A 56,041-nucleotide genomic window follows, 5' to 3' on the forward strand; every position below is an offset into this window, starting at 1 on the left:
CGCGTGGCGCTGGCGCGGTTGTATCTGGACAGCCCGCCGTTGTGGATTCTCGACGAACCCTTCACCGCCCTCGACAAGCAGGGCGTGGCACAGCTTGAAGAACACCTGGCCGGGCACTGCGAACGGGGAGGGCTGGTGGTGCTCACCACGCACCACACCTTGAGCCGGATGCCGGCCGGTTATCGCGACATCGATCTGGGGAATTGGGCGGTATGAGTGTGTTCGGCCTGCTGGTTGCCCGTGAATCCCGACTGCTGTTCCGCCGCCCGGCGGAGCTGGCCAATCCGCTGATTTTCTTCGCCATCGTCATCGCGCTGTTCCCGCTGGCCGTCGGACCGGAAACTCAAGTATTGCAAAACTTGTCCCCGGGGTTAGTCTGGGTGGCGGCACTTTTGTCGGTCCTGCTCTCGCTGGACGGGCTTTTCCGCAGTGATTTCGAAGACGGATCCCTCGAACAGTGGGTCCTTTCGCCGCACCCCCTGCCACTTCTGGTATTGGCCAAGGTGCTGGCACACTGGCTTTTTTCCGGGCTGGCACTGGTTTTGCTCTCGCCGTTACTGGCGTTGATGCTCGGGTTGCCGGCTGCGTGTCTGCCGGTATTGCTGCTTTCGTTGCTGCTGGGTACACCGGTGCTGAGTTTGCTCGGCGCGGTGGGCGCGGCGCTGACGGTCGGTCTGAAGCGCGGTGGCCTGTTGCTGGCGCTGCTGATTCTGCCGTTGTACATCCCGGTGTTGATCCTGGGCAGTGGCGCCTTGCAGGCGGCGTTGCAGGGGATGCCGGCGATTGGTTATCTGTTGTGGCTTGGTAGCCTGACCGCCCTGGCGATAACCCTGACACCCTTTGCAATAGCTGCTGGCCTGAAGATCAGCGTCGGCGAATAATGAGGTCTGGTTAAAATTTAACCAGCAAAGACCCTGAGACTGCTCACACCGATGAGCGGCACCCGTGATGGAAACAGTATGAACTGGACCTGGTTTCACAAGCTCGGCTCGCCCAAGTGGTTCTACGGCATCAGCAGCAAGTTCCTGCCGTGGCTGAGCATTGCAGCGTTGCTGCTGATCGCTGTCGGCGTCGTCTGGGGCCTGGCCTTCGCGCCGCCGGACTATCAGCAAGGCAACAGCTTTCGCATCATCTATATCCACGTACCCGCAGCGATGCTCGCTCAGTCGATCTACGTGATGCTGGCGGTGTGCGGTGTGGTCGGGCTGGTGTGGAAGATGAAACTGGCCGACGTCGCCCTGCAATGCGCCGCGCCGATCGGCGCGTGGATGACCGCCGTGGCGCTGGTCACCGGGGCGATCTGGGGCAAGCCGACCTGGGGTTCGTGGTGGGTCTGGGACGCGCGGCTGACCTCGATGCTGATTCTGCTGTTTCTGTATTTCGGCGTGATCGCGCTGGGCAACGCCATCAGCAATCGCGACAGCGCCGCCAAGGCCTGCGCGGTGCTGGCCATCGTCGGTGTGATCAACATTCCGATCATCAAATACTCGGTGGAGTGGTGGAACACCCTGCACCAGGGCGCGACGTTCACCCTCACCGAAAAACCGGCCATGCCCGTCGAGATGTGGCTGCCACTGCTGCTGACGGTGCTGGGTTTCTATTGCTTCTTTGGCGCCGTGCTGTTGCTGCGCATGCGCCTTGAAGTGCTCAAGCGCGAAGCCCGCGCCAGTTGGGTGAAAGAAGAAGTGCAGAACAGCCTGGAGGCCGCTCGATGAGTTTCGCGTCATTCGGCGACTTCCTCGCCATGGGCCATCACGGCCTGTATGTCTGGTCGGCCTACGGCATCTGTCTGGCGGTACTGATCCTCAACGTGGCGGCGCCGATCGCGGCCCGCAAGCGTTATCTGCAACAAGAGGCGCGTCGTCTGCGCCGGGAGAACGGCAAGTGAATCCGCTGCGCAAAAAACGCTTGATCATCATCCTGGCAATTCTGGTCGGGGTCGGCGCTGCCGTCGGCCTGGCCCTGAGCGCCCTGCAGCAGAACATCAACCTGTTTTACACCCCGACCCAGATCGCCAACGGCGAAGCGCCGCAGGACACCCGCATCCGCGCCGGCGGCATGGTCGAGAAAGGTTCGCTGCAACGTTCCCCGGATTCGCTGGACGTCAAATTCGTGGTCACCGACTTCAACAAGTCCGTGACCATTACTTATCGCGGGATCCTCCCGGACCTGTTCCGCGAAGGGCAGGGCATTGTGGCGCTCGGCAAGCTCAACGCCGATGGCGTGGTGGTTGCCGATGAAGTACTGGCCAAGCACGACGAGAAATACATGCCGCCGGAAGTGACCAAAGCCCTGAAGGACAGCGGTCAATCCGCGCCAACCCCTGCGAAGGAGGGTTGATCGATGACATCCACCATTTTCATTCCCGAGCTTGGCCATCTGGCCATGATTCTCGCGCTGTGTTTTGCGCTGGTGCAGGCCGTGGTGCCGTTGCTCGGTGCCTGGCGCGGTGATCGTCTGTGGATGGGCCTCGCTCAACCGGCAGCGTGGGGCCAATTCGCATTTTTGCTGTTCGCCTTCGGCGTCCTGACCTACGCGTTCATGACCGACGATTTCTCCGTGGCTTATGTCGCGATGAATTCCAACAGCGCGCTGCCGTGGTACTACAAGTTCAGCGCGGTGTGGGGGGCCCACGAAGGTTCGTTGCTGCTGTGGGCGTTGATCCTCGGCGGCTGGACCTTCGCCGTGTCGGTGTTCTCCCGACAGTTGCCGCAAGTCATGCTCGCTCGCGTGCTGGCGGTGATGGGCATGATCAGCACCGGTTTCCTGTTGTTCCTGATCCTCACGTCGAACCCGTTCTCGCGGATCCTGCCGCAGATTCCGGCCGACGGTCGTGACCTCAATCCGTTGCTGCAGGACATCGGCCTGATCGTGCATCCGCCGATGCTGTACATGGGTTATGTCGGGTTCTCGGTGGCCTTCGCCTTCGCCATCGCCGCACTGCTGGGCGGTCGCCTCGATGCGACGTGGGCACGCTGGTCGCGTCCGTGGACCATCGTCGCCTGGGCCTTCCTGGGTATCGGCATCACCCTGGGTTCGTGGTGGGCTTATTACGAACTCGGTTGGGGGGGCTGGTGGTTCTGGGACCCGGTGGAAAACGCCTCCTTCATGCCATGGCTGGTGGGCACTGCGCTGATTCACTCGTTGGCGGTCACCGAGAAACGTGGTGTGTTCAAGAGCTGGACGGTGTTGCTGGCGATTGCCGCGTTTTCCCTGAGCCTGCTCGGGACCTTCCTTGTGCGTTCCGGGGTACTGACGTCGGTGCATGCGTTTGCCTCCGATCCCGCGCGCGGCGTGTTCATCCTGATTTTCCTGCTGTTCGTGGTCGGTGGTTCGCTGACCCTCTTTGCCTTGCGCGCTCCGGTGGTCAAGAGCCAGGTCGGCTTCAATCTGTGGTCGCGGGAAACCCTGCTGCTGGGCAACAACCTGGTGCTGGTGGTGGCCGCGTCGATGATCCTGCTCGGCACGTTGTATCCGCTGATCCTCGATGCTATCAGCGGCGCCAAGCTGTCGGTCGGCCCACCGTACTTCAATGCACTGTTCATACCGTTGATGGCGCTGCTGATGGTGGTGATGGCGGTCGGCGTGATCGTGCGCTGGAAAGACACCCCGGTGAAATGGCTGGCCAACATGTTGACCCCGGTGCTGTTGGGCAGCGTCGCTCTGGCGGTCGTTGCCGGTATTGCCTATGGCGATTTCAACTGGGCGGTGATCGCAACCTTCCTGCTGGCGGCCTGGGTGTTGCTGGCCGGCGTGCGCGACATCTTCGACAAGACGCGCCACAAAGGCCTGATCAAAGGCCTGCCGACCCTGACCCGCAGTTACTGGGGCATGCAACTCGCCCACCTCGGTATCGCCGTCTGCGCGCTGGGCGTGGTGTTGTCGAGCCAGAACAGTGCCGAACGTGACCTGCGTCTGGCACCGGGCGAGTCGATGGACCTGGCCGGTTATCAGTTCGTGTTCGAAGGCGCCAAACATTTCGAAGGCCCGAATTTCACCTCCGACAAGGGCACCATCCGGGTGATCCGCGATGGCCGTGAAGTCAGCGTGCTGCACCCGGAAAAACGCCTGTACACCGTGCAGAGTTCGATGATGACCGAAGCCGGGATCGACGCCGGCTTCACCCGCGACCTCTATGTCGCGCTGGGTGAACCACTGGGCGACGGTGCCTGGGCGGTGCGGGTGCATGTGAAGCCGTTCGTACGCTGGATCTGGTTCGGCGGTCTGCTGACCGGCCTGGGCGGGCTGCTGGCGGCGCTGGACCGGCGTTACCGAGTCAAGGTCAAAGCCAAAGTGCGTGAAGCGCTGGGCATGGAAGGAGCCGCTGCATGAGACGTTGGTTGATGCTGGTGCCACTGGCGATTTTCTTGCTGGTGGCGGTATTTCTTTATCGCGGTCTGTACCTGGATCCGGCGGAGCTGCCGTCGGCGATGATCGGCAAACCGTTCCCGGAGTTTTCCCTGCCGGCGGTGCAGGGCGACAAGACCCTGACCAAGGCTGACATCCTCGGCAAACCGGCGCTGGTCAACGTCTGGGGCACCTGGTGCATTTCCTGCCGGGTCGAGCACCCGGTGCTGAACAAACTCGCCGAGCGCGGCGTGGTGATCTACGGCATCAACTACAAGGACACCAACGCCGATGCGCTGAAGTGGCTGGCCGAGTTCCACAATCCGTATCAACTCGACATCCGCGATGACGAAGGCTCCCTGGGCCTGAACCTCGGTGTCTACGGCGCGCCGGAAACCTTCTTCATCGACGCCAAGGGCATCATCCGCGACAAGTACGTCGGCGTGATCGACGAGCAGGTCTGGCGGGAAAAGCTGGCGGCCAAATATCAGGCGCTGGTCGATGAGGCCAAGCCATGAAGCGCTTTTTAGCTGCCATGGTGCTGGGCTTGAGCCTGGCCGGTGTGGCCCACGCCGCTATCGACACCTACGAGTTTGCCAAAGAAGGCGATCGCGAGCGTTTTCGCGAACTGACCAAGGAGCTGCGCTGCCCCAAGTGCCAGAACCAGGACATCGCCGATTCCAATGCGCCGATTGCCGCCGACCTGCGCAAAGAGATTTTCCGCATGCTCGGCGAGGGCAAGGACAATCAGCAGATCATCGACTTCATGGTCGACCGCTACGGTGATTTCGTCCGCTACAAGCCGGCGCTCAATGCCAAGACCGCGTTGCTCTGGTTCGGCCCGGCCGGTTTGTTGCTGGGCGGGTTCGTGGTGATTGCCGTGATCGTCCGCCGCCGTCGCGGGCAACGCGCCGAGACGCCGCAATCGCTGTCCCCTGAAGAGCGTCAGCGCCTCGACCAACTGTTGGATAAAAACCAAGAATGATTGATTTCTGGCTTGCCGCAGGGCTGTTGCTTCTGGTCGCCCTGAGTTTTCTGCTGATCCCCGTTCTACGCGAACGTCGCGCCCAGCGTGAAGAGGATCGAACCGCTCTCAACGTCGCCCTGTATCAGGAACGCGTCGCCGAACTGCAATCGCAGCAGGCCGAAGGCGTTCTCGATGCCGCGCAAATGGACAGCGGCCGTGCCGAAGCGGCCCGTGAATTGTTGGCCGATACCGAAGGTGTGGCGCCGGCGCGGGTGTCGCGTCTGGGTAAGCCGCTGCCTTTGCTGGCGGCCGTGCTGGTGCCGGTGTTGGGCCTCGGTCTGTACCTGCACTTTGGCGCGAGCGACAAGGTCGAGCTGACCCGGGAATTCGCCCAGGCGCCACAGTCGATGGAAGAGATGACTCAGCGTCTGGAGCGCGCAGTCGCCGCGCAACCGGATTCCGCTGAAGGCGTGTATTTCCTCGGTCGCACCTACATGGCCCAGGATCGTCCGGCGGACGCGGCGAAGATGTTCGAGCGCGCCGTCAATCTCGCCGGTCGTCAGCCGGAGCTGCTGGGGCAGTGGGCGCAGGCCCAGTACTTTGCCGACAACAAAAAATGGTCGGACAAGGTGCAGGCGCTGACCGATGAAGCGCTGAAAGCCGATCCGAAGGAAGTCACCAGCCTCGGCCTGCTGGGCATCGCCGCGTTCGAAGGCGAGCGCTATCAGGAAGCGATCGACTACTGGAACCGTCTGCTGGCGCAACTGCCGCCGCAGGACAAATCCCGCGAGGCCCTGCAGGGCGGCATCGCCCGCGCCACCGAAAAACTGCAGGCCAGCGGCGGCAAGGTTGCCCAGGCGCCGGCGGCGAAAGCGGCGGCGCTGTTGAAAGTGCGGGTGGATCTGGCCAGCGAGTTGAAAGGCAAGGTGCAACCGGGCGACAGCGTGTTCATTTTTGCCCGCGCCACCTCGGGCCCGCCGGCGCCGCTGGCGGCCAAGCGCCTGACCGTCGCCGATCTGCCGGTGACCGTCGAACTGGGCGATGCCGACGCGATGATGCCGCAATTGAAACTGTCGAACTTCCCCGAAGTCCAACTGGTTGCGCGCATCTCCCGTGCCGGTCAGCCGACCGCCGGTGAGTGGGTCGGTCGCAGCGGGCCTCTGGCCAGCAGCACCACCGCGCCACAGACACTGACCATCGACAGCCCGGACAAATAGCCGGAACCAACAGGAACGCACCGCCATGAACGCCATCGCCCGAATCACAGTCCTCACACTGGCCCTGGGCTTGAGCGCATGTGCGGTGCAACGACCGGAGCCGAGCACCAGGCTGCCGCCGATCCCGCCGTCACAACCCAGCCCGACCCCGTCGACCAGCCCGACGCCGAGCAAACCGGGGATTCCGGCCAAGCCCGCCAAACCCGTCCCGCGCACCTCCGCCAGCTTCGCACCGCCACCGGGCGGCAACAGCCACTGGGACCAGAAGCTGGGCGTGTATGTGCTCGACGACCAGACCAACACCTTCTACCGCCAGCGCACCTACTATCGCTGGAACAACGGCTGGAGCCGCTCGATCAGCCCCAACGGCCCGTGGGAAGAAACCAACATCCACGGCGTACCGGCGGGACTGGGCAAACAGTTCGGGGAGTAATGAAAAACGGCGATCTTTGGATCGCCGTTTTGCTGTCTGGGGTGATGAACAATGCCTCACTCGTATCCAGTCCTTACCGCCTGAGCTTTCTTTGCGAGAAGCGCCATCGCCTGCTCGCCGGGCCACTGCATCAATCACATGCTGCAAAACAACCGAACGTCGTGCTGTGAATTTCTGTGCTTGAGTAAAGATAACTCTAGGGTTACTTTTGTTAAGCCGAAGCAAGGAGGCGGTTGGTGCAGAGCAGGCTATTGATCAAGGAGCTGGAGGAGGCAGGCTGGACGCTGGACCGGATAACCGGCAGTCACCACATCTTCACGCACCGTTACAACCCATACACGATTCCCGTCCCTCATCCGAAAAGGATTTGCCGGTCGGGACGGTCAAGAGCATCAGAAGGCGTGCCGGGTTGTACAACCCGCCAGCCAGTGACACAGGAGATTCACAATGCAATACCCAATCTGCATCGAGTGGGGTGACGAGAACACCGCCATCGGGATTCAAATCCCTGACATTCCCGGCGCGGTAACCGCCGGGGATACGTTTGAGGATGCCTACAACGCGGCCGTCGAGATTGCCCATATCATGCTGCAGGAGATCGCGACTGATGGCGACTCGATCCCGATGCCGACTTCGGCGGCCGCCCATCGCAACAATCCGGATTTTGCCGACATGGGTTGGGGCATGCTGGAGCTGGATATTTCGCCGTACATGGGCAAGACCGAAAAGGTCAATGTGACGTTGCCCGGCTATGTCATCCAGCGCATTGACCGCTACGTGCGTGAACACAACGTCAAAAGCCGTTCCTCTTTTTTGGCAGATGCCGCCATGGAAAAACTGGTCCGGCATTGAGCCTCGAGCACTGTCGGATCAGCGATCCGGCAGTGCTTTTCAGCTTCTAGGCAGTTGCCAGAACAGGCTTTTGCGAAGCACTCAAAAACCGCACCAGCGCCAGCAGCGGAAACGCACTGCCAACAATCACGATCCACAACCAGCCGCCATGCTCGTACACCGCACTCGCCACCGAGGAGCCGAAGGCGCCGCCGACGAAGATGCTGGTCATGTACAGCGCATTGAGGCGGCCGCGGCTTTTGGCGTCGAGGGAGTAGACCGCGCGCTGGCCGAGCACCATGTTCATCTGTACGCAGAAGTCGAGCACCACGCCGGTCACGGCCAGGCCGATCACGCTGTAGGCCGGATGGATGAAGGCGGGCAGGAAGCTCAGGCTGGCGAACAGCATGGCCAGCAGCGAGGCGATGCGTGTGTGGCCGGCATCGGCCAGGCGTCCGCTGATCGGCGCTGCGATGGCACCAATGGCGCCGACCAGGGCGAAGATCGCGATTTCACTCTGGGACAGACCATGGTTGCGTGCCAGTTCCAGCGGCACGGCGGTCCAGAACAGGCTGAAGGTGGCGAACATGCAGGCCTGGTAAAACGCCCGCTGACGCAGCACCGGTTGCTTGCGCAGCAGCGTCCACAGCGATCCGAGCAACTGACCATAAGAAGCACTGTGATCCGGCTGGCGCTTGGGCACGGTCAACACCAGCACCACGCTGATCGCCGCCATCAAGGCTGCTGCAATCATGAACATCGCCCGCCAGCCGAGATGGTCGGCGACCACGCTCGACACCGGACGTGCCAGCAGAATCCCCAGCAACAGACCGCCCATGATCCCGCCGACCACCCGGCCACGGGATTCCTCCGGCGCCAGATGCGCTGCCAGTGGAATCAGCACCTGCACCGACACCGAGCTGAAACCCACCAGCAACGAAATCAGCAGGAACACATTCGGTTGATCGGTAAACGCCGCACCCAGCAGGCTGGCAATCGCCACCACGGTGGTGATGATCATCAGACGGCGGTTTTCCAACAGGTCGGCCAGCGGCACCAGGAAGAACAGACCCAGCGCATAGCCGATCTGGGTCAGCGACACGATGAAACTGGCCATGGTGTCGGTCAGGCCGATGTCCGGCGCGATCAGGCCGATGATCGGCTGGGCGTAGTAGATGTTGGCAACGATGGCGCCGCAGCAGAAAGCGAACAGCAGCACCATGCCTCGGGTCATTGCGTGAGTTGTGGCGGTCATAGGGTTCTCGATCCAGCGAAAAGGAATGCGGTGAGGCTAAGGGACGGGCCGAGCCGGCAGTAGAGGCTTCTGATCGATATCAGTTATTCCGTTGCGGAACAGGTGGCGCCGAGCAATCCAATGTTCATCGGCGAACCTTGCGTCCGACCGTTGAGTGGCGATGATACATTCACTTACATCTTGTTCGATAGCGTGCTTATGTTGTGACCGGGTTTCAACGTTCATCAACGGAGGATTGCGATGTTTCGTCAGTTGCTTCGCCACACCAAAACCATTGCCCTGATCACTCTGCTCGGCGTCACTGCCGCACAGGCCGCCGAAGCGCCGGGGATGCGCATGGGCGTGCGCGGCGAGATCACCGGGGTCAGCCCCGACTCGCTCAAGGTTCACGTCACCAGCGGTGAAAACGTGGTGGTCCGGTTGACCCCGGACACCAAGGTCCGCGCGGTCACTCTGGCCAATATCGAAGACATCAGGCCCGGCAGCTATATCGGTTCGGCCGCCATTCCCCAGGAGGATGGCACGCTCAAGGCGCTCGAGGTTCACGTCTTCCCACCGGAGCTGGCCGGCAGCGGCGATGGCCATCGGCCGTTCGATCTCGCCAAGGGCAGCAGCATGACCAACGGCAGCGTCGGCGATCTGGTGGTCAGCAACGGCCGGGTGCTGACCGTCAATTACAAGGGCGGCCAGCAGAAGATCCTGGTGCCGGAGGATGTGCCGATCGTCAACCTGACGCCGGGCGATCGCAGCCTGCTCAAGGTCGGGGTGAAGATTGTCACCTTCGTGACCCAGAGCGCGGACGGCACGTTGACTGCGCAATCGATCTCGGCGGGCAAGGATGGCGTCAAGCCGCCTATGTAGCCGCAGACAAAAAAGGCGACCTCTTCAGGTCGCCTTTTTCATGTCAGCTCACGCCTTACTGGCCGTTGTAGATCTGGTCGAAGATCCCGCCGTCGTTGAAGTGGGTCTTCTGCACGGTGCGCCAGTCGCCGAAGGTCTTCTCGACCGACAGAAAGTCGACTTTCGGGAAACGGTCGGTGTACTTGGCCAGTACCGCCGGGTCACGTGGACGCAGGTAGTTGGCGGCGGCGATTTCCTGGCCTTCCGGCGACCACAGGAACTTCAGGTATTCCTCTGCCGCGGCGCGCGAGCCTTTCTTCTCGACGACTTTGTCGACTACCGACACCGGCGGCTCGGCTTCGGCGGAGACGCTCGGGTAGATGACTTCGAACTGGTCGCGGCCGAATTCGCGGGCGATCATTTCCGCTTCGTTTTCGAAGGTCACCAGTACGTCGCCGATCTGGTTGGTCATGAACGTGGTGGTCGCGGCGCGGCCACCGGTGTCCAGTACCGGCGCTTGCTTGAACAGCTTGCCGACGAAGTCTTTGGCCTTGTTCTCGTCACCGCCGTTCTTCAGCACGTAGCCCCAGGCCGACAGGTAGGTGTAGCGGCCGTTGCCCGAGGTTTTCGGGTTCGGCACGATCACTTGCACGCCGTCCTTGAGCAGGTCCGGCCAGTCTTTCAGGGCTTTCGGGTTGCCCTTGCGGACGATGAACACGGTGGCCGAGGTGAACGGTGCGCTGTTGTTCGGCAGGCGGGTGACCCAGTCCTTCGGCACCAGTTGACCGTTGTCGGCCAGGGCGTTGATGTCGGTGGCCATGTTCATGGTGATGACGTCAGCCGGCAGGCCGTCGATCACCGAACGGGCTTGTTTGCTCGAACCGCCAAAAGACATCTGCACGGTGATGTTCTCTTTGTGCTCGGCTTGCCAGTGTTTCTGGAACGCAGTGTTGTAGTCCTTGTAGAAATCGCGCATCACGTCGTAGGAAACGTTAAGCAGAGTCGGTGCGGCCTGAGCCACGCTGCCGAAGGCGAGACCAGCGGCGAGAAGTGAGGCGCCAAAGAGTTTTTTCACTGCGCATTCCTTGTTCTGTAGGGGGTGTTTTTTACAAAGATGAGGCCATTTGCCAGCGACTATAGCGGGGCACGCATAGTCGTTTAAAGATTAAAAAGAACTTTGCTTATTCCATTTTTTTGAATAACGGATTACCGCACCGCGAACAGAATGCGGCGCTGCTTTCATGGCTCTTTTTCTGGCAAACCGGGCAGTCGTGTTGCAACTGTTCACCACGCATCGCATTGGCCAGTTCAGCGGTGAAGATTCCGGTGGGCACAGCGATGATCGAGTAACCGGTGATCATCACCAGCGATGAAATCACCTGCCCCAATGGCGTCTTCGGCACGATGTCACCGAAACCGACGGTGGTCAGGGTCACGATAGCCCAATAGATACCCTTGGGGATGCTGGTGAAACCGTGCTCCGGGCCTTCGATCACGTACATCAAGGTGCCGAAGACCGTTACGAGTGTGCAGACGCTCACCAGAAACACCACAATCTTCTGCTTGCTGCCGCGCAGCGCCGACATCAGGTAGTTGGCTTGTTTGAGGTAGGGACTGAGTTTGAGGACTCGGAAAATTCGCAGCATCCGGATGATCCGGATAATCAATAGGTACTGCGCATCGCTGTAGTAGAGCGCGAGGATGCCCGGCACGATCGCCAGCAGGTCCACCAGTCCATAAAAACTGAATGCATAGCGCAGAGGTTTGGGCGAGCAGTACAGACGCAGAATGTACTCGCCGGCAAAGATGATGGTGAACCCCCACTCGATATATGCCAGCACGTCGGCGTAATTGCGGTGAACGCTGTCGATGCTGTCGAGCATCACGATCACCAGGCTGGCAAGAATGATCAGCAGCAGGATGCCGTCAAAACGTCGCCCGGCGGGGGTGTCGCTCTGGAAAATCATGACGTAAAGCTGTTCACGCCAGTGCTTGTTACTGTCCATGGATAACGCCTGAATCAAAGATCAGCGCAGCCTAGGTTGATTCTCCCCGTCAGCGCAAGGCGCGACGTTGATCTGCGGTTGGTGCATCAGGCGAATGCCGGTGCGCAGCAACCAGCAGGCGAGAATGAACGGTGCCGTGAGAGTCGCCAGACCCAGGGCACTGAACAGCGGCGTCAGCAGCAGCGCCAGACCAATGCCCAACAGCGGCAGCCAGGGTTGCTGGCGCTGGGCGCTGAAGGCGAGGGCGGCGAGCACAGCGTTGTAACCCCCCAGGCCCAACAGCGCGACCTGGCTGTCGTGGTGCAACAGGCTGGAACCCAGGCCGATCGCCGACGCCAGCAACGCCCAGGCAAAGGCCCGGCGATCGGCGATCAGCAAACCGGCGGCGATCAATCCACCGGCCAACGGATGGTCGAGGAACATCACCTGACCGAAGCTTTTCAGCGCGGCGCCGAGCAGGTTCGCGGTATTCATTTCAAGCGCCGGAGCTGGCGTCGAAGGCCCGGCGAAACACAGGAACACCCAGCTCAACAATACGAACGGCGCAGTGTAGGCGGGCAGGTACTCGGTGAGGCGTGCGCGCTTGAGCCACTGCTGCGTGATCATCGCGCTCAGGCCACCGGCCGCCAGAATCAGCGGTGGCAGCATCGGCGACCAAGGGAAATACAGGCTCAGCAGCAAACCGACCAGTACGCCGTTGTAGCTGAACAGTCCGGCCTGACGATCAGCCTTGGCGTAGTTGCGCCGTTGCGCGGTGAGCAACCCGGCGACCGCGCCGAGCAGCGCGCCGGCAAACAGCACCGGCGCGGTGAATAGAATGGCCAAAAGGCACAGCAGGCCACACAGCGGATGACGCTGGAGGAAGATCTGACTGAAACCGTTGAGCAAAGCCTCGGCCCAGTCGGGGCAGTGGGTGTTGAAATGATTGGCAGGCATGGCAGGTCATTCGGTACTGATCGTTCCCACGTCGAGGCGTCGAACCGTCTGCGTGGGAATGCCTCAAAGGACGCTCTGCGTCTGCTCTTGGGACGCAGAGCGTCCCGGGCCGCATTCCCACGCGGAGCGTGGGAACGATCTTGGTCAGTGGTTAAATCAACGTTTCGATCCGCAGCGAATTAGTCGACCCCGGCTGCCCGAACGGCACACCCGCGGTGATCAGCAACGTATCGCCACGCTCGGCCATTCCTTGAGCCTGAGCGATTTCCAGCGCGGTCGAGCACACTTCATCCACCTGACGCAGGCGATCATTGACCACCGAGTGAATGCCCCACGCCACGCTCAAGCGGCGGGCGGTCTGCAGGTTCGGCGTCAGGTTGAGGATCGGCGCTTTCGGCCGTTCCCGTGCCGCACGCAGACTCGATGCACCGGATTCGCTGTAGTTGACCAGCACCGCCACCGGCAGCACGTTGCTGATGCGGCGGATCGCACAGCTGATCGCATCGGACACGGTCGCTTCGGCTTTCGGCCGGCTGACGTCGAGTTGGGTCTGGTAATCCGGACCGTTCTCGACCTGGCGGATGATCTTGCTCATCATCTGCACGGCTTCCAGCGGGTACTCGCCGGACGCCGTTTCTGCCGACAGCATCACCGCATCGGCGCCTTCGGCCACGGCGTTGGCCACGTCGGTGACTTCGGCGCGGGTCGGGGCCGGGGAGAAGCGCATCGACTCAAGCATCTGCGTCGCCACCACCACCGGTTTGCCGAGCTGACGGCAGGTGGTGATGATGTTTTTCTGGATCTGCGGCACGCTCTCGGCCGGCACCTCCACGCCCAGGTCACCGCGAGCCACCATGATCGCGTCGCTCAGTTCGGCGATCTCGCGCAGTTGCTCGACGGCCGACGGCTTCTCGATTTTTGCCATCAGGAACGCCTTGTCGCCGATCAGGGCGCGGGCTTCGCGGATGTCTTCAGGACGTTGCACGAACGACAGCGCGACCCAGTCCACACCCAGCTCCAGACCAAAGCTCAGGTCGCGACGATCCTTGGTGGTCAGCGGGCTCAGGTCGAGCACCGCTTGCGGCACGTTCACGCCTTTGCGGTCCGACAGCTCGCCTCCGTTGAGCACAGTGGTGTCGATCGCATCGCTGTATTTGGTGACGACCCGCAGACGCAGTTTGCCGTCATCGAGCAGCAGGTCCATCCCGGCTTCCAGTGCCGCGATGATCTCCGGATGCGGCAGATTCACCCGGCGTTCGTCGCCCGGTGTCGCGTCCAGATCGAGGCGGAAGGCCTGACCGCGATGCAACTGAACCTTGCCGTCAGCGAACTTGCCGACCCGCAGTTTCGGCCCTTGCAGATCCATCAGGATGCCGAGCGGATAGTTGAGCTGGCGCTCGACTTCGCGGATCCACTGATAGCGCTTGGCGTGGTCGGCGTGATCGCCGTGGCTGAAGTTGAGGCGGAAGATGTTGACCCCGGCCTCGACCAGCTCGCGGATGTCTTCGATGCCGTCGACGGCAGGCCCGAGGGTGGCGAGGATTTTGACCTTTTTGTCAGGCGTCATGATTTGGAACTCTCGAGGATCAGAATGGCGCGGAAGTCGTTGACATTGGTGCGGGTCGGCTCGGTGACGATCAGCGCATCGAGCGCCGCGAAGTAACCGTAACCGTTGTTGTTATCCAGCTCGTCGCTGGCGCTCAGACCCAGGGCGGCGGCGCGGGCGTAGCTGTCCGGGGTCATGATCGCGCCGGCGTTGTCTTCCGAGCCATCGATGCCGTCGGTGTCACCGGCCAGCGCATAGACGCCGGGCTGGCCCTTGAGGCTGTCGGTGAGGCTGAGGAGGAATTCGGCGTTGCGTCCGCCACGGCCATTGCCGCGCACGGTCACGGTGGTTTCGCCGCCGGACAGGATCACGCACGGCGCTGCCAGTGGCTGGCCGTGATGAATGATCTGGCGTGCGATGCCGGCATGGACTTTCGCCACTTCGCGGGATTCGCCTTCCAGGTCGCCAAGGATCAGCGTGCTGAAACCGGCCTGACGGCATTTCACCGCCGCCGCATCGAGCGATTGCTGAGGGCGGGCGATCAATTGGAAGTGACTGCGGGCCAGGCTCGGATCGCCGGGTTTGACGGTTTCCGATTCCGGGCTTTGCAGCCAGCTGCGCACGGAGGCCGGAATCTCGATGCCGTAGCGCTTGATGATCGCCAGCGCTTCGGCGCTGGTGCTCGGGTCGGCCACGGTCGGGCCGGAGGCGATGACCGTGGCGAGGTCGCCCGGTACATCGGAAATCGCGTAGGTATAAACAGTCGCCGGCCAGCAGGCTTTGCCCAGCCGTCCGCCCTTGATCGCCGAGAGGTGCTTGCGCACGCAGTTCATCTCGCCGATGGTCGCGCCGGATTTGAGCAGGGCTTTGTTGATCGACTGCTTGTCGGCCAGGGTGATGCCTTCGGCCGGCAGCGCCAGCAGGGCAGAGCCACCGCCGGACAACAGGAAGATCACGCGGTCGTCTTCGGTCAGGTTGCTGACCAGTTCCAGCACCCGTTTGGCCACGGCCAGACCGGCAGCGTCCGGCACCGGGTGCGCGGCTTCGACCACTTCGATTTTTTCGCACGGGGCGCCGTGACCGTAACGGGTCACCACAAGGCCCGAGACTTCACCTTCCCAGCAGCGCTCGACCACTTGCGCCATGGCAGCGGCAGCCTTGCCGGCGCCGATGACAATCACGCGACCTGTGCGATCGGCCGGCAGATGAGCTTCGAGGACCTGGTTCGGATGGGCCGCGTCGATGGCTGTGGCAAACAGCTCGCGCAGCAGGTGTTGCGGATCGACCGACATGGCGGGCTCCCGGAATTCTTGTTATTGGGATAGAGCGCTACAGGATCTGCGGGAGCGAGCTTGCTCGCGAAGGCGGTGGATCAGTCAATATCCATGTCGACTGACAGACCCTATTCGCGAGCAAGCTCGCTCCCACAGGTTTCAAACGTTGCAGCAGAGACTTACTTCTTGTCGCGAATCGAGAAGTTGGCCATGTGTTCCAGGCCCTTGATCAGCGCCGAGTGGTCCCAGTTGCTGCCACCGATGGCCGCGCAGGTGCTGAACACTTGCTGGGCGTTGGCGGTGTTTGGCAGATTGATGCTCAGCTCCTTGGCGCCTTGCAGGGCCAGGTTCAGGTCCTTCTGGTGCAGGCTGATGCGGAAGCCCGGATCGAAGGTGCCCTTGATCATGCGCTCGCCGTGCACTTCGAGGATCTTCGAAGAGGCGAAACCGCCCATCAGCGCTTCACGCACCTTGGCCGGATCGGCACCGTTTTTCGACGCGAACAGCAGGGCTTCGGCGACGGCCTGAATGTTCAACGCAACGATGATCTGGTTCGCCACTTTCGCGGTCTGACCGTCGCCATTGCCACCGACCAGAGTGATGTTCTTGCCCATGGCCTGGAACAGCGGCAGTGCGCGTTCGAAGGCATCGGCGTCGCCACCGACCATGATGCTCAGGGTCGCAGCCTTGGCGCCGACTTCACCACCGGACACCGGGGCGTCGAGGTATTGCGCGCCTTTCTCGTTGATCTTCGCGGCGAAAGCCTTGGTGGCGGTCGGCGAGATCGAGCTCATGTCGATCACGACCTTGCCTTTGCCGATGCCGGCCGCTACGCCGTCGGCGCGGAACAGCACGTCTTCGACCTGCGGGGTATCCGGCACCATGACGATGATGAATTCGGCTTCCTGGGCCACTTCTTTCGGGTTGGCCAGAGCGACCGCGCCAGCGGCGACCAGGTCGTCAGGGGCCGCGTCGTGGTGCGCCGACAGGAACAGGCTGTGACCGGCTTTCTGCAGGTTCGCCGCCATTGGGTGGCCCATGATGCCGGTGCCGATGAATCCGATTTTAGCCATGAGAAAATCCTCTTGTTTTTGTCTTGCTCAAGCAAATAGGGGGTCAGATCGCGTTGTGGGTCTTCAGCCAGCCGAGGCCTGCTTCAGTGGTGGTCAGCGGTTTGTACTCGCAGCCGACCCAGCCCTGATAACCGATGCGATCGAGGTGTTCGAACAGGAAGCGGTAGTTGATCTCGCCAGTGCCCGGCTCGTTGCGGCCCGGGTTGTCGGCCAACTGCACATGGTTGATCTCGGCCAGATGCGATTGCAGGGTGCGGGCCAGATCGCCTTCCATGATTTGCATGTGATAGATGTCGTATTGCAGGAACAGATTGGCGCTGCCGACCTGCTCGCGAATCGACAGGGCCTGCGCCGTGTTGTTCAGGTAGAAACCCGGGATGTCGCGGGTGTTGATCGCTTCCATCACCAGTTTGATGCCGACGGCTTGCAGCTTTTCGGCGGCGTACTTGAGGTTGGCGACGAAGGTCTTTTCAACGGTGGCATCGTCCACGCCCTGCGGACGGATACCTGCCAGGCAGTTGACCTGGGTATTGCCCAGGACCTGTGCGTAGGCGATGGCCAGATCGACCCCGGCGCGGAACTCTTCGACCCGGTCCGGCAGGCACGCGATACCGCGCTCGCCCTTGGCCCAGTCACCCGCCGGCAGGTTGAACAGCACTTGGGTCAGACCGTTGGCGTCGAGTTTGGCCTTGATCTCGGCAGAGCTGAAATCGTACGGGAACAGGTACTCGACACCGCTGAAGCCGGCCTTGGCGGCGGCGTCGAAACGGGCAAGGAAATCCTGTTCGGTGAACAGCATGGACAGGTTGGCTGCGAAACGCGGCATGGTGGTCTCCCGTTCTAGATTCTCGTTCCCACGCTCTGCGTGGGAATGCCTCTATGGACGCTCTGCGTCCGCTTTGGGACGCGGAGCATCCCTGGCTGCGTTCCCACGCAAAGCGTGGGAACGATCAAGCAAAAGCAATCAATCGAGCAGCGAAATCGCGGTAGGTGCATCGTTGCCGACCAGCGCCAGGTCTTCGAATTCGTTGACGGCGTTGATCTCGGTGCCCATGGAGATGTTGGTCACACGCTCCAGAATGATCTCGACGATCACCGGCACCTTGAACTCTTCGATCAGCTCTTCGGCCTTGCGCAGGGCAGGGGCGATGTCAGCCGGTTCGAACACACGCAGTGCCTTGCAGCCCAGGCCTTCGGCGACTGCGACGTGGTCGACACCGTAACCGTTGAGTTCCGGCGCGTTCAGATTATCGAAGGACAGCTGCACGCAGTAGTCCATTTCGAACCCGCGCTGGGCCTGACGGATCAGCCCCAGGTACGAGTTGTTCACCACGACGTGAATGTACGGCAGATTGAACTGAGCGCCGACCGCCAGTTCTTCGATCATGAACTGGAAGTCATAGTCCCCCGACAGGGCCACGACTTTCCGGTTCGGATCGGCCTTCACCACACCCAGCGCTGCCGGAATGGTCCAGCCCAACGGGCCGGCCTGGCCGCAGTTGATCCAGTGACGCGGCTTGTAGACGTGCAGGAACTGCGCGCCGGCAATCTGCGACAGACCGATGGTGCTGACGTAGCAGGTGTCTTTGCCGAACACCTGGTTCATTTCTTCGTAAACGCGCTGCGGTTTGACCGGCACGTTGTCGAAGTGGGTCTTGCGTTGCAGGCTGGACTTGCGCTGCTGGCAGTCCTGCAGCCATGCGCTGCGGTTTTTCAACTTGCCGGCGGCTTGCCATTCACGGGCGACTTCGATGAACACGGTCAGCGCGGCAGCGGCGTCGGACACGATGCCCAGGTCCGGGGTGAACACGCGGCCGATCTGGGTCGGTTCGATGTCGACGTGAATGAACTTGCGGCCTTCGGTGTAAACGTCGACCGAACCGGTGTGACGGTTGGCCCAGCGGTTGCCGACGCCCAGTACCACATCGGATTTGAGCAGGGTGGCGTTGCCGTAGCGGTGCGAAGTCTGCAGACCGACCATGCCGACCATCAGCGGGTGATCGTCCGGGATGGTGCCCCAGCCCATCAGGGTCGGGATGACTGGAATACCTGTCAGCTCGGCGAACTCGACCAGCAGCTCACTGGCGTCAGCGTTGATGATGCCGCCACCGGCGACCAGCAACGGACGTTCGGCCTGATCCAGCATCGCCAGGGCTTTTTCGACTTGCACGCGGGTCGCGCTCGGCTTGGCCAGCGGCAGTGGCTGGTAGGCGTCGATGTCGAATTCGATTTCAGCCATCTGCACGTCGAACGGCAGGTCAATCAGCACCGGGCCCGGACGGCCGGAACGCATTTCATAGAAGGCTTTCTGGAAGGCGTAAGGCACTTGGCCCGGCTCCAGAACAGTGGTCGCCCACTTGGTCACCGGCTTGACGATGCTGGTGATGTCGACGGCCTGGAAGTCTTCCTTGTGCATACGGGCGCGGGGTGCCTGGCCGGTAATGCAGAGGATCGGGATCGAGTCTGCGGAGGCGCTGTACAGACCGGTGACCATGTCGGTACCGGCCGGGCCGGAAGTGCCGATGCACACGCCGATGTTGCCGGCCTTGGTGCGGGTGTAGCCCTCGGCCATGTGCGAGGCGCCTTCAACGTGGCGAGCGAGGACGTGATCGATGCCACCGACTTTCTTCAGGGCGGAATACAGCGGGTTGATCGCAGCACCCGGAATGCCAAAAGCGGTATCGACCCCTTCACGGCGCATCACCAGAACGGCGGCTTCGATTGCTCTCATTTTGCTCATGGTTTTGTGCCTCTTTACGTTTTGTAATTGTATACAAGTGGCTTTGCGCAGAGTGTATTCACGGCGGACGGCGCAGGTCAATCCATTTTCTCAAGCACCTGTTTCATTCGTCGGAAGCCGATTCTGCTGTGGCTTTTCGTCGCATGAGGCGCTTTTCGGCGATTATTGTATACAAAAAAATAATTCATTGTGTTCTATTTGTTGCATCGGGCTGCGGCACAAGAGCGCAGCCCAACGACTTTCCCAATAACAAAATGAGGACGGCACCATGAGCGCTTTAACCTTGAAAGTCGCAGTCAAGCTGGTCAACGAAGCCATCAGTGCAGGGCGGGCCATCTCCGCCGCGCCGCTGACCATCGCGGTACTGGATACCGGCGGCCATCTGGTCACCCTGCAACGCGAAGACGGCGCCAGCCTGCTGCGCCCGAACATCGCCATCGGCAAAGCCTGGGGCGCCATCGCCCTGGGCAAGGGCTCACGCCTGCTGGCGCTGGACGCGCAACAACGCCCGGCGTTCATCGCCGCGCTCAACAGCATGGGACAGGGCAGTGTCGTGCCGGCACCGGGCGGTGTGCTGATTCGTGATCAGGCGGGCAACGTGCTGGGTGCGATCGGCATCAGCGGCGATCTGTCGGACATCGATGAGCAGGTCGCGATCAAGGCCGTAGAGGCCCTGGACCTGCGGGCGGATGCGGGGGTGGCTGCGTGATTTGCGGCGTTTGAACTGACGCCATCGCTGACTGGCTCGCTCCCCATTGATTCGAAGTGTCGGACACAAAATGTCTAACACTGCGAGCCCACTGTGGGAGCGAGCTTGCTCGCGAAGGCGATTCAACAGACACATCCTGCCAAAGTCATCCGCAGTCTAATTCTGTTCGCGGATCTAACCTTTCAAATCTTCTATTGAAATGGCAACGGAATGCCAAAATCATCAGCCTCACATCGACTGCGCTTGGGGCGTTATGACGAACCCAATCGCATTTATCTGCTGACTGCCAATACGTTGAGACGTGCTCCTTTTTTCAGGGACTACATGTTGGGTAGATTGGTCGCAGATCAGTTTCAAAGTGCTCAGGAGCAAGGCTTGGTTGATTCATTGGCCTGGGTGGTCATGCCTGATCACTTGCACTGGTTGATCAATCTGAAGCAGGGATCGCTCCGTGAGCTGATGCAGAAAACCAAATCCTTGAGTGCGCGGGCTGTGAATCTAAGCGCCGGGAGAAGCGGAAGTATTTGGCAGCCGGGGTTTCATGATCATGCGCTGCGTCGGGACGAGGATTTGGTGAAAATGGCCCGGTATGTTGTGGCCAACCCATTGCGGGCCGGTTTGGTGAAAAAGCTGGCTCAGTACCCGTTGTGGGATGCGGTCTGGGCCTGTCGGTAAGACTGAGTCGCCCCGTTCGCGAGCAAGCTCGCTCCCACAGAAGATTTGTGAACGCCACAGATCCAGTGTGGGAGCGAGCTTGCTCGCGAACGGGGCACCGCAGTCTTTCAGTCCGGCTCGCAGCCTTTGAGCACCAACCGGATGATGGTTTGCGCCGCGGCCTCATAGTCCGCTTCATCCAGCTTTTCCTTGCCGGTCACGGCGGAGATCTGCCAGTCGAAGTCGGCGTAGGTCTGGGTCGCGGCCCAGATGCTGAACATCAGGTGGTTGGGGTCGATCGGGGCGATCTGGCCGCGCTCGATCCAGGTCTGGATGCAGTCGATGTTGTGCTTGGCCTGGCCGTTGAGCTGCTCGACCAGGTCGGCGCTCAGGTGCGGGGCGCCGTGCATGATTTCGCTGGCGAACACCTTGGAGGCGAAAGGCAGGTCGCGGGAGATGCGGATCTTCGAGCGAATGTAGCCGCTCAGTACTTCGCTCGGTACGCCGTCCGGGTTGAACGGGGTCGAGGCCTGCAGGATCGGCACGATGATACTTTCCAGTACCTCGCGGTAGAGGTTTTCCTTGGACTTGAAGTAGTAATAGACGTTGGGCTTGGGCAGTCCTGCCTTGGCGGCGATGTCGCTGGTTTTGGTCGCAGCGAAGCCCTTGTCGGCAAACTCTTCACTGGCTGCACGCAGGATCAGTTCTTTGTTGCGCTCGCGGATTGTGCTCATAAACCCGGTGGTTCCTTGCCTGTTCTGGCGGTTGCGCATGGTAGCACCGGCCTCGCGCGGCGCTCAACAATGCCCCGTGTGGCCTGCAGTCGCGGTATGCTGCGCGGCATTATTCACATAAGGAAACAAGATTCATGGCAGGAAGCAGTTTGCTGGTGCTGATCGACGACATCGCCACCGTTCTGGACGACGTTGCGTTGATGACCAAAATGGCTGCCAAGAAAACCGCCGGCGTGCTCGGCGACGACTTGGCGCTCAATGCCCAGCAGGTCTCCGGCGTACGCGCGGAGCGGGAAATCCCGGTGGTCTGGGCGGTGGCCAAGGGCTCATTCGTCAACAAGCTGATCCTGGTGCCGTCGGCGCTGGCGATCAGCGCGTTCGTGCCGTGGCTGGTGACGCCGCTGTTGATGGTCGGTGGCGCCTACCTGTGTTTCGAAGGTTTCGAGAAACTCGCGCACAAGTTTCTGCACAGCAAGGCTGAAGACGAGGCCGAGCACGCCCAGTTGGTTGAAGCCGTGGCTGATCCGGCAACCGATCTGGTGGCCTACGAGAAAGACAAGATCAAGGGCGCGATCCGCACCGACTTCATCCTCTCGGCGGAAATCATCGCCATCACCCTCGGTACCGTGGCCGATGCTTCGCTGACCCAGCAAGTGATCGTGATGTCGGGCATCGCCATCGTCATGACCGTGGGTGTTTACGGTCTGGTGGCCGGTATCGTCAAGCTCGATGACCTCGGCCTGTGGCTGACGCAGAAGCCCGGCGCTGCGGCGAAGCGTATCGGTAACGCTATCCTGCGTGCCGCGCCTTACATGATGAAAGGCCTGTCGGTTATCGGCACCGCAGCGATGTTCCTGGTCGGTGGCGGCATTCTGACCCACGGCGTACCGGTGGTGCATCACTGGATCGAAAGCGTCGGCGCAGCGGCCGGTGGCGCCGGGTTTGTGGTGCCGATGCTGTTGAACGGCGTGGCGGGGATCATCGCGGGTGCGGTGGTGCTGGCGGGCGTGTCCGTGATCGGCAAAGTCTGGAAAGCCCTGAAGGGTTGAATCCCAAGGCAAACAAAAAGGCCATTCGACTCGCATCGAATGGCCTTTTTTTGTAGCTGGCGTTTTTACTCGGCGATCTGCAACTTGCGCGACTCGGTATAGACGTAGCGCACCTTCTCGTACTCGAACGGTGAGTTCAGCTGACCGTAGCGGAAGCTGGTCTGGTAACGCTTGTCGACCGCGCGCAATGCCCAGACTTCCGGATGGTTGGAGCTGACTTCCGAAACATTGAGAAAGTTGATCGCGGACTCGGCTGAGAAATCCACCGCAAGGCCGGCGGTATCGCGCAGGTTCGACGGGCCGAGAATCGGCAGCACGAAATAGGCGCCGCCCGGTACGCCGTAGAAGCCCAGGGTCTGACCGAAGTCTTCGTTCTGGCGCGGCAGGCCCATGGCGGTGGCCGGGTCCCAGAGCCCGGCGATGCCGATGGTGGTGTTGAGCAGCAGGCGCGCGGTGGTTTCCATCGAGCGTTTGCCCTTGAACTGCAACAGGCTGTTGACCAGATTCGGCACGTCGCCAAGGTTGTTGAAGAAGTTGCTCACGCCGGTGCGCACGAAGCTCGGGGTGATGTAGCGATAGCCATCGACCACCGGCAGGAACACCCATTGGTCGAAGCGGTAGTTGAAGTGGTAGACGCGCCGGTTCCACTCTTCCAGCGGGTCGTAGACGTTCAGCGCGCTGAGGGTCGAGCGCTCGAACTCGCGCTGATCCAGCCCCGGGTTGAATTTGAGTTTGGACAGCGGCTCCTTGAAGCCGTCGCTGTCGATGACCACCGGTGCATTGGCTTTGCTGTTGTCGGCCTGGGCCATACCTGCACTGAGGAGCGCTGCAATCAGCAGGAGATATTTAGCCACGGAAGAACTCCAGCATGGCGTCGCTGTTGACGCGATAGTTAAGGTTGCCGCAATGGCCGCCCAGTGGGTAAACGGTCAGGCGATCACCGAAGGTCCGACGCAGGAAACCGAGATCGCCCGGACCGAGGATCACGTCGTCGGCGTTGTGCATGACGGCGATTTTCGGGCTGTCGTGCAGGTAATCCTTCAATGCGTACAGGCTCACCTGATCGATCAGTTGCAGCAGGCTGCCGCCGTCGGTGCGGGCGCGCCACATCGGGATCACCTGTTCGGTGAGGTAGCAGTCGAAGTCACATTGCAGCGCACGCTTGAGGAACGGCGTGAGGCTGGTGCCTTCGGTGATCGGGAATTTCGGCGGGGTGATCAGGCCACGGCGGTTGATCAGGTCCGAAGTGAACGCGATGTCCGCCGCCGAGAAGCGGAACGAGGTGCCGATCAGCATCGCCATCTGCTCGTTGCTCAGATGCTGCTTGGACTGCTGGAAGTCGTAGAGCAACGCATCGTTGAGGTCGATGTAGCCTTTTTGCTGGAAGTAACGGGTCAGTTTGCTCAGCACCAGTTCATAGAAGGTGGTGCTGTTGTTGATGCCCTTGACCTCGGTCTGCACCAGCTTGTCGAGGTTGGTGATCGAGGTATAGAGGTTGACCGGTGGATTGAGCAGCAGGACTTTCTTGAAGTTGAAGCTGCGACGGGTTTCATCCAGATGGGCAACGAACGCTGCGTCCAGTGCGCCGAGGCTGTAGCCGCTGAGGTAATAGTCGGTGACCGGCAGTTTCGGGTTTTGCGCCCGCACGGCCTGCATCACCCGATACATGTCTTCGGCGTCTTCCTTGGTCACGCCGGGGGTGGCGAAACGCGAGGCGGCGCTCATGAAGTCGAAGCTGGTCGGCGACGACAGCTGCACGACGTGGTAGCCGGCCTTGTAATAAAGCTTCTTCAGGTATTCGTTGAGCGTGCTGTCGTAGCGCGCGCCAGTGCCGGCGATCAGAAAGATCAGCGGCGCGGCCTTGTCCTGGGTGGCGATGCGGTAAGTCAGTTTTTTCACCGGCCAGAAATTGTCCGGCAGGATGAATTCGCGCTCGGGGCGCAGGGTGACGCTGCGATCGGTCTGATCGATGTCGTCGTCCAGTGGCAGTTCAGGGCGCAAGTCCGGCGGCGTGGTGGCGATGGTCGCCTCGAACGGATTGGTCAGGGGATAGCCATAGCTGGCGGCGTCGATATCCACCGCCAGCGCGGACGCACTCAGAATAAGGCCGCCAAACAGGGCGGCGAAGCGCAAGGAACGGAGCATGACTGGATCCCTTAGAGGAAGGTGCCGAATGAAGTTCGCAGGCTATGACCACCGGGTTTGCGCCAAAGTGCCATGCCACGGCATCTATCTGACGGAATTCGGAGTAATAGTAGCCGGACGATACACTTTGCAAGGAATGAATGACCAGTTAAGAGTTGTTAGTCCTTGCGTATGCGCGGCGGCGGATTAAGCTGGCCGCCGATTTCATCGATTGGAGTGTTCCATGTCCCGCCGCTTGCCTGTGATTCTGCTGCTCGTTCTGTTGCCGTTGTGGCTGGCCGCCAGTTATGGCGCGCGTTATGGCTTCATGGAGGACGCGCAGTGGGTGGGCATCTGCGTGGATGAGGCGAGCCGTTGGGAATGCTCGGTGCGCTCGAACCTGGGCCTGATCATTCATTTCCAGATGCTGGGCTGGGCGGCGGTCGCGGCCGCGGTGATCGGTTTTGTCGTGCCGGGACGGGCAGGGCGGTGGCTGGCGGTGCTGGCGCTGATGTTCGGGTTGCCGGCGCTGGCGCTGTACAACACGACGCTGGCGGTGTTTGCGGTGGTGATTGCCGGGTTGCGGTTGGTAAGAAAGTCGATGATGCGCTAAGCAGGTTTGCATGACCTGTTATTTCTGACAGTTGACGATGTCTGCGGCACCGAACATATTCAAGCCGTCGTAGAGGGTTGATCCTGTCGGGAGATTCCGCGATGCATTCACATACGCCTGTGATGACCGTGACGGATCCACGAGGTTTGGTGGTGCGTGATGTCGCCTATTACAGGGCTGCTGTCGGGAATCTCATTGAACGACGGGTCACCCATCAGGCCTACGATGCTTCCAGGCGTGCAACCAAGCGCTATGACCCTCGTCTGTTCCTGCTTCTCGATATGGAGCCCGATATCCCCGCAAGCCTGCGAACGGTATTCAACCTCGCGGGGGAAGAACTGCTGACCGATAACGTCGACATCGGCTGTCGCGTGCAATTGTCAGGGCCTGCTGGCCAGAACGTCGATAGCTGGGACAGCAGGTCAACGCATTTTCATACGGTTTACGATGAGCTTATTCGTCCTGTAAAGGAAACCGTGCGTGTGCCCGGCCAGGCTGAACGGACCTGTACGTATTTTTCGTATGGTGGCAGCGGAGTGCCGTTTGCCGAGCGCAATCAATGCGGGCAACTCATTCGGCAAGATGATAATGCCGGAACAAAATTTCATCGCTCGTATTCACTCAAAGGCGAGTTACTCGAAAGTACTCAACACTTTCTAGAGATCGTGGTACCACCGGATTGGCCTTCTTCAGAGATTGATCGCGATCTGCTCCATGAGTCAGGCACTGGTGCAACGACCTGCTCTTGTTACAGCGCGACGTCTCAACTGCTTAGCGAAATCGATGCCAAGAGCAATACCCGCATCTTCAATTATCAAGTGGATGGGCAGGCTCTCGGAATAAAAGTGAAAGTAGGAAAGGACGGGGCGCCAACTGATGTGGTCACCGAGATTCGGTACAACGCTTTCAATAAAGTCGAGCAGCAAACTCTGGCCAATGGGCTGGTCTGCTCTGCCTCTTATTCTCCGGTCGATGGAAGACTGTATGAGCTGAGATCACGGATCCCAGGCCATTCGCCTCTGCAGCACCTTGTTTACCGATACGACCCGGTGGGTAACGTAGTCGCTATCGAAAACCGCGCGTTGCGCGTTCGCTACTTCGGTAATCAGAAGATTGATCCTGTCAGGACGTTCCGTTACGACACAAATTACCAACTCATCGGTGCTACTGGATGGCAGGTGATTGGAGGGAGTGCAGGCCCGAGCCTGCCTGCGTTTCAGTCCCCGGCGGATCCGGGGCAGTTGGAAAACTATACGGAGTCGTTCGATTACGATTGCAGCGGAAATCTGATCAAGCAAGTTATCAGCGCAGCGATTGGAAGTCGCACTCAGCAGATGGCTGTCTCGAAGTACAGTAATCGTGCACTGGTGCAAAAAGAAAATGGAGATTTACCAACGGAAGCTGAAATTGCACAGGGGCACGATTTGGCTGGCAACAAGCTTATTCTGCTACCGGGGCAGCAACTGGAATGGGATGAGCGCAATCGATTGTGCAGAGTAGGGACGGTAGTGCGCCCTGATTTGCCAAACGATGATGAGGCATACGTTTACGATCATGGCGGGCAGAGACTGCGGAAAATTCGCACGACTCTGCGCGGTCGTTTGGCAATTCCCCAGGAGGTTCGTTATCTGGGAGCGCTGGAAGTGCGAACCAGCAGTTCAAGCCTGCTGCAAGTCATCAACGTGCAGGCAGAACTGTGCGATGTCCGTGTGCTCAACCGAAAAGATCCGCGGTCAGGTAAAGCCACTGTCACTATCCGGTTTGCAGTGACTGATCAGATTGGCTCTTGCTGCCTGGAACTTGATGAGACCGGCGCGCTTATCAGTGAAGAAGTTTTTTCTGCCTTTGGCCGCACAGTCTGGTGGGCGGGCAGCGACCAGATTAAAGCCAGTGACAAGACTCGGCGTTTTTCGGGCAAGGAACGGGACTTAACAGGACTGTATTACTACGGAGTGAGATATTACGTGCCTTGGTGGCACCAATGGCTCAGCCCGGATCCTGGCGGTGTGGTGGATGGTTTGAATTTGTACCGTATGGTTGGTAATAACCCGGTTACTTTTTTTGATGACGCAGGGTTTGCCGGTACTGATATCAATGTAAGTAGCCAGGGCAATTATGAGAGTCTGGTTGCCAGCTTTTCAGCGGGCGATATTCTGTTCGGGCTGCGAGAACCTCGTGATGCTGCGCTGAAAGCCCTGGAAAAGGTCGGGTTCAAGGAATTTTCAAGAGTGCCTTTGTGGAGAGGCGGGTTGACGAGGGTGCTTTGGGAGAAAAAACGCAATGTCCTGAAGCAGAATGACCTGACCGATGCTGCGTTTGGCCCGACGGTTACGGCGGGTATTTACAGAACGAACGAGCAGATCAAGTCAGAGCTGGTCGATGTGGATCGTGGTATTGGTTACAAAGAGTTTGCAATGACCAATCGGTATTTTCAAAAGGATGAAAAAGGCACCGGCAACTTCTTTGAAATAAACGTTCCGATGTGGCGTCGCTCAAGTAAAGCAGGTTTGGAGTACCAGATTTTCGGGCGAAATAAAAAAGTCCTCTTTGCGATCGATAACTTGATGGAGACGCTGGATGACATTGTTGCAAAAACGGCAGGAGCAGGAACCAGTGTGACGGCCTCTGAAATAAGATATGTGTATCGGCGAAAAGACACGCCTGAAGTCAAAAACAATGTGAAATTTTTTGTGGCTGACAGAGAAGTGCCGCAGGCAGAGTTCTTTGCATTGCCGGCCTGGAAGAATTATCAACCCAAGAAAACGTTCAAAAGCGTTGCTGTACCGCGTCGAGCAGCGCAAAACATGCATTAGTCGCGGGCTTTCAGGTTAGCGGGATAAGTTGGTACATGAGGGGGGGAGCGCAAATCCTGTTCTCCAGGCTGGAGACAGGATTTGCGTGCAGTCCTGAATATCAGTTCTTGCGAACCCGCAAGCAGCGCCAAAGCGCAGCCACCATCAACACGCTGACCAGCGCCCAGCCCCACGCCTGCTGATTCTGCAAACCTTCGCGGAACAGTTGCGGCGCAATGCCGGCGCCGATGATGAAGGTCAGCAGGGCGATCTCCCGACGGGCCACATTTACCGGGCGGCACAGGTAAACCAGCGCCGGCAGGATGAATGCCACACTCGGAAAGCTTCGGTAGCGCGGATCGAACACCAGCTCCAGCATCATCACCGCAGCGGCGAAACCGGTTGCCGCGACCAGCCAGCCGGCCCGTCGCTCGAAAGCGTTGAACGCCCGTTCACGCCAGCCGCTGCGGGCGCTCAAGGTCAGCGCGGCATGGGCCAGCACCAACAGATTCAGAGCCGTCAGTAACCCGACCCACAGCCATTCGCTGGCAAACCGCGTGGTCACTCGCGCCAGATCACCCCAGGCGCCAATCGAACAGGCGGCGAGGGCGCCGAGCAGCGGCAGGATCAGCGCCGAGCGCGTCGTGCGAACCCGGCCACCCAGCAGCAATGTTCCGAGGAAAATCAGCCCGCCGACCGCCAGCCACTGCGACCAGTACGGCACGTTCGACACCGGCCCGGCCAGCACGCCTTTGTCCTGGCGATCAGCATCGAACAGTCCCCAATAACCGCCGACCGCACCCTCGCTGCCGCGCTTCCACGGCTGGTCGAACGCTTCTATCAGGTTGTACCGCCAGCCTTCCTGTTCGGCGAGGGTGACAAAACCACGTATGAACCTGGCTTCGTTGACCCGGCTCGGCAGTGCGGTCTCACGCTGGCGGCCTTCACTCGGCCAGCCGGTTTCGCCGATCATCACGTCCTTGGGCGCGAACTTGTTGCCGAATACTTGGCGCACTTGCGCTACATGATGCAGCGCGACGTCAATGTTCGACGGATCGTCTTCCCAGTACGGCAGCAAGTGAATGGTCAGAAAATCCACCGCCGGCGCGACTTCCGGGTGTTTGAGCCAGAACTCCCAGACATCCGCGTAGGTGACTGGTTGCTTGATGTGGCTCTTGACCTTGTTGATCAGCTTCGCCAGTTGCGCGCCGGTCACTTCCTTGCGCAGCAGGGCTTCGTTGCCGACGATCACGGCGCTGACCACGTCCGGGTTGGCATTGGCCGAGGCAATCAGCAGGTCGACTTCCTTCTCGGTGTCCACCGGGTTGCTGTTGACCCACGCGCCGATCATCAACTTCAGGCCATGCTTGCGCGCCAGATCCGGCAGCGCTTCGAGGCCGGTCATCGAGTAGGTGCGAATACATTCGAAGCGGGTGGCGAGCAGGGCGAGGTCGGCGTCCATGCGCTCCGGGCGCAGTTTGAACGGGACGTCGAACGGCGACTGGTCCTTGTCGAACGGGGTGTAGGAGGCGCATTGCAGCTTGTGGGTCGGGGTGGTGACGTCCGGCAGGATCACCGGTTTGCCGAGTCCGTACCAGAAACCGCACAGGGCAAACAGCCCGAGCAGGCAGGCGAACAGATAAGGAAGAAAGGGGAAGCGGGAGGTCGCGGACATGGTCAGGCCGAGTGGCTGCAAAGCGACGCATGTTACCTGCATTTATGAGCAGGTTGGTGGCCCGCACGATTTTGACATGCAAAGTTCGGGCGGATTGTCTGGCGCCAAATATCCGAATGCAGTTAATGGCTTTCTGATGTCGTTTCTCGTTGCCTTGAGGTCGCTGACAGAGCAGGTCTTATCGGGCGTCGGGTTGATGATCGGAGCCATCAGTACTCCGCTGATGTTCTAACGAGTTTGCGGTCGGGCGTGATGGGGGCGCTGTGCACCATAACAATACGTTGACGATGCCCGGCATCCGTCGGGCGCAGCATTTCGGGGAAGTAACGATGAAGATGCGACGACTTTTAGGCGCAGGTGCCGCTCTGGTGCTTGCGATGGGCTCCACTTTCGCCAGCGCTGAAAAACAGACCCTGAACATCGGTTACGTTGACGGTTGGTCCGACAGCGTCGCGACCACCCACGTGGCGGCCGAAGTAATCAAGCAGAAGCTCGGCTACGACGTGAAACTGCAAGCCGTCGCCACCGGCATCATGTGGCAGGGCGTCGCCACCGGCAAACTCGACGCCATGCTCTCGGCCTGGCTGCCAGTGACCCACGGCGAATACTGGACCAAGAACAAGGATCAGGTCGTCGATTACGGCCCGAACTTCAAGGATGCGAAAATCGGTCTGATCGTGCCGGAGTACGTCAAGGCCAAGACCATCGAAGATCTGAAAACCGACGATTCCTTCAAGAAACGCATCGTCGGCATCGACGCCGGTTCAGGCGTGATGCTCAAGACTGATCAGGCGATCAAGGATTACGACCTGACCGGCTATCAACTCAAGGCCAGTTCCGGCGCCGGCATGATTGCCGAGCTGACCCGCGCCGAGAAGAAAAACGAATCCATCGCCGTCACCGGCTGGGTGCCGCACTGGATGTTCGCCAAGTGGAAACTGCGCTTCCTCGACGACCCGAAAGGTGTGTATGGCGCGGCTGAAACCGTGAACAGCATCGGCAGCAAGGAGCTGGCGACCAAGGCGCCGGAAGTGGCCAAGTTCCTGAAAAACTTCCAATGGGCTTCGAAAGACGAAATCGGCGAAGTCATGCTGGCGATTCAGGACGGTGCAAAACCTGACGTAGCGGCTAAGGATTGGGTTGCCAAGCACCCTGAGCGTGTTGCCGACTGGACCAAGTGATTTAAGCCGAAGCGTCTAATCTGCGCTTCCCAGGGCCGCCCGACATGACTGTCGGGCGGCCTTTTTTGTTTGCCCACTATTAATAAGCAGGGATGGGCGTTTTCGGCGGGTCTGGAAATTGGCAAAAACGTCATGGCGTTCTACTACTAAGGTCGTCTGGAACCCGGCTCGCAGCCGCATACAGTGGATATGTTCCAAAAATAAAAATCTGTGCTGCGAGGATAAAAACAATGAACGACAGCATTTACCTCTCGATTCAGAACAGCCCGCGCTTCAAGGAGCTGGTCAAGAAAAGAGAAAGGTTCGCCTGGATACTCTCGGCGATCATGCTCGGGCTCTACTCCGGCTTCATCCTTCTGATCGCGTACGGGCCGCAAGTGCTCGGCACGAAAATCAGTCCCGAATCGTCCATCACCTGGGGCATCCCGATCGGTGTCGGACTGATTGTCTCGGCCTTCATCCTGACAGGTATTTACGTGCGCCGCGCCAATGGCGAGTTCGACGACCTGAACAACGCGATTCTCAAGGAGGCTCAGCAATGATCCGGCGTCTACTGGCTCTTTTGAGCATCGCAGCGTTCGCTCCGGCCGTCTGGGCCGCTGACGCCCTGACCGGCGAAGTCCACAAGCAACCGCTCAACGTTTCCGCGATCGTCATGTTCGTGGCGTTCGTTGGTGCGACCCTGTGCATCACTTACTGGGCGTCCAAACGCAACAACTCGGCAGCCGACTACTATGCGGCGGGCGGCAAGATCACCGGTTTCCAGAACGGTCTGGCAATTGCCGGTGACTACATGTCGGCGGCGTCCTTCCTGGGTATTTCCGCGCTGGTGTTCACCTCCGGCTACGACGGCCTGATCTACTCGATCGGCTTCCTCGTGGGCTGGCCGATCATTCTGTTCCTGATCGCCGAGCGTCTGCGCAACCTGGGTAAATACACCTTTGCCGACGTGGCGTCCTACCGTCTCGGGCAAACCCAGATCCGCACCCTGTCTGCCTGCGGTTCGCTGGTGGTGGTGGCGTTCTACCTGATCGCGCAAATGGTCGGTGCCGGCAAGCTGATCCAGCTGCTGTTCGGTCTCGACTACCACGTTGCGGTGATTCTGGTCGGTATCCTGATGTGCCTGTACGTGCTGTTCGGCGGCATGCTGGCAACCACCTGGGTGCAGATCATCAAGGCTGTGCTGTTGCTGTCCGGTGCCTCGTTCATGGCGCTGATGGTGATGAAGCATGTCAACTTCGACTTCAACACCCTGTTCTCCGAAGCCATCAAGGTTCACGCCAAGGGCGAAGCGATCATGAGCCCGGGCGGTCTGGTAAAAGACCCTATCTCGGCATTCTCCCTGGGTCTGGCACTGATGTTCGGTACCGCCGGCCTGCCGCACATCCTGATGCGCTTCTTCACCGTAAGCGACGCGAAAGAAGCTCGTAAAAGCGTGCTGTACGCGACCGGTTTCATTGGCTACTTCTACATCCTGACCTTCATCATCGGCTTCGGTGCGATCCTTCTGGTCAGCACCAACCCGGCCTTTAAAGATGCGGCGGGCGCTCTGCTCGGCGGCAACAACATGGCGGCAGTGCACCTGGCGAACGCCGTGGGCGGCAGCGTGTTCCTCGGCTTCATCTCGGCGGTGGCGTTCGCGACCATCCTGGCGGTAGTGGCCGGCCTGACTTTGGCCGGTGCTTCGGCGGTGTCTCACGACCTGTACGCCAGCGTGATCAAGAAAGGCAAGGCCAACGAGAAGGATGAGATCCGCGTTTCGAAGATCACCACCATCGCACTGGGCGTTCTGGCCATCGGCCTGGGCATCCTGTTCGAAAGCCAGAACATCGCGTTCATGGTCGGTCTGGCGTTCTCCATCGCGGCAAGCTGCAACTTCCCGGTGCTGCTGCTTTCGATGTACTGGAAGAAGCTGACCACTCGTGGCGCCATGATTGGTGGCTGGCTGGGGCTGGTGAGCGCGGTGGGGCTGATGATTCTTGGCCCGACCATCTGGGTGCAGATCCTGCATCACGAGAAGGCGATTTTCCCTTACGAGTATCCGGCGCTGTTTTCGATGATCATTGCGTTCATCGGGATCTGGTTGTTCTCGATCACCGACAAGTCGGCTGAGGCCGAGAACGAGCGGGCGCTGTTCTTCCCGCAGTTTGTGCGTTCGCAGACCGGGTTGGGGGCGAGTGGGGCGGTATCGCACTGAGGATCTTGTGTAGGTTGAGTTGAATGAAAATGCCCTGGTCGAGAGATTGGGGCATTTTTTTGTGGGCGGTTATCGGACTTTCTTTGGGGTGGGATATCCGTTGCTGCGGTAATGGGCACCAGCGGTGGCACCCGAAGAAACGGCTATGTACCCAATCAACAATAAACCAGTCGGTCCAAAGGCCGCTGAAATGCCCCAAACAAAAAACGGCCCCCATTCTCATGGAGGCCGTTCCCGGTACAGCGCTAAGACGCTATCGCTAGACAGCTCTTATTTGCGGTCTTCCAGCTTGGTGATGTCCCGCGACTCGTAGCCAGTGTAAAGCTGGCGCGGACGGCCGATCTTGTACGGGCTGGAGAGCATTTCCTTCCAGTGCGAGATCCAGCCGACAGTACGTGCCAGGGCGAAAATCACAGTGAACATGCTGGTCGGAATGCCGATCGCCTTGAGGATGATCCCCGAGTAGAAGTCGACGTTCGGATACAGCGAGCGCTCGATGAAGTACGGGTCGGTCAGGGCGATCTCTTCCAGGCGCATGGCCAGTTCGAGTTGCGGATCGTTCTGGATGCCCAGTTCCTTCAGCACTTCGTCGCAGGTCTGCTTCATTACAGTCGCGCGAGGGTCGCGGTTCTTGTAGACGCGGTGACCGAAGCCCATCAGCTTGAACGGATCGTTCTTGTCCTTGGCCTTGGCGATGAACTTGTCGATGTTCGAAACATCGCCGATTTCATCGAGCATGGTCAGCACGGCTTCGTTCGCACCGCCGTGGGCAGGGCCCCACAGTGCGGCGATACCGGCGGCGATACAGGCGAACGGGTTGGCACCCGAGGAGCCCGCCAGACGCACGGTGGAGGTCGATGCGTTCTGCTCGTGGTCGGCGTGGAGGATAAAGATCCGGTCCATGGCCTTGGCGAGTACCGGGCTGATCGGTTTGATCTCGCACGGGGTGTTGAACATCATGTGCAGGAAGTTTTCCGCGTACGACAGGTCGTTGCGCGGGTACATCATGGGTTGACCCATGGAGTACTTGTAAACCATCGCGGCCAGGGTCGGCATCTTGGCAACCAGGCGGATCGCGGAGATTTCGCGATGCTGCGGGTTATTGATGTCGAGGGAGTCGTGGTAGAAGGCCGAGAGGGCGCCGACTACACCACACATGACGGCCATCGGGTGGGCGTCACGGCGGAAGCCGTTGAAGAAGGTTTTCAGCTGCTCGTGAACCATGGTGTGGTTCTTTACGGTGCCGACGAACTGGGCCTTTTGCTCTGCAGTTGGCAGTTCGCCGTTCAGCAGCAGGTAGCAGGTTTCCAGGTAGTCCGACTTTTCAGCCAGCTGTTCGATCGGGTAGCCGCGGTGCAGCAGGATGCCGTTGTCGCCGTCGATATAGGTGATCTTCGATTCGCAGGAAGCGGTCGACATGAAACCGGGGTCGAAAGTGAAGCGGCCCGTGGCCGTCAGGCCCCGAACATCGATAACATCGGGACCAACGGTGCCGGTTAAAATGGGCAGCTCGACGGGGGCTGCGCCCTCGATGATCAACTGCGCTTTTTTGTCAGCCATGTGGCCTCCTATTTATGCTTGAAATCATCAGACAGACCCCCCACGCAGGGCCCGCACCACTATAGTGAGATAAATTCGAATGTCAATTTGCCTAAAGTCTTGCTCCAGAAGGCTTTAACCGTACTTTTTCCTCGAAATTGCCTGCCATTTACGCCTTTTATACGACTTGTGCAATCCGCTATTGGGGGTAGGCGATTGCGTTGTCATTAGTAGCCTAACTGTCTATACTCGGCGACCGACCGCCAAGGGCTTTTGGGCTCGCTTTCATTGGGGGTCGCATCCCTGGGTGGTGGTTACCTGACCAGTGCACTCCCCAACAACTTTGCCCTGATTGTTAGGGGCTCTTCAGTGTGAAAAAAAAGCCGTGAAAAGCCAACGACCTGTAAACCTAGACCTAAGGACCATCAAACTCCCCATCACCGGCGTTACGTCGTTTCTTCACCGTGTTTCCGGCATCATCCTCTTCCTAGGCCTCGGCATCATGCTTTATGCATTGGGCAAATCCCTGGGTTCCGAGGAAGGTTATGTCGAGGTGAAGGCATGCTTGACCAGCCCGCTGGCCAAGTTCGTAGCATGGGGCCTCCTGTCCGCTCTTCTGTATCACCTGGTTGCCGGTGTGCGCCACTTGATCATGGACATGGGCATCGGTGAGACGCTGGAAGGCGGCCGCCTGGGCTCGAAACTGATCATCGCCGTTTCCGTGGTGCTGATCGTTCTGGCAGGAGTTTGGATATGGTAACCAGCGTTACAAACCTTTCGCGTTCGGGCCTCTATGACTGGATGGCACAACGTGTGTCTGCGGTCGTTCTCGCGGCTTATTTCATTTTCCTGATCGGCTACCTCGCCGCGAACCCGGGCATTGGCTACGACCAATGGCACGGCCTGTTCGCCCACAACGGAATGCGTATCTTCAGTCTGCTGGCACTGGTTGCCCTGGGCGCTCACGCCTGGGTCGGCATGTGGACCATCGCGACCGACTACCTGACGCCAATGGCGCTGGGCAAGTCCGCGACTGCAGTACGTTTCCTTTTCCAGGCAGTATGCGGCGTCGCGATGTTCGCTTACTTCGTCTGGGGTGTGCAGATTCTCTGGGGTATCTGATTCATGGCTAACATTCCAACGATTTCTTTCGACGCCATCATTATTGGTGGCGGCGGTGCCGGCATGCGCGCTGCGCTGCAACTGGCACAGGGTGGTCACAAGACTGCCGTGATCACCAAGGTTTTCCCGACCCGCTCGCACACTGTGTCCGCACAGGGCGGCATCACCTGCGCCATCGCATCGGCCGATCCGAACGATGACTGGCGCTGGCACATGTACGATACCGTCAAGGGTTCCGACTACATCGGTGACCAGGACGCTATCGAATACATGTGTCAGGAAGGCCCGGCTGCCGTTTTCGAGCTGGACCACATGGGTCTGCCGTTCTCGCGTACCGAAACCGGCCGTATCTACCAGCGTCCATTCGGCGGTCAGTCGAAGGATTACGGCAAGGGCGGGCAGGCTGCCCGTACCTGCGCCGCTTCCGACCGTACCGGTCACGCGCTGCTGCACACTCTTTATCAGGGCAACCTGAAAGCCGGTACCACGTTCCTGAACGAGTACTACGCAGTCGACCTGGTGAAAAACCAGGAAGGCGAATTCGTCGGTGTGATCGCAATCTGCATCGAAACCGGCGAAACCACCTACATCCGCGCCAAAGCCACCGTACTGGCTACCGGCGGTGCAGGTCGTATCTATGCCTCCACCACCAACGCCCTGATCAACACCGGTGACGGCGTCGGCATGGCTCTGCGTGCCGGCGTGCCGGTACAAGACATCGAAATGTGGCAGTTCCACCCGACCGGCATCGCCGGCGCCGGTGTACTGGTTACCGAAGGTTGCCGTGGTGAAGGTGGTTACCTGATCAACAAGCACGGCGAGCGTTTCATGGAGCGTTATGCTCCGAACGCCAAAGACCTTGCCGGTCGTGACGTGGTTGCGCGTTCGATGGTTAAAGAAATCATCGCCGGCAATGGTTGCGGTCCGAATGGCGACCACGTAATGCTCAAACTCGACCACCTGGGCGAGGAAGTGCTGCACAGCCGTCTGCCAGGCATCTGCGAACTGTCGAAGACTTTCGCACACGTTGATCCGGTGGTTGCTCCGGTTCCGGTTGTTCCGACTTGCCACTACATGATGGGCGGCGTTGCCACCAACATTCACGGCCAGGCGATCACTCAGGACGCCGAAGGCGTGGATCAGATCATTCCTGGTCTGTTCGCAGTCGGTGAAGTGGCTTGCGTATCGGTTCACGGTGCCAACCGTCTGGGCGGCAACTCGCTGCTCGACCTGGTGGTATTCGGCCGCGCTGCCGGCCTGCACCTGGAGAAGGCGCTGACCGACGGCATCGAATATGACGACGCTACCGAAGCCGACATCGAAGCTGCCCTGGCGCGTCTGAACGCCCTGAACAACCGTACCGACGGCGAAGACGTCGCTACCCTGCGTCGCGAGCTGCAAAGCTGCATGCAGAACTACTTCGGTGTATTCCGTACCGGCGAATACATGCAGAAGGGTATTGCCCAGCTGGCAGATCTGCGCAAGCGCATTGCCAACGTGAAGATCAACGATAAGTCGCAGGCGTTCAACACTGCACGTATCGAAGCGCTGGAACTGCAAAACCTGCTGGAAGTGGCTGAAGCTACCGCCATCGCTGCCGAAGTACGTAAAGAGTCCCGTGGTGCTCACGCCCGTGAAGACTTCGAAGACCGTGACGACGAAAACTGGCTGTGCCACACCCTGTACTTCCCGGGTGAGAAACGTGTCGCCAAGCGTGCCGTGAACTTCTCGCCGAAGACTGTTCCGACTTTCGAACCTAAAGTCCGGACTTATTAAGGGTGACCGCCATGTTGAAAGTCAGTGTTTATCGTTACAACCCTGATCAGGACGCTGCGCCGTTCATGCAGGAATTCCAGGTCGATACCGGTGGTAAAGACCTGATGGTGCTGGACGTGCTGGCCCTCATCAAGGAACAGGACGAAGGTTTCTCCTATCGTCGCTCCTGCCGTGAAGGCGTCTGCGGCTCCGACGGCATGAACATCAACGGCAAGAACGGCCTGGCGTGCATCACGCCGCTGTCCGCTGTCGTGAAAGGTAACAAGCTGGTCATTCGTCCGCTGCCAGGTTTGCCGGTTATCCGTGACCTGGTTGTCGATATGAGCATCTTCTACAAGCAATACGAGAAGGTTAAGCCATTCCTGCAGAACGACACGCCGGCTCCGGCCATCGAGCGTCTGCAGTCCCCTGAAGAGCGTGAGAAGCTCGACGGTCTGTACGAGTGCATCCTGTGCGCTTGCTGCTCGACCTCTTGCCCGTCCTTCTGGTGGAACCCGGACAAGTTCCTGGGTCCGGCTGCCCTGCTGCAAGCGTACCGCTTCCTGGCAGACAGCCGTGACACCAAGACGTCCGAGCGTCTGGCGTCCCTCGATGACCCGTTCAGCGTCTTCCGCTGCCGGGGCATCATGAACTGCGTCAACGTATGTCCGAAAGGCCTGAACCCGACTAAGGCCATCGGTCACATCCGTAACATGTTGCTTTCGAGCGGCGTGTGATTCAGCTGCTGTAACCGCTGTACCCGAAGAAGGCTTAGGCGCGGGCTTCAACCCGCGCCATGGCTATAACCAGAGCAGCAGCCATAAGCTGCGGCTCTTATTTTGAAGAAATGAGACAAGCAGGGGCATCCGGGCTGGTACCCGGACTATCAGTGTGATCCTAAGTGGCTTGTTTTGGTCGCTGCATTCGGACTTCTGCAAGCTTGCTCGGTGTCGACACCGGTGGTGTTCCCCTAACCGAGGGTGACCAAGCATGCAAGAAAGCGTGATGCAGCGCATGTGGAACAGCGCCTACCTTTCCGGAGGTAACGCTGCCTATGTGGAAGAGCTTTATGAGCTCTACCTGCACGACCCTAACGCTGTGCCAGAAGAGTGGCGCAACTACTTCCAGAAGTTGCCTGCCGACGGCAACTCCTCCACCGATGTTTCGCACTCCACGATTCGCGATCATTTCGTGCTGCTGGCAAAGAACCAGCGCCGCGCCCAGCCGGTTTCCGCCGGTAGCGTGAGCACTGAGCACGAGAAGAAGCAAGTTGAAGTGCTGCGATTGATCCAGGCCTACCGTATGCGTGGCCACCAGGCAGCCCAGCTTGACCCGCTGGGGCTGTGGCAGCGTCCTGCACCTGCAGACCTGTCGATCAATCACTACGGCTTGACCAATGCCGATCTTGATACGACCTTCCGTGCCGGCGACCTGTTCATCGGCAAAGAGGAAGCGAGCCTACGCGAAATTCACGAAGCGTTGCAGCAGACATATTGCCGCACCATCGGCGCTGAATTTACGCACATCACCGATTCCGAGCAGCGCCAGTGGTTCCAGCAGCGTCTGGAAAGCGTACGTGGCCGTCCGGAATACTCCGCCGACATCAAGAGCCACCTGCTCGAGCGTGTGACGGCCGGTGAAGGTCTGGAAAAATACCTGGGTACCAAATACCCGGGCACCAAGCGTTTCGGTCTGGAAGGCGGCGAAAGCCTGATTCCGATGCTCGACGAACTGATCCAGCGTTCCGGTTCCTACGGCACCAAGGAAGTCGTCATCGGCATGGCCCACCGTGGCCGTCTGAACGTGCTGGTCAACACCTTCGGCAAGAACCCGCGCGAGCTGTTCGATGAGTTCGAAGGCAAGAAGAAGGTCGAGCTGGGTTCCGGTGACGTTAAATACCACCAGGGCTTCTCGTCCAACGTAATGACCACCGGCGGTGAAGTTCACCTGGCCATGGCGTTCAACCCGTCCCACCTGGAAATCGTTTCCCCGGTGGTCGAGGGTTCGGTTCGCGCCCGTCAGGATCGTCGCAACGACCCTACCGGTGAGAAGGTTCTGCCGATCTCCATCCACGGTGACGCGGCATTCGCCGGTCAGGGCGTGGTGATGGAAACCTTCCAGATGTCGCAGACCCGCGGTTTCAAGACCGGCGGTACCGTGCACATCGTGATCAACAACCAGGTTGGTTTCACCATCAGCAACCCGCTGGACTCGCGCTCCACCGAGTACGCGACCGACGTTGCGAAAATGATCCAGGCGCCGATCCTCCATGTGAATGGTGATGATCCGGAAGCCGTATTGTTCGTGACCCAGCTGGCCATCGACTACCGCATGCAGTTCAAGCGTGACGTGGTGATCGACCTGGTCTGCTACCGTCGTCGCGGCCACAACGAGGCCGACGAGCCAAGCGGCACCCAGCCTCTGATGTATCAGCAGATCACCAAGCAGCGCACCACCCGTGAGCTGTACGCTGATCGTCTGACCCAGGCCGGTGTATTGGATGCAGAGCGTGTTCAGGCGAAAGTCGACGAATACCGCAACGCGCTGGACAACGGTCTGCACGTGGTGAAGTCGCTGGTCAAGGAGCCGAACAAAGAGCTGTTCGTGGACTGGCGTCCGTATCTGGGCCACACCTGGACTGCGCGTCACGACACACGCTTCGATCTGAAGACCCTGCAGGAACTGTCTGCCAAGCTGCTGGAAATTCCGGAAGGCTTCGTGGTTCAGCGTCAGGTCGCGAAGATCTACGAAGACCGTCAGAAGATGCAAGCCGGCGGCCTGCCGATCAACTGGGGTTATGCCGAAACCATGGCGTACGCGACCCTGGCGTTCGAAGGTCACCCGATCCGCATGACCGGTCAGGACATCGGCCGCGGTACGTTCTCGCACCGTCACGCTGTGCTGCACAACCAGAAAGATGCCGGTACATACGTGCCGTTGAAGCATCTGTTCGAAGGTCAGCCGCGTTTCGAACTGTACGACTCGTTCCTGTCGGAAGAAGCCGTACTGGCGTTCGAATACGGTTACTCGACCACCACGCCGAACGCGCTGGTGATCTGGGAAGCCCAGTTCGGCGACTTCGCCAACGGTGCGCAGGTCGTGATCGACCAGTTCATCACCAGCGGTGAACACAAGTGGGGCCGTCTCTGCGGTCTGACCATGTTGCTGCCACACGGTTATGAAGGTCAGGGCCCTGAGCACAGCTCGGCGCGTCTTGAGCGTTACCTGCAGTTGTGCGCCGAGCACAACATTCAGGTGTGCATGCCGACCACCCCGGCCCAGATCTACCACTTGCTGCGTCGTCAGGTGATTCGCCCGCTGCGCAAGCCATTGGTCGTTCTGACTCCAAAGTCGCTGCTGCGCCACAAACTGGCCATCTCGACCCTGGAAGATCTGGCCGAAGGTTCGTTCCAGACCGTTATCCCGGAAATCGATGCCCTGGACCCGCAAAAGGTCGAGCGCGTTGTTCTGTGCAGCGGCAAGGTCTACTACGACCTGCTGGAAAAACGTCGTGCCGAAGGCCGCGAAGATATCGCCATCGTGCGTATCGAGCAGCTGTATCCGTTCCCTGAGGACGACTTGAAAGAAGTCCTGGCTCCTTACACCAATGCCAAAGCGGCCGTGTGGTGTCAGGAAGAGCCGATGAACCAGGGCGCCTGGTACTGCAGTCAGCACCACCTGCGTCGCAGCATCAGCAACCTCAACAAATCTCTCGTACTCGAGTACGCGGGCCGTGAGGCTTCTGCTGCACCAGCATGTGGTTACGCATCGATGCACGCCGAGCAGCAGGAACAACTGCTGCAAGACGCGTTTACCGTTTAACGCCTTCGCGCACCTGAAACCGAATTTAAGGAACCACAGATAATGGCTATCGAGATCAAAGCCCCCACTTTCCCGGAATCGGTTGCCGATGGCACCGTTGCCACCTGGCACAAACAACCGGGCGACGCCGTCAAGCGTGACGAACTGATCGTCGACATCGAAACCGACAAAGTCGTACTGGAAGTGCTGGCTACCGCCGACGGCGTGCTGGGCGCAATCGTCAAGGGCGAGGGCGAAACCGTCCTGTCCGACGAAGTTCTGGGCTCCATCGTTGAAGGCGGCGCTGCTGCCGCCGCTCCGGCTGCCGCTGCTGCTCCGGCCGCTGCTGCCGCTACCGCTGCTCCGGCCGCCGATGGCGAAGACGACCCGATCGCTGCTCCTGCCGCGCGCAAGCTGGCTGAAGAGAACGGCATCAACATCGCTTCCGTTGCCGGCACCGGCAAGGGCGGTCGCGTGACCAAGGAAGACGTGGTTGCAGCCGTTGCTGCCAAGAAAGCCGCTCCGGCTGCCGCGCCTGCCAAGGCTGCTGCTCCGGCCGCCGCCGCTCCTGTGTTCGCCGCTGGCGACCGCATCGAGAAGCGCGTTCCGATGACCCGCGTGCGTGCCACCGTTGCCAAGCGTCTGGTTGAAGCTCAATCGAACATGGCGATGCTGACCACTTTCAACGAAGTCGACATGACCGAAGTCATGGCCCTGCGTTCGAAGTACAAGGACCTGTTCGAGAAGTCCCACAACGGCGTACGCCTGGGCTTCATGTCGTTCTTCGTGAAGGCTGCCACCGAAGCGCTGAAGCGCTTCCCGGCGGTCAACGCCTCGATCGATGGCAACGACATCGTTTACCACGGTTATGCCGACATCGGCGTTGCTGTTTCCAGCGACCGTGGCCTGGTAGTTCCGGTTCTGCGTAACGCCGAACACATGAGCCTGGCTGAAATCGAAGGCGGCATCGCCACCTTCGGCAAGAAAGCCCGTGACGGCAAACTGTCGATGGACGAAATGACCGGCGGTACTTTCACCATCACCAACGGTGGTACCTTCGGTTCGATGATGTCGACCCCGATCGTCAACCCACCGCAGGCAGCGATTCTGGGCATGCACAACATCATCCAGCGTCCGATGGCCATCAACGGTCAGGTCGTGATCCGTCCGATGATGTACCTGGCACTGTCCTACGATCACCGTCTGATCGATGGCAAAGAAGCTGTAACCTTCCTGGTGACCATCAAGAACCTGCTGGAAGATCCGGCTCGTCTGTTGCTGGATATCTGATAGAAGCAGTCGCGCGCTGCAAGCTTCAAGCTGCGGGAAAACGCAGCCTGGCTTGCAGCGCGCGGCTTGAAGCTTTTCGCTAAAGAGGATTTTTTGAATGTCGCAGAAATTTGACGTAGTAGTGATCGGTGCTGGCCCTGGCGGCTACGTGGCAGCTATCAAGGCCGCGCAACTCGGCCTGAGCACTGCCTGCATCGAGAAGTACACCGATGCTGAAGGCAAGCAAGCCCTGGGCGGCACCTGCCTGAACGTAGGCTGCATTCCTTCCAAGGCGCTGCTGGACAGCTCCTGGAAATACAAGGAAGCGAAAGAAAGCTTCAACGTCCACGGTATCTCGACCGGCGAAGTCAAAATGGACGTCGCTGCGATGGTTGGCCGCAAGGCCGGCATCGTCAAGAACCTGACCGGCGGCGTTGCCACCCTGTTCAAGGCCAACGGCGTTACTTCGATCCAGGGCCACGGCAAGCTGCTGGCTGGCAAGAAAGTCGAAGTCACCAAGCCGGACGGCTCGGTTGAAGTCATTGAAGCCGAAAACGTCATCCTGGCTCCAGGTTCGCGTCCGATCGACATTCCACCGGCTCCGGTCGATCAGAAAGTCATCGTTGATTCGACTGGCGCTCTGGAATTCCAAACCGTACCGAAGCGTCTGGGCGTGATCGGCGCTGGCGTGATCGGTCTGGAACTGGGTTCGGTCTGGTCGCGTCTGGGTGCAGAAGTGACTGTCCTGGAAGCGCTGGACACCTTCCTGATGGCAGCGGACACCGCTGTTTCCAAGGAAGCGCTGAAAACCCTGACCAAACAGGGTCTGGACATCAAGCTGGGCGCTCGCGTGACCGGTTCCAAAGTGAACGGCGACGAAGTCGTTGTGAACTACACCGATTCCAACGGCGAACAGACCATCACTTTCGACAAGCTGATCGTAGCCGTCGGTCGTCGTCCGGTGACCACTGATCTGCTGGCTGCCGACAGCGGTGTGACCCTGGACGAGCGCGGTTTCGTGCACGTTGACGATCACTGCGCTACCACCGTACCGGGCGTTTACGCCATCGGTGACGTGGTTCGCGGCATGATGCTGGCGCACAAGGCCTCGGAAGAGGGCATCATGGTTGTCGAGCGCATCAAGGGCCACAAGGCCCAGATGAACTATGACCTGATCCCTTCGGTTATTTATACTCACCCGGAAATCGCATGGGTCGGTAAAACCGAGCAGGCCTTGAAAGCTGAAGGCGTTGAAGTTAACGTCGGCACCTTCCCGTTCGCAGCATCCGGCCGTGCCATGGCCGCCAACGATACCGGTGGTTTCGTCAAGGTCATCGCCGATGCCAAGACTGACCGCGTATTGGGCGTGCACGTGATTGGCCCGAGCGCTGCAGAACTGGTTCAGCAGGGCGCGATCGGTATGGAATTCGGCACCAGCGCTGAAGACCTGGGCATGATGGTTTTCTCCCATCCGACCCTGTCTGAAGCCTTGCACGAAGCAGCTTTGGCAGTGAATGGTGGCGCCATCCACATTGCCAACCGCAAGAAGCGTTAAGACACACAATAAGAAACCACGGCGGTACGGCCCGTCGTGAGCCTTGCGTGCAAGACTCACCGCGGAATGTCCGCTGGACGCAGCCTTGCGTAGCTGCACCGGGTATCCGGAAACGCTACGCAAGCAGCAGTCACAGGTGGCGCGGCACTCATAAAGAGCGCAGCGCCGAATGCGCAGTACCTAACGAAGACGGTAAAAAGCATGAATCTTCACGAGTATCAGGGTAAGCAGCTGTTCGCTGAATACGGCCTGCCAGTTTCCACTGGTTTCGCAGTAGACACCCCGGAAGCAGCAGCAGAAGCTTGCGACAAAATCGGCGGCAACGAGTGGGTTGTCAAAGCCCAGGTTCACGCCGGTGGTCGCGGTAAAGCGGGCGGCGTCAAGCTGGTTCGCAGCAAAGAAGACGCCAAAGCCTTCGCACAGCAGTGGCTGGGCAAGCGTCTGGTGACTTACCAGACTGACGCCAACGGCCAGCCAGTCACCAAGATCCTGGTTGAATCGTGCACTGATATCGCTAAAGAGCTGTACCTGGGCGCTGTCGTTGACCGTTCGAGCCGTCGCATCGTGTTCATGGCTTCCACCGAAGGTGGCGTGGACATCGAGAAAATCGCTCACGACACTCCAGAAAAAATTCTGAAAGCCACTATCGATCCACTGGTTGGCGCTCAGCCATTCCAGGGTCGCGAGCTGGCATTCCAGCTGGGTCTGGAAGGCAAGCAGGTTGCTCAGTTCGCCAAGATCTTCGTAGGTCTGGCCAAGCTGTTCAAGGATCACGACCTGGCTCTGCTGGAAGTGAACCCGCTGGTGATCAAGGCTGACGGCGATCTGCACTGCCTGGACGCCAAGATCAACATCGACGCCAACGCAATGTACCGTCAGCCTAAGCTGAAGACTTTCCACGATCCGTCGCAGGACGATCCGCGCGAAGCGCACGCTGCCAAGTTCGAACTGAACTACGTAGCGCTGGAAGGCAACATCGGCTGCATGGTGAACGGTGCCGGCCTGGCCATGGGTACCATGGACATCGTCAACCTGCACGGCGGCAAGCCAGCCAACTTCCTCGACGTAGGTGGTGGTGCTACCAAAGAACGCGTAACCGAAGCTTTCAAAATCATTCTGTCCGACAGCAATGTCGCTGCAGTACTGGTTAACATCTTCGGCGGCATCGTTCGTTGCGACATGATTGCCGAAGGCATCATCGGTGCAGTGAAAGAAGTCGGCGTGAAAATCCCGGTTGTTGTTCGTCTTGAAGGCAACAACGCTGAACTGGGCGCTAAAGTACTGGCAGAAAGCGGTTTGAACATCATCGCTGCTACCAGCCTGACCGACGCTGCTCAACAAGTCGTTAAAGCTGCGGAGGGCAAGTAATGAGCGTCCTGATCAATAAAGACACCAAAGTAATCTGCCAGGGCTTCACCGGTGCGCAGGGTACTTTCCACTCCGAACAAGCCATTGCCTACGGCACCAAAATGGTTGGCGGCGTGACGCCAGGCAAAGGTGGCACCACTCACCTGAACCTGCCTGTGTTCAACACCGTGAAAGAAGCTGTAGAAGCCACTGGCGCCACCGCCAGCGTGATCTACGTTCCGGCTCCTTTCTGCAAGGACTCGATCCTGGAAGCGGCGTTCGGCGGCATCAAGCTGATCGTCTGCATCACCGAAGGCATTCCTACCCTGGACATGCTGGACGCCAAAGTTAAGTGCGACGAGCTGGGTGTTACCCTGATCGGCCCTAACTGCCCAGGCGTGATCACTCCTGGCGAATGCAAGATCGGCATCATGCCAGGTCACATTCACTTGCCAGGCAAGGTCGGTATCGTTTCCCGTTCCGGCACCCTGACCTACGAAGCTGTCAAGCAGACTACTGACGCCGGTTTCGGTCAGTCGACTTGCGTCGGCATCGGTGGTGACCCGATTCCGGGTTCGAACTTCATCGACATCCTGAAGCTGTTCCAGGAAGACCCGAAGACCGAAGCGATCGTAATGATCGGCGAGATCGGCGGTTCGGCTGAAGAAGAAGCGGCTGCCTACATCAAGGCCAACGTGACCAAGCCGGTTGTTTCCTACATCGCTGGTGTGACTGCTCCTCCGGGCAAGCGCATGGGCCATGCTGGCGCAATCATCTCCGGCGGCAAAGGCACTGCAGACGAGAAATTCGCTGCTCTGCAAGACGCTGGCGTGAAAACCGTGCGTTCGCTGGCAGACATCGGCAAGGCCCTGGCCGAGCTGACTGGCTGGGAAGTGAAGAAGTAAGCTTCGGCTGACTCCTCTGCTCCAGCAACAAAGGCCACCCTCGGGTGGCCTTTGTCGTTTCTGGCGTTCGGGTAGGCGATGGCAATTTATAAGCACTCACCCAATAACATGCAAAAACGCGACACGGAAACGTCGCGTATCGGATAGTTCGCCCTCTAACAGTGCGTTTGTCAGGCAAATTCGTTAGGCTAGCAGCCATTTTTGCGTCTGCCGCCCACAAGGCATGCAACGCGCTAAACGGGTCAGTCTTATACGGATTGACAGCATTTCCCTAACCCCACAGGGAAATCCCCCTCTAAATTCCGATTCAGTAGTGTGGTATTTCCTTAATGAAAGTTTTGAAAGGTCAGGACATCCTGGCACTTGGCTTTATGACATTCGCCCTGTTCGTCGGGGCCGGCAACATCATTTTCCCGCCTATCGTCGGTTTGCAGTCCGGGCCCAACGTCTGGATAGCGGCGCTGGGCTTCCTGATCACGGCGGTCGGTTTGCCCGTGGTCACCGTGGTCGCACTGGCCAAGGTCGGTGGCGCAATGGACGCTCTGAGCAGCCCGATCGGCAAGATCGCCGGCGGCGTACTGGCAGCCGCTTGCTATCTGGCGGTCGGCCCGTTGTTCGCCACCCCGCGTACCGCGACCGTTTCCTTTGAAGTAGGCCTGGCGCCGCTGACCGGAGAGAGCCCACTGGCGCTGTTCCTCTACAGTTCGGTGTACTTCCTGCTGGTGTTCTTCATTTCGCTCTACCCTGGACGTCTGCTGGATACCGTCGGTCGCTTCCTCGCGCCGCTGAAGATCATCGCCCTGGCCGTCCTCGGCATCGCTGCGTTCGCACTGCCTGCCGGTGACATCGGCGTGGCGACTCCGGAATACGTTGCGGCACCTTTCTCCCAAGGGTTCATCAATGGTTACCTGACCATGGATACCCTCGGCGCGCTGGTGTTCGGCATCGTCATCGTCAACGCGATCCGCTCCCGTGGCGTCGAATCGCCGGTGCTGATCACCCGTTACGCGATCATTGCCGGGCTGATTGCCGGTGTCGGTCTGGCGCTGGTGTATGTCAGCCTGTTTCGTCTGGGTTCCGGCAGCCATGAAGTGGCGGCGGGCGCGACCAACGGCGCCGCGGTGCTGCATGCGTATGTGCAACACACCTTCGGTTCGCTGGGCAGTGGCTTCCTCGCCGTGCTGATTTCCCTGGCGTGCCTGGTGACCGCGGTTGGCCTGACCTGCGCCTGTGCCGAATACTTCAGCCGCGTACTGCCGCTGTCGTACAAGACCCTGGTAATCATCCTCGCGGCGTTCTCGCTGCTGGTGTCCAACCTGGGTCTGACCAAGCTGATCGCGTTCTCGATCCCGGTACTGACCGCGATCTACCCGCCGTGCATCGTGCTGGTGGCCCTGAGTTTCTGCGCTGCGTTCTGGCATGAGCAGAGCCGCATCATGGGCCCGGTGATGCTGGTGTCGTTCGTGTTCGGCACCATCGATGCGTTGAAAGGCGCCGGTCTGGCGGACTGGATGCCATCGCAACTGGCCCACCTGCCGCTGAGCGAGCAAGGTCTGGCGTGGCTGGTGCCGTGCGTGATGACCCTGGCAGTTGCCGTGGTGTGCGACCGCCTGCTGGGCAAGCGCGCCGAAGCACTCGCCTAAGATTGCCGGGCCGCCACAAGCGGTCGCCGAGCGATTAAACAGAAATGCCCCGTATCAATCGATACGGGGCATTTTTTATGGGCTTCAGGCAGTGTCTTTTTCCCTCGACTAACGTCGAAGGGGAGCCGAAATCTTCATCACAGGGAATTGCATGTCGTTCATCCAAGCCAACCTGATCCACCTGCTGGCCGCGCTCTGGTTTGTCATCTGCTGGGCCGGCTACACCCGTTATGCCACCTGGAAAGGTCGTGATACCGCGTGCCTGGCCAGCGTGCTGCACCTGTACCGCGAAGACTGGATGCGCCGCATGCTGCTGCGTGACAACCGTATCGCCGACGCCAGTGTGATCGGTAACCTGGAACGCAACGCCTCGTTCTTCGCCTCCAGTACGCTGATTATCCTGGCGGGCATTCTGACCGTGCTCGGCGCTTCCGAGCGCGCGGTGTCGCTGCTGGCGGATATTCCGATGGTGCAACAGGCCTCGCAGGGCATGTCGGAGATCAAATTGCTGTGCCTGGCACTGGTGTTCGTCTATGCCTTCTTCACCTTCAGCTGGTGCATGCGTCAGTACAACTTCGCCGCCATTCTGGTCGGCTCGGCCCCGATGATCGGTGAGCGGCAAGTGTCGGAGCAGGAGCGCAAGGCATTTGCATCGCGGGCGGCGCGGGTGATCTCGATGGCCGCCAACCAGTTCAACTTTGGTCTGCGTTCCTACTACTTCGGAATGAGCATGCTGGCGTGGTTCGTCAGCCCGTGGCTGTTCATGTTGATGAGTGCAGGCGTGGTGCTGGTGTTGTATCGCCGCGAGTTTCATTCCGACGTACTCGATGTAATGGTCTATACCCCTACAGAGGCGCCATTGCCCGAAGCGAACAAAGAGGCTGCTTGATGAGTATTCCGTTCTGGTGTGTGTTTATCAGTGCATTGTTGATCTACGTGGCGCGTATGCCGGTCGGCAAGGCCATGAAAGAACAGGGCGGTTACAACAACCACCTGCCACGTCAGCAACAGGCGCAACTCACCGGTTACGGGGCCCGTGCGCTGGCGGCACATCAGAACAGCATCGAAGCGTTCATCCTGTTTGCCGTTGGCGTGCTGATGGCGCATACCACGCAGACGGCGGGATGGCTGATCGATGCATTGGCGATCATCTTCGTGATCTCACGAATTCTCTATCTGTGGTTCTACCTGGCGGATATTCCTACGCTGCGCAGTCTGGTCTGGCTGGTCGGCTTAGTGTGTTCATTGTTGCTGATGATTAGTCCGACTTTTAGAACCGTCTTGCTCTAAGACGGCATTGGCAAAAAATCACAGGCAAAAGAAAACCCGCACTTGGCGGGTTTTCTTTTTTGCTATCGAGAAGCAGCTTATTGCTTCTTGGCAGCTTCTTCTTGCGCTGCAGCGTTCGATTCGGCCTGATCTTTGGCGGCTTCGGCGTTTTCTTTCGCCGCGTCGTTCACTTTATCCTGAGCTTCGTTCATTTTTTGCTGAGCTTGTTCAGCATGTTGGTTGGCATCTTGAGCTTTGTCCTCGGATTTTTTATCGCAGGCAGCGAGACCGAGGGAAGCGGTCAACATCAAGGCAATAGCTAAAGTCTTACGCATGGGGTGTTTCTCCTTATGGAAAATAACTACTGGCCTTAAGAGCTCAGGCCCTTGGGTTAAGTTCCTCATTTCTTTCAGATATATAAGTTTGTTTTGCAATGGAACTTTTGCTGTTCTTTCCACTACGGCGAACAGTGATTAACAAGAGTAATTATCAAATGGCCGAAAGCCCCGTTTTTGAGCGTGCGACACGGTTTCTCTCGGCCTTGCGCCACTGTCAGGTGCTGGGATTGAAGGTGCATAGCGCAAGTCGCGAAGGCCTGACGGTGGTGCTGCCGTACAGTGCACAAATCGTCGGCAATCCGCTGACCGGCGTAGTCCATGGCGGGGCGATCACGTCGCTGATGGACACGGCGTGCGGCATGTCGACCCTGTGCGTCCTGCCGGAATTCGAAGTCTGCCCGACCCTCGATCTGCGCATCGACTACATGCACGCCGCCGAGCCGAATAAAGACGTGTATGGCTTCGCCCAATGTTATCGAGTCACCACCGATGTGATCTTCGCCCGCGGCTTCGCTTATCAGGACGATCCCGAGCAACCGATTGCCCACGTTGTCGGCACCTTCATGCGCATGGGCAAGGGGCTTAAAGGCACCAAAGGCTTTGGTGGCGCGATCAAGGGAGAAAACCCATGAGCGATGATTTCAAGCAGCAACTGCAAGAGGCCCACGAGAAGGGGGACTACGCGCCGCTGCTGAAACTGATCCCCTACGCCGGACTCATCGGCGTCGAGTGTTCGCGGGTCGGTGACGACTTGCTGTTCAAGCTGCCGGCAAACAAGGACAACATTGGTAACCCTTTATTGCCGGCGATTCACGGCGGGGTGATCGCCGGGTTCATGGAGCTGTCTGCGGCCCTGCATCTGTTGATTTTCACCGGTGCGCCCGGTGTGCCGAAGATTATCGATTTCTCCCTTGATTACCTGCGAGCCGGGCAGTTTCGCGATACCTGGGCCCGGTGTCAGGTCTGCCGTCAGGGCCGGCGGGTGGCCAACGTCGCGGTCACGGCCTGGCAAAGCACTGAAAGCGAACCGATTGCCACTGCCCGCGCGCACTTCAAAATCGATGAGCCCTTGAAATCCTGAAGCACGCCCCCAATTCACAGATCAACCCGCCGCCGACCAGCAAGGTCGCGGCCAATGCCATCTGATTGGAGTTTGATGACCATGAGTGTGGAAACTCAAAAGGAAACCCTGGGCTTCCAGACCGAGGTGAAGCAGCTGCTGCACCTCATGATCCATTCGCTGTATTCCAACAAGGAAATCTTCCTTCGCGAATTGATCTCGAACGCCTCTGACGCCGTCGACAAATTGCGCTTCGAAGCCCTGGCCAAGCCAGAGTTGCTCGAAGGTGGCGCTGAACTGAAAATCCGTGTGAGCTTCGACAAGGACGCCAAGACCGTCACCCTCGAAGACAACGGCATCGGCATGAACCGTGACGATGTGATTACCCACCTGGGAACCATCGCCAAATCCGGCACCGCCGATTTCATGAAAAACCTGTCCGGCGATCAGAAGAAGGATTCGCACCTGATCGGTCAGTTCGGTGTGGGTTTCTACTCCGCATTCATCGTTGCCGACCAGGTTGACGTGTACAGCCGTCGCGCCGGCACCGCTGCCAGCGAAGGCGTGCATTGGTCGTCGAAAGGCGAGGGCGAATTCGAAGTCGCCACCATCGACAAGCCAGAACGCGGCACCCGCATCGTCCTGCATCTGAAAAAAGGTGAAGACGAATTCGCCGATGGCTGGCGTCTGCGCAACATCATCAAGAAATACTCCGACCACATCGCGCTGCCGATCGAGCTGCCGAAAGAAGTGGCCGCTGCCGAAGGCGAAGAAAAGCCTGAAGCCGAATGGGAAACCGTCAACCGCGCCAGCGCCCTGTGGACCCGTCCTCGCACTGAAGTGAAGGATGAGGAATACCAGGAGTTCTACAAACACATCGCCCACGACTTCGAAAATCCGCTGTCGTGGAGCCACAACAAGGTCGAAGGCAAGCTCGAATACAGCTCGCTGCTGTACGTGCCGGCCCGCGCACCGTTCGATCTGTACCAGCGTGAAGCGCCGAAAGGCCTGAAGCTGTACGTACAGCGCGTGTTCGTAATGGATCAGGCCGAGTCGTTCCTGCCGCTGTACCTGCGCTTCATCAAGGGTGTGGTCGACTCCAACGACCTGTCGCTGAACGTGTCGCGGGAAATCCTGCAGAAAGACCCGATCATCGACTCGATGAAGTCGGCGCTGACCAAGCGCGTGCTTGACATGCTGGAAAAACTGGCGAAGAACGAGCCTGAGCAATACAAGGGCTTCTGGAAAAACTTCGGTCAGGTCATGAAAGAAGGCCCGGCAGAAGATTTCGCCAACAAGGAAAAAATTGCCGGTCTGCTGCGTTTCGCATCGACCAATGGCACCGATGGCGAGCAGATCGTCGGTCTGGCCGAGTACCTGGCGCGTGCCAAGGAAGGTCAGGACAAGATTTACTACCTCACCGGCGAAACCTACGCGCAGGTCAAGAACAGCCCGCACCTGGAAGTCTTCCGCAAGAAAGGCATCGAAGTGCTGCTGCTGACCGACCGCATCGACGAGTGGCTGATGAGCTACCTCAGCGAGTTCGACGGCAAGAACTTTGTCGACGTCGCGCGCGGTGACCTGGACCTGGGCAACCTGGACTCGGAAGAGGACAAGAAGGCCGCAGAAGAAGTCGCCAAGTCGAAAGAAGGTCTGGTCGAGCGTCTGAAAACCGCACTGGGCGACTCCGTTGCCGAAGTCCGGGTTTCCCATCGCCTGACCGACTCGCCGGCCATTCTGGCCATCGGTGAGCAGGACCTGGGTCTGCAAATGCGTCAGATCCTCGAGGCCAGCGGGCAGAAGGTGCCGGATTCGAAGCCCATCTTCGAATTCAACCCGAGCCACCCGCTGATCGAGAAGCTCGACAACGAGGCCAGCGACGATCGCTTCAGCGACTTGTCGCACATCCTCTTCGACCAGGCCGCCCTGGCGGCTGGCGACAGCTTGAAAGACCCGGCCGCTTACGTGAGCCGCCTGAACAAGCTGCTGGTCGAACTGTCTGCTTGATCAAGCTTTAGAAAAACCCGCTTCGGCGGGTTTTTTCATTCTGGTGTTCAACCACTCTGGAGTCAGAAATGAGCCAAGTCACTGTACGTTCCGTGGTCTATCAGATTGACGGCCAGCCATATGAAGGTCGTCTGGCGTTCGACGCCGAGCACACAGGCGCACGCCCGGGCCTGTTGATGGCGCCGAACTGGATGGGTGTCAGCGCTGGCGCTGAAGAGATCGCCAAATCGGTGGCGGCCAAGGGTTATGTGGTACTGATCGCTGACGTGTACGGCCAGGCCGTGCGTCCGCAGAATGCCGATCAGGCCGGTGCGGCAATGATGCCGCTGAAGAATGACCGCGCGCAGTTGCGCAAGCGTATGCAGGCCGCGTTCGAGCAATTGCAGAAACAGGGCGAGGCGGCGGTTGATACCTCGAAACTGGCTGTGTTCGGTTTCTGCTTCGGCGGCTGCTGTGCGCTGGATCTGGCGCGCACCGGTGCGGCAGTGAAAGCGGCGGTGTCATTCCACGGCACGCTGGATTCGCCGAACCCTGCGGACGCGAAGAACATCAAGGGCTCGGTGCTGGTGCTGCACGGTGCTTCGGACCCGCTGGTGCCGAAAGAGCAGTTGCCGGCATTCGAAGACGAGATGAACGCCGCCGGTGTCGACTGGCAGCTGCTGAGCTACGGCGGCGCGGTGCACTCGTTCACCGATCCGCACGCCAACGTGCCGGGCAAGATGATGTACGACGCGAAGACCGCAGCGCGGGCGTTCAAGTCGATGCATGACTTGCTGGATGAAGTGTTCAAAGGCTGATTCGGTTGAAAACACTCCCACGCCTGGCGTGGGAGTGCTGGTTTAAAGCGGTGTCGGCTCGCTGCGTGATTTCGGCAGCTCTATCCGCTCGACTTCTCCCGGCACTGTCGGCCAGTCACCGGCCGCCCACTTGCGCCGCGCCTCATCGATTGCTGCCGGATCGCTCGCAACAAAGTTCCAGTTGATCCGCCGTGGCCCATCCAGTGGTGCGCCGCCGAACAGCACCGCGTGGCTGTCGCTCTCGGCGAACAGACTCATCTCTTCCCCGGTAGGCAATACCACAAGCGCGTGGGGTTCGACCGCTTCGCCGTTCAACTGCACATCACCACTCAACACATACAAAGCCCGTTCCTCATGCTCAGTCGGAATCAGCAGCGTGGTTGCGGTCTGCATCTTCAGTTCGGCATAGAGCGTAGGAGAAAGCACCGGCACCGGCGATTCCAGGCAAAAGCCTGACCCGGCAATCATGCGGATCTGCACGCCAAGGTTATCGCTGACCGGCAATGTCGAGGCCGGGTGATGGCTGTAATGTCCCGGGCCTTGTTCGTGATCTTTGGGTGAGGCGAGCCAGATTTGCAGGCCGTGCATCTTGAAGCTCTGATCCCATAGCGGTTCGGGCGTGCGCTCGACGTGAGCGATCGCCGTGCCGGCCGTCATCCAGCTGACATCGCCGGCGCTGACCACCTGATCCGAACCCAGGCTGTCCTTGTGCTGAATCTGTCCTTCGAACAGGTACGTGAGGGTCGAGAGACCGATGTGCGGGTGCTGTCGGATATTCATGCCTTTGCCCGCCGGATAAACCGTTTCGAGCATGTGGTCGAAAAACACGAAAGGCCCGACGCTGCGGCATTTGGCTGACGGCAGCGGGCGCAGAATCGGCTGGCCTTCGACGTCTTCGGCGCGCGGGCGGATGATCAGGGGTTGGGTGTCCATGGTCCATTCCAGGCTGAGCGGGTGATGCGTGGAGCATAACCCGCCGGTGTCGTCGGGTGATTACTGGCTGTCGAAGCCGACGGGTGCGTGAGTCTCGATAGTGACTTCGCTGGTGGTCATCAGCTTGTGGATCGGGCAGCGATCGGCCACGCGCAGCAGTTCTTCGCGCTGGGCATCGGTGAGCACGCCCTTCAGGGTGAGGGTTACGTGCAGGGCGTATTTGCCTTTCTGTTCCTGGCTGTTGTCGCGTTTGACCTCAACGCCGACGCCGGTCAGCGGGATGTCCTTTTTCTTCGCGTACAGCTTCAGGGTCAGGGCCTTGCAGGCGCCGAGGGCGGCGTCGAAGTAATCGTGCGGCTCCGGAGCCGAGCCTTCGCCGCCGGCGGTCGTCGGCACATCGGCAAACAGCTCATGCTCATCGATCTGTACGGTGTGGCGAAAACCATCGGCGGACACGGTATTGACGGTAACGGTCATGTGAACCTCGCATGCGGTAGGAAAAAGGGATTCGATCAAAAAAGACCTTTGCAGGTATAGAGCATTCCCACACAGGCGCGTTCCACTTTCTTGCCGGGTGAACCCTCGTCGCCCGACAAGGGTCTAGGCTATGCCTGTCTGCCGGAGAATGCTTGTGTCCGTGTTTCGTTTGAGCCTTGCCTGCCTGATAGTTTTCACCGGCGCCGCCAGTGCCCGGGATTACACCTACAGTGATGCGCACCTGCATTACGTGGATTTTTTCCAGGAAACCGCCGGCATGCCGAAATTGCTGACGGCCATGAAGGAAAACTCCATCGAGCACGTGATGATTTCCGGCATTCCCGTGGCGAAGAAATGGCACGAAGACGAGCCGAAACGCCCGCGTTATTACGCAGGCGATGACGCCGATGCCTATTGGTACAGCGCGACTGACGTGATCGTCGCCGACGCGGTGCAGAAGCTCACGCCGGAGCAGCGCCAGTATTTTCACCCGTTTCTTTCAGGCTTCAACCCCAACGACAAGAACTCCGCCGCGCACATCCAGCGCATGCTCGATCTGTATCCCGGCTTGTGGCAGGGCATCGGCGAAGTCTTCACCCGTCACGACGACCTTACGGCGCTGACCTCCGGCGACACGCCACGTGCCAACAACGAAGCCATGACCCGCGTCTATCACCTGGCCGCCGAAAACGATCTGCCGGTGATGCTGCATTCCAACATCACCTCCAAGCGTGAGAAAAATCCGCTGTACCTGAAGGAAATCGAAGAGCCGCTGCGCAATCATCCGCACACCCGGTTCATCTGGGCGCATGCCGGTACCAGTGCCGAAATCCATCGTCATCAGACGCAGCTGGATTTTTTGCTGCCGACCCTTGCGCGAATGCTGGAGGCGTACCCGAACCTGTTCATCGATTTGTCGTGGAGCCTGCTGACGCCTTATCTGCTGGACGAAAAGGGTCAGCCGCGAGCGGAATGGGTGCAACTGGTGGAGCGTTATCCGGATCGCTTCATGATCGGTTCGGATGTGGTCG

Annotated in this window: 55 protein-coding genes and 1 pseudogene (2 of these 56 cut by a window edge); 39 read left to right on the forward strand and 17 right to left on the reverse strand. The window is 59.5% G+C overall.

Annotated features, from left to right (window positions below; translation table 11 throughout):
* The 13 genes and pseudogenes from ccmA to AC1MDC_RS20055 form a co-directional block, all read left to right on the forward strand.
* On the forward strand, positions 1–216 hold the 3' end of the coding sequence (gene ccmA / locus AC1MDC_RS19995) for a cytochrome c biogenesis heme-transporting ATPase CcmA (protein WP_007959232.1). 420 nt of this gene lie to the left of the window's left edge; the window shows 216 of its 636 coding nt (coding positions 421–636); its start codon lies beyond the left edge, outside the window; its stop codon occupies positions 214–216.
* On the forward strand, positions 213–881 hold the full coding sequence (gene ccmB / locus AC1MDC_RS20000; protein ID WP_007959235.1) for a heme exporter protein CcmB: 669 nt from the start codon (positions 213–215) through the stop codon (positions 879–881). Before ccmA ends, ccmB begins: the two co-directional genes overlap by 4 nt.
* A gap of 78 nt (positions 882–959) precedes the next feature.
* Positions 960–1,715: a heme ABC transporter permease gene (locus AC1MDC_RS20005; protein WP_085699421.1), complete on the forward strand. Its 756-nt coding sequence runs from the start codon at positions 960–962 to the stop codon at positions 1,713–1,715.
* On the forward strand, positions 1,712–1,888 hold the full coding sequence (gene ccmD / locus AC1MDC_RS20010) for a heme exporter protein CcmD (protein WP_011333085.1): 177 nt from the start codon (positions 1,712–1,714) through the stop codon (positions 1,886–1,888). The genes AC1MDC_RS20005 and ccmD overlap by 4 nt, the downstream gene beginning before the upstream one ends.
* Positions 1,885–2,340 carry a cytochrome c maturation protein CcmE gene (gene ccmE, locus AC1MDC_RS20015; protein ID WP_085699419.1) on the forward strand — a complete coding sequence of 152 codons (456 nt, stop codon included), beginning with the start codon at positions 1,885–1,887 and terminating at the stop codon, positions 2,338–2,340. The genes ccmD and ccmE overlap by 4 nt, the downstream gene beginning before the upstream one ends.
* Before the next feature lie 3 nt (positions 2,341–2,343).
* Positions 2,344–4,332: a heme lyase CcmF/NrfE family subunit gene (locus tag AC1MDC_RS20020; protein WP_480393545.1), complete on the forward strand. Its 1,989-nt coding sequence runs from the start codon at positions 2,344–2,346 to the stop codon at positions 4,330–4,332.
* A complete protein-coding gene (locus AC1MDC_RS20025; protein WP_011333088.1) occupies positions 4,329–4,865 on the forward strand; it encodes a DsbE family thiol:disulfide interchange protein in 537 nt (178 codons plus the stop codon). Before AC1MDC_RS20020 ends, AC1MDC_RS20025 begins: the two co-directional genes overlap by 4 nt.
* Positions 4,862–5,332, forward strand: coding sequence for a cytochrome c-type biogenesis protein (locus AC1MDC_RS20030; RefSeq protein WP_011333089.1), 471 nt, complete (start codon positions 4,862–4,864; stop codon positions 5,330–5,332). Before AC1MDC_RS20025 ends, AC1MDC_RS20030 begins: the two co-directional genes overlap by 4 nt.
* Entirely contained in the window at positions 5,329–6,531 is a 1,203-nt protein-coding gene (ccmI, locus tag AC1MDC_RS20035; protein ID WP_085699414.1) for a c-type cytochrome biogenesis protein CcmI, read from the forward strand. The genes AC1MDC_RS20030 and ccmI overlap by 4 nt, the downstream gene beginning before the upstream one ends.
* A 25-nt stretch (positions 6,532–6,556) precedes the next feature.
* Positions 6,557–6,964, forward strand: a complete 408-nt coding sequence (locus AC1MDC_RS20040) for a hypothetical protein (RefSeq protein WP_085682968.1) — start codon at positions 6,557–6,559, stop codon at positions 6,962–6,964.
* Complete coding sequence (locus AC1MDC_RS20045; RefSeq protein ID WP_170929746.1) at positions 6,964–7,134, forward strand: hypothetical protein; 171 nt, start codon at positions 6,964–6,966, stop codon at positions 7,132–7,134. The genes AC1MDC_RS20040 and AC1MDC_RS20045 overlap by 1 nt, the downstream gene beginning before the upstream one ends.
* A gap of 66 nt (positions 7,135–7,200) precedes the next feature.
* Positions 7,201–7,406 (forward strand): annotated as a pseudogene (locus AC1MDC_RS20050) (type II toxin-antitoxin system HicA family toxin); the annotation flags it as partial.
* A gap of 5 nt (positions 7,407–7,411) precedes the next feature.
* Positions 7,412–7,816, forward strand: a complete 405-nt coding sequence (locus AC1MDC_RS20055; protein WP_085703352.1) for a type II toxin-antitoxin system HicB family antitoxin — start codon at positions 7,412–7,414, stop codon at positions 7,814–7,816.
* A gap of 46 nt (positions 7,817–7,862) precedes the next feature.
* On the opposite strand, the gene AC1MDC_RS20060 is transcribed toward AC1MDC_RS20055, so the two are convergent.
* The gene (locus AC1MDC_RS20060) at positions 7,863–9,050 is read right to left on the reverse strand and encodes an MFS transporter (RefSeq protein ID WP_085703353.1); all 1,188 of its coding nucleotides are present in this window, start codon (positions 9,048–9,050) and stop codon (positions 7,863–7,865) included.
* Between the two features lie 240 nt (positions 9,051–9,290).
* Here AC1MDC_RS20060 and AC1MDC_RS20065 point away from each other — a divergent pair, with 240 nt between their 5' ends.
* Positions 9,291–9,911, forward strand: coding sequence for a DUF5666 domain-containing protein (locus tag AC1MDC_RS20065; RefSeq protein WP_085699408.1), 621 nt, complete (start codon positions 9,291–9,293; stop codon positions 9,909–9,911).
* Between the two features lie 55 nt (positions 9,912–9,966).
* Here AC1MDC_RS20065 and AC1MDC_RS20070 read toward each other — a convergent pair whose 3' ends face one another.
* From AC1MDC_RS20070 to gcl, 8 genes are all read right to left on the reverse strand, one after another.
* Complete coding sequence (locus AC1MDC_RS20070) at positions 9,967–10,965, reverse strand: sulfate ABC transporter substrate-binding protein (RefSeq protein ID WP_085699406.1); 999 nt, start codon at positions 10,963–10,965, stop codon at positions 9,967–9,969.
* A 106-nt stretch (positions 10,966–11,071) separates the two neighbouring features.
* The gene (locus tag AC1MDC_RS20075) at positions 11,072–11,896 is read right to left on the reverse strand and encodes an ion transporter (RefSeq protein ID WP_064378643.1); all 825 of its coding nucleotides are present in this window, start codon (positions 11,894–11,896) and stop codon (positions 11,072–11,074) included.
* Positions 11,897–11,917: 21 nt separating this feature from the next.
* The gene (locus AC1MDC_RS20080; RefSeq protein WP_266200353.1) at positions 11,918–12,832 is read right to left on the reverse strand and encodes an urea transporter; all 915 of its coding nucleotides are present in this window, start codon (positions 12,830–12,832) and stop codon (positions 11,918–11,920) included.
* A gap of 151 nt (positions 12,833–12,983) precedes the next feature.
* Positions 12,984–14,399, reverse strand: coding sequence for a pyruvate kinase (gene pyk, locus AC1MDC_RS20085; RefSeq protein ID WP_085703356.1), 1,416 nt, complete (start codon positions 14,397–14,399; stop codon positions 12,984–12,986).
* Positions 14,396–15,670, reverse strand: coding sequence for a glycerate kinase type-2 family protein (locus AC1MDC_RS20090; RefSeq protein ID WP_480393546.1), 1,275 nt, complete (start codon positions 15,668–15,670; stop codon positions 14,396–14,398). The genes pyk and AC1MDC_RS20090 overlap by 4 nt, the downstream gene beginning before the upstream one ends.
* Before the next feature lie 161 nt (positions 15,671–15,831).
* Complete coding sequence (locus AC1MDC_RS20095; RefSeq protein WP_234204718.1) at positions 15,832–16,725, reverse strand: 2-hydroxy-3-oxopropionate reductase; 894 nt, start codon at positions 16,723–16,725, stop codon at positions 15,832–15,834.
* Positions 16,726–16,768: 43 nt separating this feature from the next.
* Positions 16,769–17,551: a hydroxypyruvate isomerase gene (gene hyi / locus AC1MDC_RS20100; RefSeq protein WP_085699396.1), complete on the reverse strand. Its 783-nt coding sequence runs from the start codon at positions 17,549–17,551 to the stop codon at positions 16,769–16,771.
* Positions 17,552–17,689: 138 nt separating this feature from the next.
* Complete coding sequence (gcl, locus tag AC1MDC_RS20105; RefSeq protein ID WP_085699394.1) at positions 17,690–19,465, reverse strand: glyoxylate carboligase; 1,776 nt, start codon at positions 19,463–19,465, stop codon at positions 17,690–17,692.
* Positions 19,466–19,733: 268 nt separating this feature from the next.
* Here gcl and AC1MDC_RS20110 point away from each other — a divergent pair, with 268 nt between their 5' ends.
* A complete protein-coding gene (locus AC1MDC_RS20110; protein ID WP_007959289.1) occupies positions 19,734–20,174 on the forward strand; it encodes a GlcG/HbpS family heme-binding protein in 441 nt (146 codons plus the stop codon).
* Positions 20,175–20,384: 210 nt separating this feature from the next.
* On the forward strand, positions 20,385–20,849 hold the full coding sequence (locus AC1MDC_RS20115) for an REP-associated tyrosine transposase (protein WP_085703360.1): 465 nt from the start codon (positions 20,385–20,387) through the stop codon (positions 20,847–20,849).
* 107 nt (positions 20,850–20,956) lie between these two features.
* On the opposite strand, the gene AC1MDC_RS20120 is transcribed toward AC1MDC_RS20115, so the two are convergent.
* The gene (locus AC1MDC_RS20120; RefSeq protein ID WP_085699390.1) at positions 20,957–21,562 is read right to left on the reverse strand and encodes a TetR/AcrR family transcriptional regulator; all 606 of its coding nucleotides are present in this window, start codon (positions 21,560–21,562) and stop codon (positions 20,957–20,959) included.
* A 134-nt stretch (positions 21,563–21,696) separates the two neighbouring features.
* Between AC1MDC_RS20120 and AC1MDC_RS20125 the strand changes: the two genes are divergently transcribed.
* The gene (locus tag AC1MDC_RS20125; protein ID WP_085703361.1) at positions 21,697–22,611 is read left to right on the forward strand and encodes a DUF808 domain-containing protein; all 915 of its coding nucleotides are present in this window, start codon (positions 21,697–21,699) and stop codon (positions 22,609–22,611) included.
* Between the two features lie 65 nt (positions 22,612–22,676).
* Here AC1MDC_RS20125 and AC1MDC_RS20130 read toward each other — a convergent pair whose 3' ends face one another.
* Both AC1MDC_RS20130 and AC1MDC_RS20135 read right to left on the reverse strand, forming a co-directional pair.
* Positions 22,677–23,465, reverse strand: a complete 789-nt coding sequence (locus AC1MDC_RS20130; RefSeq protein WP_085699386.1) for an MlaA family lipoprotein — start codon at positions 23,463–23,465, stop codon at positions 22,677–22,679.
* Complete coding sequence (locus AC1MDC_RS20135; RefSeq protein WP_007959293.1) at positions 23,458–24,756, reverse strand: serine protein kinase PrkA; 1,299 nt, start codon at positions 24,754–24,756, stop codon at positions 23,458–23,460. The genes AC1MDC_RS20130 and AC1MDC_RS20135 overlap by 8 nt, the downstream gene beginning before the upstream one ends.
* Before the next feature lie 223 nt (positions 24,757–24,979).
* On the opposite strand from AC1MDC_RS20135, the gene AC1MDC_RS20140 reads away from it, so the two are divergent.
* Positions 24,980–25,348 (forward strand): hypothetical protein, encoded by a 369-nt coding sequence (locus AC1MDC_RS20140; RefSeq protein WP_480393547.1) that lies wholly within the window; start codon positions 24,980–24,982, stop codon positions 25,346–25,348.
* Positions 25,349–25,449: 101 nt separating this feature from the next.
* Positions 25,450–28,161 carry an RHS repeat-associated core domain-containing protein gene (locus AC1MDC_RS20145; protein WP_480393548.1) on the forward strand — a complete coding sequence of 904 codons (2,712 nt, stop codon included), beginning with the start codon at positions 25,450–25,452 and terminating at the stop codon, positions 28,159–28,161.
* A gap of 100 nt (positions 28,162–28,261) precedes the next feature.
* Here AC1MDC_RS20145 and AC1MDC_RS20150 read toward each other — a convergent pair whose 3' ends face one another.
* The gene (locus AC1MDC_RS20150) at positions 28,262–29,857 is read right to left on the reverse strand and encodes a glycoside hydrolase family 17 protein (protein ID WP_227234879.1); all 1,596 of its coding nucleotides are present in this window, start codon (positions 29,855–29,857) and stop codon (positions 28,262–28,264) included.
* Positions 29,858–30,144: 287 nt separating this feature from the next.
* Between AC1MDC_RS20150 and AC1MDC_RS20155 the strand changes: the two genes are divergently transcribed.
* The 3 genes from AC1MDC_RS20155 (at position 30,145) to AC1MDC_RS20165 (ending at position 33,193) form a co-directional block, all read left to right on the forward strand.
* The gene (locus AC1MDC_RS20155; protein WP_234204724.1) at positions 30,145–30,996 is read left to right on the forward strand and encodes a glycine betaine ABC transporter substrate-binding protein; all 852 of its coding nucleotides are present in this window, start codon (positions 30,145–30,147) and stop codon (positions 30,994–30,996) included.
* Between the two features lie 230 nt (positions 30,997–31,226).
* The gene (locus AC1MDC_RS20160; protein ID WP_011333111.1) at positions 31,227–31,538 is read left to right on the forward strand and encodes a DUF485 domain-containing protein; all 312 of its coding nucleotides are present in this window, start codon (positions 31,227–31,229) and stop codon (positions 31,536–31,538) included.
* Entirely contained in the window at positions 31,535–33,193 is a 1,659-nt protein-coding gene (locus AC1MDC_RS20165) for a cation acetate symporter (RefSeq protein ID WP_480393549.1), read from the forward strand. Before AC1MDC_RS20160 ends, AC1MDC_RS20165 begins: the two co-directional genes overlap by 4 nt.
* A 270-nt stretch (positions 33,194–33,463) precedes the next feature.
* On the opposite strand, the gene gltA is transcribed toward AC1MDC_RS20165, so the two are convergent.
* Positions 33,464–34,753 carry a citrate synthase gene (gltA, locus tag AC1MDC_RS20170; RefSeq protein ID WP_007959044.1) on the reverse strand — a complete coding sequence of 430 codons (1,290 nt, stop codon included), beginning with the start codon at positions 34,751–34,753 and terminating at the stop codon, positions 33,464–33,466.
* 364 nt (positions 34,754–35,117) lie between these two features.
* Between gltA and sdhC the strand changes: the two genes are divergently transcribed.
* The 12 genes from sdhC (at position 35,118) to AC1MDC_RS20230 (ending at position 49,419) form a co-directional block, all read left to right on the forward strand.
* A complete protein-coding gene (gene sdhC / locus AC1MDC_RS20175; protein ID WP_011333113.1) occupies positions 35,118–35,492 on the forward strand; it encodes a succinate dehydrogenase, cytochrome b556 subunit in 375 nt (124 codons plus the stop codon).
* Positions 35,486–35,854 carry a succinate dehydrogenase, hydrophobic membrane anchor protein gene (gene sdhD / locus AC1MDC_RS20180; protein ID WP_007977503.1) on the forward strand — a complete coding sequence of 123 codons (369 nt, stop codon included), beginning with the start codon at positions 35,486–35,488 and terminating at the stop codon, positions 35,852–35,854. Before sdhC ends, sdhD begins: the two co-directional genes overlap by 7 nt.
* Before the next feature lie 3 nt (positions 35,855–35,857).
* Entirely contained in the window at positions 35,858–37,630 is a 1,773-nt protein-coding gene (gene sdhA / locus AC1MDC_RS20185; protein ID WP_085682949.1) for a succinate dehydrogenase flavoprotein subunit, read from the forward strand.
* Positions 37,631–37,641: 11 nt separating this feature from the next.
* On the forward strand, positions 37,642–38,346 hold the full coding sequence (locus AC1MDC_RS20190) for a succinate dehydrogenase iron-sulfur subunit (RefSeq protein ID WP_065260469.1): 705 nt from the start codon (positions 37,642–37,644) through the stop codon (positions 38,344–38,346).
* Between the two features lie 253 nt (positions 38,347–38,599).
* On the forward strand, positions 38,600–41,431 hold the full coding sequence (locus AC1MDC_RS20195) for a 2-oxoglutarate dehydrogenase E1 component (RefSeq protein WP_480393550.1): 2,832 nt from the start codon (positions 38,600–38,602) through the stop codon (positions 41,429–41,431).
* A gap of 42 nt (positions 41,432–41,473) precedes the next feature.
* Entirely contained in the window at positions 41,474–42,700 is a 1,227-nt protein-coding gene (gene odhB, locus AC1MDC_RS20200) for a 2-oxoglutarate dehydrogenase complex dihydrolipoyllysine-residue succinyltransferase (protein ID WP_085699372.1), read from the forward strand.
* 97 nt (positions 42,701–42,797) lie between these two features.
* Positions 42,798–44,234, forward strand: a complete 1,437-nt coding sequence (gene lpdA / locus AC1MDC_RS20205) for a dihydrolipoyl dehydrogenase (protein ID WP_480393551.1) — start codon at positions 42,798–42,800, stop codon at positions 44,232–44,234.
* 201 nt (positions 44,235–44,435) lie between these two features.
* The gene (sucC, locus tag AC1MDC_RS20210; RefSeq protein ID WP_007959029.1) at positions 44,436–45,602 is read left to right on the forward strand and encodes an ADP-forming succinate--CoA ligase subunit beta; all 1,167 of its coding nucleotides are present in this window, start codon (positions 44,436–44,438) and stop codon (positions 45,600–45,602) included.
* A complete protein-coding gene (sucD, locus tag AC1MDC_RS20215) occupies positions 45,602–46,486 on the forward strand; it encodes a succinate--CoA ligase subunit alpha (protein ID WP_011333119.1) in 885 nt (294 codons plus the stop codon). The genes sucC and sucD overlap by 1 nt, the downstream gene beginning before the upstream one ends.
* A gap of 329 nt (positions 46,487–46,815) precedes the next feature.
* The gene (gene brnQ, locus AC1MDC_RS20220; protein WP_085699370.1) at positions 46,816–48,129 is read left to right on the forward strand and encodes a branched-chain amino acid transport system II carrier protein; all 1,314 of its coding nucleotides are present in this window, start codon (positions 46,816–46,818) and stop codon (positions 48,127–48,129) included.
* A 151-nt stretch (positions 48,130–48,280) separates the two neighbouring features.
* A complete protein-coding gene (locus AC1MDC_RS20225) occupies positions 48,281–49,018 on the forward strand; it encodes a DUF599 domain-containing protein (protein WP_085699368.1) in 738 nt (245 codons plus the stop codon).
* Complete coding sequence (locus AC1MDC_RS20230) at positions 49,018–49,419, forward strand: MAPEG family protein (protein WP_085699366.1); 402 nt, start codon at positions 49,018–49,020, stop codon at positions 49,417–49,419. The genes AC1MDC_RS20225 and AC1MDC_RS20230 overlap by 1 nt, the downstream gene beginning before the upstream one ends.
* A gap of 77 nt (positions 49,420–49,496) precedes the next feature.
* Here the strand turns inward: AC1MDC_RS20230 and AC1MDC_RS20235 are convergent, their stop codons facing one another.
* Positions 49,497–49,733 carry a hypothetical protein gene (locus AC1MDC_RS20235; RefSeq protein WP_011333123.1) on the reverse strand — a complete coding sequence of 79 codons (237 nt, stop codon included), beginning with the start codon at positions 49,731–49,733 and terminating at the stop codon, positions 49,497–49,499.
* A gap of 158 nt (positions 49,734–49,891) precedes the next feature.
* Between AC1MDC_RS20235 and AC1MDC_RS20240 the strand changes: the two genes are divergently transcribed.
* From AC1MDC_RS20240 to AC1MDC_RS20255, 4 genes are all read left to right on the forward strand, one after another.
* Entirely contained in the window at positions 49,892–50,368 is a 477-nt protein-coding gene (locus tag AC1MDC_RS20240; RefSeq protein WP_085703368.1) for a PaaI family thioesterase, read from the forward strand.
* The gene (locus tag AC1MDC_RS20245) at positions 50,365–50,817 is read left to right on the forward strand and encodes a PaaI family thioesterase (protein WP_007959014.1); all 453 of its coding nucleotides are present in this window, start codon (positions 50,365–50,367) and stop codon (positions 50,815–50,817) included. Before AC1MDC_RS20240 ends, AC1MDC_RS20245 begins: the two co-directional genes overlap by 4 nt.
* Before the next feature lie 81 nt (positions 50,818–50,898).
* Positions 50,899–52,803 (forward strand): molecular chaperone HtpG, encoded by a 1,905-nt coding sequence (htpG, locus tag AC1MDC_RS20250; protein WP_234204726.1) that lies wholly within the window; start codon positions 50,899–50,901, stop codon positions 52,801–52,803.
* 68 nt (positions 52,804–52,871) lie between these two features.
* Complete coding sequence (locus AC1MDC_RS20255; protein ID WP_085703369.1) at positions 52,872–53,600, forward strand: dienelactone hydrolase family protein; 729 nt, start codon at positions 52,872–52,874, stop codon at positions 53,598–53,600.
* A gap of 42 nt (positions 53,601–53,642) precedes the next feature.
* Here AC1MDC_RS20255 and AC1MDC_RS20260 read toward each other — a convergent pair whose 3' ends face one another.
* Together AC1MDC_RS20260 and AC1MDC_RS20265 are read right to left on the reverse strand one after the other, a co-directional pair.
* The gene (locus AC1MDC_RS20260; RefSeq protein WP_085703370.1) at positions 53,643–54,533 is read right to left on the reverse strand and encodes a pirin family protein; all 891 of its coding nucleotides are present in this window, start codon (positions 54,531–54,533) and stop codon (positions 53,643–53,645) included.
* A gap of 60 nt (positions 54,534–54,593) precedes the next feature.
* Positions 54,594–55,010 (reverse strand): OsmC family protein, encoded by a 417-nt coding sequence (locus AC1MDC_RS20265; protein ID WP_085703371.1) that lies wholly within the window; start codon positions 55,008–55,010, stop codon positions 54,594–54,596.
* A 148-nt stretch (positions 55,011–55,158) separates the two neighbouring features.
* Here AC1MDC_RS20265 and AC1MDC_RS20270 point away from each other — a divergent pair, with 148 nt between their 5' ends.
* A protein-coding gene (locus AC1MDC_RS20270; protein WP_371918975.1) for an amidohydrolase family protein crosses the window boundary here: on the forward strand, positions 55,159–56,041 show its 5' portion. It continues 155 nt past the right edge of the window; only the first 883 of its 1,038 coding nucleotides appear in the window; its start codon is at positions 55,159–55,161; its stop codon lies off the right edge, out of view.

The sequence above is a fragment of the Pseudomonas sp. 1 genome (genome assembly GCF_056626735.1).

Bases quoted from the DNA above. Each gene is read 5' to 3' on its own strand.
- ccmB (WP_007959235.1), top strand. From the start codon at position 213: ATGAGTGTGTTCGGCCTGCTGGTTGCCCGTGAATCCCGACTGCTGTTC.
- AC1MDC_RS20005 (WP_085699421.1), top strand. From the start codon at position 960: ATGAACTGGACCTGGTTTCACAAGCTCGGCTCGCCCAAGTGGTTCTAC.
- ccmD (WP_011333085.1), top strand. From the start codon at position 1,712: ATGAGTTTCGCGTCATTCGGCGACTTCCTCGCCATGGGCCATCACGGC.
- AC1MDC_RS20020 (WP_480393545.1), top strand. From the start codon at position 2,344: ATGACATCCACCATTTTCATTCCCGAGCTTGGCCATCTGGCCATGATT.
- AC1MDC_RS20025 (WP_011333088.1), top strand. From the start codon at position 4,329: ATGAGACGTTGGTTGATGCTGGTGCCACTGGCGATTTTCTTGCTGGTG.
- AC1MDC_RS20030 (WP_011333089.1), top strand. From the start codon at position 4,862: ATGAAGCGCTTTTTAGCTGCCATGGTGCTGGGCTTGAGCCTGGCCGGT.
- ccmI (WP_085699414.1), top strand. From the start codon at position 5,329: ATGATTGATTTCTGGCTTGCCGCAGGGCTGTTGCTTCTGGTCGCCCTG.
- AC1MDC_RS20040 (WP_085682968.1), top strand. From the start codon at position 6,557: ATGAACGCCATCGCCCGAATCACAGTCCTCACACTGGCCCTGGGCTTG.
- AC1MDC_RS20045 (WP_170929746.1), top strand. From the start codon at position 6,964: ATGAAAAACGGCGATCTTTGGATCGCCGTTTTGCTGTCTGGGGTGATG.
- AC1MDC_RS20055 (WP_085703352.1), top strand. From the start codon at position 7,412: ATGCAATACCCAATCTGCATCGAGTGGGGTGACGAGAACACCGCCATC.
- AC1MDC_RS20060 (WP_085703353.1), bottom strand. From the start codon at position 9,050: ATGACCGCCACAACTCACGCAATGACCCGAGGCATGGTGCTGCTGTTC.
- AC1MDC_RS20065 (WP_085699408.1), top strand. From the start codon at position 9,291: ATGTTTCGTCAGTTGCTTCGCCACACCAAAACCATTGCCCTGATCACT.
- AC1MDC_RS20075 (WP_064378643.1), bottom strand. From the start codon at position 11,896: ATGGACAGTAACAAGCACTGGCGTGAACAGCTTTACGTCATGATTTTC.
- AC1MDC_RS20080 (WP_266200353.1), bottom strand. From the start codon at position 12,832: ATGCCTGCCAATCATTTCAACACCCACTGCCCCGACTGGGCCGAGGCT.
- pyk (WP_085703356.1), bottom strand. From the start codon at position 14,399: ATGACGCCTGACAAAAAGGTCAAAATCCTCGCCACCCTCGGGCCTGCC.
- AC1MDC_RS20090 (WP_480393546.1), bottom strand. From the start codon at position 15,670: ATGTCGGTCGATCCGCAACACCTGCTGCGCGAGCTGTTTGCCACAGCC.
- AC1MDC_RS20095 (WP_234204718.1), bottom strand. From the start codon at position 16,725: ATGGCTAAAATCGGATTCATCGGCACCGGCATCATGGGCCACCCAATG.
- hyi (WP_085699396.1), bottom strand. From the start codon at position 17,551: ATGCCGCGTTTCGCAGCCAACCTGTCCATGCTGTTCACCGAACAGGAT.
- gcl (WP_085699394.1), bottom strand. From the start codon at position 19,465: ATGAGCAAAATGAGAGCAATCGAAGCCGCCGTTCTGGTGATGCGCCGT.
- AC1MDC_RS20110 (WP_007959289.1), top strand. From the start codon at position 19,734: ATGAGCGCTTTAACCTTGAAAGTCGCAGTCAAGCTGGTCAACGAAGCC.
- AC1MDC_RS20115 (WP_085703360.1), top strand. From the start codon at position 20,385: ATGCCAAAATCATCAGCCTCACATCGACTGCGCTTGGGGCGTTATGAC.
- AC1MDC_RS20120 (WP_085699390.1), bottom strand. From the start codon at position 21,562: ATGAGCACAATCCGCGAGCGCAACAAAGAACTGATCCTGCGTGCAGCC.
- AC1MDC_RS20125 (WP_085703361.1), top strand. From the start codon at position 21,697: ATGGCAGGAAGCAGTTTGCTGGTGCTGATCGACGACATCGCCACCGTT.
- AC1MDC_RS20135 (WP_007959293.1), bottom strand. From the start codon at position 24,756: ATGCTCCGTTCCTTGCGCTTCGCCGCCCTGTTTGGCGGCCTTATTCTG.
- AC1MDC_RS20140 (WP_480393547.1), top strand. From the start codon at position 24,980: ATGTCCCGCCGCTTGCCTGTGATTCTGCTGCTCGTTCTGTTGCCGTTG.
- AC1MDC_RS20145 (WP_480393548.1), top strand. From the start codon at position 25,450: ATGCATTCACATACGCCTGTGATGACCGTGACGGATCCACGAGGTTTG.
- AC1MDC_RS20150 (WP_227234879.1), bottom strand. From the start codon at position 29,857: ATGCAGGTAACATGCGTCGCTTTGCAGCCACTCGGCCTGACCATGTCC.
- AC1MDC_RS20155 (WP_234204724.1), top strand. From the start codon at position 30,145: ATGAAGATGCGACGACTTTTAGGCGCAGGTGCCGCTCTGGTGCTTGCG.
- AC1MDC_RS20160 (WP_011333111.1), top strand. From the start codon at position 31,227: ATGAACGACAGCATTTACCTCTCGATTCAGAACAGCCCGCGCTTCAAG.
- AC1MDC_RS20165 (WP_480393549.1), top strand. From the start codon at position 31,535: ATGATCCGGCGTCTACTGGCTCTTTTGAGCATCGCAGCGTTCGCTCCG.
- gltA (WP_007959044.1), bottom strand. From the start codon at position 34,753: ATGGCTGACAAAAAAGCGCAGTTGATCATCGAGGGCGCAGCCCCCGTC.
- sdhD (WP_007977503.1), top strand. From the start codon at position 35,486: ATGGTAACCAGCGTTACAAACCTTTCGCGTTCGGGCCTCTATGACTGG.
- sdhA (WP_085682949.1), top strand. From the start codon at position 35,858: ATGGCTAACATTCCAACGATTTCTTTCGACGCCATCATTATTGGTGGC.
- AC1MDC_RS20190 (WP_065260469.1), top strand. From the start codon at position 37,642: ATGTTGAAAGTCAGTGTTTATCGTTACAACCCTGATCAGGACGCTGCG.
- AC1MDC_RS20195 (WP_480393550.1), top strand. From the start codon at position 38,600: ATGCAAGAAAGCGTGATGCAGCGCATGTGGAACAGCGCCTACCTTTCC.
- odhB (WP_085699372.1), top strand. From the start codon at position 41,474: ATGGCTATCGAGATCAAAGCCCCCACTTTCCCGGAATCGGTTGCCGAT.
- lpdA (WP_480393551.1), top strand. From the start codon at position 42,798: ATGTCGCAGAAATTTGACGTAGTAGTGATCGGTGCTGGCCCTGGCGGC.
- sucC (WP_007959029.1), top strand. From the start codon at position 44,436: ATGAATCTTCACGAGTATCAGGGTAAGCAGCTGTTCGCTGAATACGGC.
- sucD (WP_011333119.1), top strand. From the start codon at position 45,602: ATGAGCGTCCTGATCAATAAAGACACCAAAGTAATCTGCCAGGGCTTC.
- brnQ (WP_085699370.1), top strand. From the start codon at position 46,816: ATGAAAGTTTTGAAAGGTCAGGACATCCTGGCACTTGGCTTTATGACA.
- AC1MDC_RS20225 (WP_085699368.1), top strand. From the start codon at position 48,281: ATGTCGTTCATCCAAGCCAACCTGATCCACCTGCTGGCCGCGCTCTGG.
- AC1MDC_RS20230 (WP_085699366.1), top strand. From the start codon at position 49,018: ATGAGTATTCCGTTCTGGTGTGTGTTTATCAGTGCATTGTTGATCTAC.
- AC1MDC_RS20235 (WP_011333123.1), bottom strand. From the start codon at position 49,733: ATGCGTAAGACTTTAGCTATTGCCTTGATGTTGACCGCTTCCCTCGGT.
- AC1MDC_RS20240 (WP_085703368.1), top strand. From the start codon at position 49,892: ATGGCCGAAAGCCCCGTTTTTGAGCGTGCGACACGGTTTCTCTCGGCC.
- AC1MDC_RS20245 (WP_007959014.1), top strand. From the start codon at position 50,365: ATGAGCGATGATTTCAAGCAGCAACTGCAAGAGGCCCACGAGAAGGGG.
- htpG (WP_234204726.1), top strand. From the start codon at position 50,899: ATGAGTGTGGAAACTCAAAAGGAAACCCTGGGCTTCCAGACCGAGGTG.
- AC1MDC_RS20255 (WP_085703369.1), top strand. From the start codon at position 52,872: ATGAGCCAAGTCACTGTACGTTCCGTGGTCTATCAGATTGACGGCCAG.
- AC1MDC_RS20260 (WP_085703370.1), bottom strand. From the start codon at position 54,533: ATGGACACCCAACCCCTGATCATCCGCCCGCGCGCCGAAGACGTCGAA.
- AC1MDC_RS20265 (WP_085703371.1), bottom strand. From the start codon at position 55,010: ATGACCGTTACCGTCAATACCGTGTCCGCCGATGGTTTTCGCCACACC.